The organism is Mycetocola sp. Y444, from assembly GCF_059445295.1.
Window position 1 is genome coordinate 114,140 of sequence record NZ_JCAIUB010000002.1, and the last position, 55,591, is coordinate 169,730.

Here is a 55,591-nt window from a genome sequence, read left to right on the forward strand (position 1 = left end):
GACGAGTCGTATGAGAAACCGAGCTCACGGAGAACACCGAGCGTGTCGGGTGAGAAGTCCCAGGACGGAGTGCGGATCCCCGTCGGGCGCACGCCGGCCTGTGCGGTGAGTACCTCGAGCGCCCTCGTCAGCAGATCGAGTTCGTCGGCGCGGGCGAGAAGCGAGTTACGTTCGTGGATCCAGCCATGCACGCCGACCTCGTGGCCGCGAGCGATATAGCGCGGCACCTCGTCCGGGCGCAGGAGGGCGCACACCGCAGGTACGAAGAACGTTGCGGGGACGGCGTGACGTTCAAGCAGTTCGAGAATGCGGGGCACACCCACGCGGGCACCGAATTCTCCCTGTGACAGGGCTGCCGGTGAGAGGTTCCCGTCTCGCAGGCTCGGCGTTTCGTGATCGGAATCGAAGGAGATCGCGACCACCGACTTCGCGCCATTTGGCCACTCTTGAGCCAGACTCGTGCCGGCACGGACGGCAGTGACAGCCGAGCGCCATCGTGCGTCTTCCCACTGCCAGGGGTGCTGTTCGCTCATCGCTTGGCTCGTCGCGAGAACTGGCCCAGAACTGCGGCGAGTGCAGAACGGATGCCTGTCGGCACGACCGCGTCAGCGTCAGGACCAAAGAGGGCTGAGTGGTTTCCCGGAACGGCATCGCCGCTGTCGAAACGACCGGGAGCATACGCGCCGAACCACCAGAACACCGTGGGGACTCCGATGCTGTCGCCGAGCCAGCCAAAGTCTTCGCTTCCCATCGACTGGGTCCGAAAACCATCGACGTTCTCGGGGCCGAGAGCGGCGGCGAGGTCGGCGACGACCTCTGGCGTTGCCGTTGGATCGTTGTAGTTGCGCGGAAAGCGGTACAACTCGGTGATGGTCGGTTCGTCAGCGCCCGCCGCCGCGGACTCGGCGAGCACAATGCGGCGCACGGATGCGAGCACCTGAGCGCGGATCGTTTCATCGGTTGACCGTATGTTGAGGGTGAACACCGCCTTCGACGGGATGATGTTCTCTTTCAGCCCGGCGTGGAAGGTGCCGACGGTGACGACAGCTGCCGATTGGGGATTGAGTTCGCGCGAGACGACCGTCTGCAGCCGAGTGATTGTGTACGCTGCGACCACGATGGGATCGATGGCGTCTTCGGGACGGGATCCGTGGGCTCCGACGCCGTTGATGGTGACCTCCCATGAATCCGCGAGAGACATCACGTTTCCGGAGCGCAGGGTCGCGGTCCCCGCTGTGGCCGGTGAGAGATGCTGCCCGAGGACGATCTCGGGACGTGGCGCCCTGTCCCACAGGCCGTCTGCGATCATTGCCGCTGAACCCGCTCCGGTCTCTTCGCCCGGTTGGAAAATCAGAACGAGGGTGCCCGACCACAGGTCGGTGTTTTCGGCGAGGAGTTCGCCGGCCGCGATCGCCGACGTGATGTGGGCGTCGTGCCCGCAGGCGTGCATGGTCGGAACGGAGGTGCCATCGGCGAGAACGCCGTGGTCGACACTCGCGTAGTCGAGGCCCGTCAATTCCTCCAGGGGCAGGCCGTCAATGTCGGCCCGGAAGGCAATGGTCGGCCCGTCGCCGTTGCGGATAATGGCGACGACCCCGGTTCCGCCGCAACGAAAGGTCTCCGCGCCCATCGCGCGGGCCCTCTCCTCGATCAGATCGGCGGTTGCATGCTCCTGCATGGACAACTCCGGGTGTGCGTGCAGATGTTTGTAGAGATCGATATAGCTCGCGAGTCGAGCGCCGTCTGGTTCGATGGTGGGGATGTTGGTCACGGGTCAGATCTCACTTTCAAAGGCGGCGGGCACACGTGTAGGATCGCGGCACCCGCTCTGTATCTGACCTGAGAGATTCACGGAAAGGTCGTTCCCGCTTGCACCGTCGGTGTGGACCCATGGGGTTCCACTTTCCAGAGTTCCCGAATTCTGCCTGTCCTTTAGCCTGAGAGCTCTTGGGCGTTTTCCCCTTCGGCGCCGGTTCCAGTCCGGTCTCTCCAGGCGGTATTCATTGGGAGATGTGAAGTTATGAATTTAGTCAATCAGCATAGTGTTTCAGTCCAGTGACGGGTGCGATGCCGTCGGATGTCGGTTATCGGCTCCCGCCGGTTACGACGAGCCTCTCGCCCCGCAGCTCACCGCGCCGCTCCTCGGTGATGAACGCCGAGTTGATCGCATTCGTGGCCAGCGTGTCGAGGTCAGCGGCCGACAAACCGAGCGCCGCTTCGACCTCGCGATAGTTGTCATCGATGTAACCGCCGAAGTACGCGGGATCGTCGGAGTGAATCGAGACGTTGAGCCCGGCATCCAGCATCCGCTTCAACGGGTGCCCGGCGAGATCCGCCACCGCACGCAACCGCACATTCGAGAACGGGCAGATGGTGAGGGGCGTCTGCTCGCTCCGCAGGCGCTCGACCAGCACCGGGTCGTCCAGCGAACGGATGCCGTGATCGATGCGTTCAGCCCCCAACACGTCGAGTGCCTCAAGAACGTACTCCGCCGGGCCCTCTTCGCCAGCGTGCGCAACGGTGCGGAGTCCCAGTTCGCGGGCTCGCTCGAACACGTCGGCGAACAGGTGCGGCGGGTAGCCGACCTCGGCCGAATCGAGTCCGACGCCGAGCAGGTCGCCTGCCCGGTGTGCGGTTGACTCGAGGGTTGCCGCGGCCTCGGTGACCGGGCGGTCACGAAGGAAGCACAGGATGAGTCCGGCTGTCACCCCGAGATCGTGGTGCGCGGCCGCGATGCCGTCGAGCAGCCCATCGATGACGTCGTCGATGGGCACGCCCCTGAGGGTGTGCGTCTGCGGGTCGAAGAAGATCTCGGCGTGAGCGACACCGGCCACAGCTGCCCGCCGGAGGTACGCGAGCATCAGGTCGCGGAAGTCCTCGGGGGTGCGGAGAACCGCACAGCACTCGTAGTACAGGTCAAGGAACGAGGGGAGGTCATCGAACTGCATCAGCTCGCGCAGCGCGGCGACGCTGGCGTAGGGGAGCCGGATGTTGTTTCGGGCCGCGAGGTCGAACACCATTTCTGGTTCGAGGGTGCCTTCGATATGGACGTGCAGTTCGACGAGCGGTTTCATGCCTTGCCTTATTCGGTGGAGCTCTGCCTCAGGGCGGCGAGCCGGGTGGCGACATCGGCGAACGGAAGCCCGTTCACCCGGTCGAGTGTGGTGACGAGGTCCGCGTCGATCGACGCAAACCCCCCAACCGCTCCCGCCATGCCGACGGCCATGGCCCCGATCGTGTCGGTATCGCCACCGAGGTTGGCAGCGAGGAGCGCGCAGCGGTGCGGATCAGCCTGTGCCCTGACAGCGAGGGCAATCGCGGCCGGTACGGACTCCGTGGTTTCCGTACCACTGCCGACAATATTGTAGATGTTCTCGAGAAACGCATCGTCGTCGATGCCCATGCCCGCGAGCGTGATTCCCCATTCGGCGCGTGCGGTCAGTGACGCTCCAGCAACGTCTTCGCCCCGCTGCATCCCTCGATATCCCGCATCGAGAGCTGCTTTCGCCGCGGTCTCGACGGTTGCGGCGACGGCCGAATCTGCCGTGAGCGCCGATGTAATCGCACTGTCGATATAGCCGGCCACCATCGCGGCCCCGGCGATGGCGATGTTGGTCCCGTGGGCAATGCGGCACGACGCCTCGACCTGGTCGACGAGGGCATCCAGGTCTCCACCCCGCATGCCGACGATGCCGATGGGCGCAATCCGCATGGCGGCGCCGTTTGTCGTTCCTGCCACCCCGGTGGCCGTGGCATCCGCACCGTTGCGGAGGGCCGTAATCACCCGGGCGCTTGTCGGTCCGAGGAAGTGCCCTTCTGACGCGCCGACCCGGTCCGCCCAGGCGACGAGGTCCCTGGCGAGCGTGACCACGTCGACGGTTCCGCCGGTCGAGAGCATCGACTCAGCGAGCATCAGCATCTGTTGCGTGTCATCCGTCACCTGTCCCGCCACGAAACCATCCACGACGAAGTGGCCGTCCGGCCCGTCGAGAAACCTGTCGATGCGTCCGAAGTGGTCCTGGATGTGCTTCCGGGACCACAGTTCTCCCGGCATCCCCATCGCATCGCCGAGCGCTACCCCGTAGACGGTCCCGAGCGCGCGGTCGAGCAGGATGGGGTCGAGGGTCGACGGTGTCGACGTCTGGGAGGTCATCTGGAGGGCTCCGGTCTGGGGCAGTTGACGGTGGCGATGCGCGTGATCGGAAGGTCGGGGCGGATGCTTCTCAGCACGGTTTCGGCAGCGGATGTCGCCGAAACGAGCACGCAGGTGGACGGCCCCGCTGTCGCGTGCACGTCGAGGTCGTGAGCGACAGGCTCGGCGGCGAGCCCGGAGGGGCTGAGGAGGTCGGCCAGTTCGGCCAGGATTCCCCGAGACCCGACGGGCAGGCACTCGTGCACTCCCGCTGTCGCGGCGATGCGGAGGGTTTCCGCGAGTGACGGCATCCGTGGGTCGCCGACGACCAGCCGGTGTTCCGGAGCGCTCAGTGGCACACCGACGCAGAGGATGCTGTCGCCGGGCTCGGTGCTGCCGACCGTGAGCGCCGACGCGGTGCCGATGGCGGTGACACCGAAGCCCGTGGCTGTGACCGCCACGTTATCCTCGGTGGACCCCGTGACGCCGGTGTCGGGGTCTAGCCCCAGTTCGCCGGCCAGTGCGCGGAACTCCGCGATCATCTCCAGGCCACCCGCCCCGAGCGAGAGGGAGAGCGTATTGACGATCAGCGATGGTTTCGCGCCGGCGCAGATCAGTTCCAGAAGCGGCACCCGGGCGCCGAAGTGGGCGACTGTCCTGTTCTCGGTGAGAAAAGTGTCTCCGGGCAGTTCACCGATCCCTCCGACCGAATCGCAGGCCACGACGATCGTCGTGTCTCCGGGGCCGGGCAGAAGGGTCAGGTCGCGGAGCCTTCGGGGTACGGATGCCGTCACGCGCTTTCCTGCGTGAACGCCGTGGTAACCCTGCCGGGATCAGCGAGTAACTGGTCTGCCGCGTGGAGAGTCGTGACGTAGTAGAACCGGTCCCCGCGAAGCAGGGTCTCGGCGTATTCGACCGGCTTTCCGCCGGAGTCGAACGTCGTGCGATTGATCAGGAAGACGGCCGTTCCGGATGCACACTCGAGCTGTTCTGCCTCGAATTGATCGAGTGAGGTCGCCCTGAGCGTCTCGGTGGCGTGATCGAGGGTGATTCCCTGCTCGTCGACAAGCAGCCGGAACAGGGACTTATCGGTCATGTCGGTGCCGAGCAGGCTGGCACCGATTGCCGCCGGCATCCATGACACCTCGTAGGTGCTGGCGACGTCGCCGATGTAACGGACGCGCACGAGCCTGATCGTCGACAGGGCATCGTCGGGCACCCCCAATTCGCGTCTGGCGCTCGCGCTGGGGGCGTGGTAGCCCAGCTCAACGACACGGGTTCGGATGGTGTCGACTCCGCCGCCGACTTCATCACTCAGGCCGGAGAGAAGCCGAAGGCTGCCCTGGACCTGGTTCCGTTGGACAAAGGTCCCTGCACCACGGCGACGAGCCACAACGCCGTGGCGTTCGAGGCCTTCGTATGCCTTGCGTACCGTGACGCGGGAGACCCCGAGGGCATCCGCGAGTGAGCGCTCAACCGGCAGCTGGGTGCCATGCGGAAGCTCATCGTTTTGGATAAAGCTCTCGATCGCATCCCGGACCTGTAAGTAGAGTGGCGCGGATCCGCCGAGGTGGCTCCGAACATACCCAACCATGGCCTCGGACATCGATGACTCCCTCCGGTGCAACCACAAGCGTTGTATTGCTCATTGACAAGCCGATTCGCGAAGAACCATGATACCAATATTGCCAATTGGATCTATATCGTACCAACCTGCCTTCGGATTGGATATACCTGTGACTTCCCGCTCCTCCCGTGCGATAGCGACGGCGACCCTGGTTTTTCTCGCCCTCCCGGCCCTCGTCGCGTGTGGCCAGGCGCCCGATAGCGCCGCTCCGGAGGGCGCAGGGGAGTCGGGAGACTTCCTCGCCTGTGCTGTGTCTGGTGCCGGCGGCTGGAACGACAACTCGTTCAATGAGCAGGTTCGCGACGGGCTGGACCGGGCCGAAGCAGAGCTGGGGGTCGCGACCATTGCTTTCGAGGCCGACACCTCGGACGATTTCGCGCCGGGCCTCGACAGCCTCATCGAGCAGGACTGCAACCTGATCTTCAGCGTCGGTTTCGACGCCAACGCGGGAGCAAACGCCGCTGCTGCGGCGAACCCCGACATTAACTTTGTGTCTGTCGATGGTTTCCAGACCGAAGAATCGATTACAAACTTCAAGCCGGTGACGTACCTGATGGACGAGTCGAGCTACCTCGCCGGTTACCTCGCAGCCGCCCAATCGAAGACCCACACGATCGGCACGTTCGGTGCCGTCCAAAACGAATCCGTCACGTCGTTCATGGACGGCTACTACTACGGGGCACAGGCATGGGCGGAGGAGAACCAGACCCCGACGAAGGTCGCCGGGTGGGACGCCGAAGAGCAGGTCGGTACCTTCGTCGGTGACTTCGTGAACCAGGTGCAGGCGAAGTCGATCTCTCAGGTGCAGATCGATCAGGGTGCAGATGTACTGTTCCCTGTCGCAGGCCCGCTCTTCGTGGCTGCGGCTGAGGCGATCCGTGACAACGGAAACAGCGCAATGCTGATCGGTGTCGATTCCGATATCTCCGTCACCGCACCCGACTTTGCTGACATTGCGCTGACGAGCGTTGAGAAACGGATGACGAACGCGGTCGTCTCGATCATCGATGAGGCGAGCACCGGCGAATTCGACCCGACGCCGTATGTGGGAGACCTCGACAACGAGGCGACGGGCCTCGCCGGATTCGGCGAATTCGAGGCAGAGATTCCGGACGAGCTCGAGGCGCGGCTGGACGAGCTCCGCATATCCATCATCAACGGGAACGTAAAGACCCGGGGCTGAGCACTGGCCGCGGTTGCGGCTGGCTCAGTCGCGCGTCTATTGCGGCCCCAACTCGATGTCATTCGGTGTGCCGGTTGCACGGCGGATGGGGAAGTCTGCAGACTTACCGCATGGCGTTGTGCGGATCACCGCGTCGGCGGGTTCTTCGAGGGATGTGGGCGGCATGAACGACGACGACGAGGTGGACCTGCTCGTTGACGCCTGGGCTACGCGCATCCCGGAGATCGACTTCACTCCGCTTGATGTGATGTCGCGCCTTCGTCGCGTCGCGCTCCGCCTGAACGAACTGAGGGCAGAGGCGTTCCGCCGAGCGGATCTGAGCAGCTGGGAATTCGACGTCCTGGCCGCGCTTCGGCGCGTCGACCCTCCCCACGAAATGAGTCCGATGGCGCTCTCGCGAGCAACCATGATCGGGACTCCCGCGATGACCAACCGCCTGGAAAACCTCCACGAGCGCGGTTTGATCGTGCGTAAGCCGAACCCCAATGACGGCAGAAGCAACCTGGCGCGTTTGACGGCCGAGGGCACGGCGCGCGTCGATGCGGCGATGATCGCTCTCGTTCGGCTCGAGGCGGACGAGCTCGAGGTGCTGACCAGCCAGCAGCGCGCCCAGTTCGCAGCCTTGCTCAGGCAGTTGGGGGCTTCGAGCAGCTGATCGTGCCGCTGCGGATCGGTGGCGTGCATCGCTGGCCGCGGCATCCGTTCTGGAACCCCGAGACCCCTCCCGCGTAGGCTTGTCCTGACTCCGCGGTGCGCGCACCGATTGCCGGCCTCGAACGAAAGCAGAACCGTGCAGGTATCACCCCTGATCTGGACTCTCACTATCGTCTTCATCCTGGCGCTGCTGGCGTTCGACTTTTTCTTCCACGTGCGCAAGGCCCACGTTCCGACGCTCAAGGAAGCGGCGATCTGGTCGTCGATCTACATCGGCATCGCGTTGGTTTTCGGCCTCGGAGTTCTCATTTTCGGAGGCACCGGCCCCGGCTCGGAGTACTTCGCCGGCTACATCACCGAGAAGGCGCTGTCTGTCGACAACCTCTTCGTCTTCCTGATCATCATGTCGAGCTTCCGGGTTCCCCGTGAAGACCAGCAAAAGGTGCTGCTGTTCGGCATAGTGTTCTCGCTCATCGCGCGCACCGCGTTCATCTTCCTCGGCGCAGCGCTCATCAACTCGTTCGCCTGGGTTTTCTACTTCTTCGGGCTCATCCTCCTGCTCACGGCGGGCAACATGCTCAAGCCGAAGAAAGACGAAAAGGACGAGGCAGACAACCTCATCATCCGGTTGGCGAAGAAAGTGCTCCCGACATCCGAGCACTACGACGGAGACAAGCTCTTCACTGTCGAGAACGGGAGGCGCGTTCTCACTCCGATGCTCCTCGTCATGGTGGCCATCGGTGGAACCGACATTCTCTTCGCGCTCGACTCGATCCCGGCAATCTTCGGACTCACGCAGGACGTCTTCATCGTGTTCACCGCGACGGCGTTCTCGCTGCTCGGGCTTCGCCAGCTCTTCTTCCTCATTGACGGGCTCCTCGACCGCCTCGTTTACCTGTCATACGGCCTCGCCGCGATTCTCGGATTCATCGGCGTCAAGCTGATCCTGCACGCGCTGCACGAGAACAACGTGCCGTTCATCAACAATGGTGAGCACGTTCCCGTTGTCGAGATCAGCACCGGCGTCTCTCTGACCTTCATACTTGGGGTACTCGTCGTCACTGTCGTGGCGTCAATGGTGAGTCCGAAGGGCAAAGCGCATGCCGCGATCTCCGGAGCGCGCCGCCACGCAACCTCATACGTTGACCTCGAATACACGGCTGACCAGAGCGAGCGCAATCGCATCTTCGCCCAGCTCGTGGTCGAGGAGGAGGCCATCCGATCCCTGCAGCCCAAGTACCGTCAGTGGGTTCGCGACGAGGCGGAACTCATGGCGCTTCTCAAGCGGGCGCACGACGAGCACGACCAGTCGCTGGCGAAGTGACGCTCAGCCCGAAAGGGGCCGACGCTCTCCAGGAGAGCGTCGACCCCCTTCGGGCCCCGTCGGTTAGAGAACCGCGGGTACGAGCACCCGGTCAATGCCGTGCAGAACACCATTGCTCGCGCGGATGTTGAGCTGCTTCAGAATGAGGCGCGGGTCGCGAAGACTCGTGTTCTCGTCGCGGAGCGTGGTCAGCCGTGGTTTGATCACCCCTCCATTCGCCATGGTGATGGACTTGGAGAGGAGAACCTCGATCGCTCCGAGTGAGCGGTCGGGCACCACGTGGTACAGCAGGACGTTGCTGATCTGTTCCGTGGTGAGTGCTGTCGTGATCGTCGTCAGCGCTGCAGCCTCACTCGCGGGCGCCGCACCGGTCAGATCTGTCACGAGCCGGGTAAACGCGCGGTCGTTCGGTGCAAAGACCGTGAACCGACGCGAGGTGTCTGCGAGCACCGGTGCCAGCCCGGTGGCTCCCAACGCCTGGATCAGCAGATCGTAGTCGTACGGGTTGTTGTCGGGGGTTCCACCACCGGATGCCGCGACAGCGACGTCGACGATGGAGCCGGTGGGGGGTGTGGAGCCGTGCGCACTCGCTGGCGCGATCGGTCCGACGAGGATCAGGGCCGCTGCTGCGGCGACGATCGCGGAGACTGTGTTCTTCTTTTTCATGTTCGGCACTCCTTTGTCATGGCATCTTTATGCCCCGAATGGGTGCCTCCCGCGAAGGAGCATACGACAGTCGCAGAGCCAGCGCCATAGCCAAAAAAACTTCCACACTTTTTCAGCGTGGGTGCATCCAAACCGTGCGCTGAGGCGGAAGTACCTGTGAGAGCGCGGGTGTGTCCGCCTGATCCTGGCCGGGTGCCTCTGTCTTGGGTTCCGGCGGCGCATCCCGCTTTCTCATATCCCGGCGTCCGCCGGGATTCAGCACGGCACGACGGCGGGACGCGATGTCAGCGGATCACACTCCAGCCCGGCTCGACGACGGGCGGGGCTGGTCTCGGGGAGGTGAATGGTCGAGACTATCGGTGGCGGCGCGCTCAACTGAGCACCGACCGACTCCAACGTCTCAACCGCGACTCCGGACCGAGAGGTCACACACCGACGTGACGGACCACCCTGATGCCGATATCGCCGCGCGATTCAGTGCGGGTGACGAGCGAGCGCTCGCCGACGCATACGCCCGATTCTCACGCGTCGTGTATTCCCTGGCCCGACGGGTCCTCGGCGTCGATGCCGACGCTGAGGATGTGACACAACAGGTATTCATCGCAGCGTGGCGCGGTCGCGAAACCTTCGATGAGACCAGGGGGTCGCTCGGCGCCTGGCTCGTCGGAATCACCCGCAGGCGCATCGCCGATGCGCTCGAAGCACGCTCACGCCTTCGAAGAATCGAAGAGAGCTGGGCGGATGCCGCGGGCACAAGCGCACAACCCGAAATCGTGGATGTCGCCGACCGGCTGATGATTGCCGACGAGCTGGAACGCCTCGACCCGGTTCCCCGGCGCGTCATGGCGCTCGCGTTTTACGGCGACCTGACACACTCGGAGATCGCAGAGACCACAGGAATCCCCCTGGGCACCGTGAAGAGTCACATCCGGCGAAGTCTCGGCAAGTTGCGAACGCGATTGGAGGTGGCTGATGACGCACCTCGATGATGACGAGCTGATTCTCTACTCCCTCGGAGAAGTCACACCGGATGCCGCACAGCGAGAGCACCTCGATGCCTGTTCCGTGTGTGGCGCGGAGCTGAGCGCTTTGCAGCGTCTCGTGAGCGCGGGACGCTCCAGCGACGCCACCGATCTCGTTGAACCACCCGCTTCTGTGTGGCAGCGGATCCACGCAGAACTCGACCTGTCGCCGGAACTCGAACCGGTTCCGCGTGACGTCGCTACGCAGCCCGTGGTTAGCAGCGTCGAACCTACCCGAGAGACGGCCTCCCGGGGCGCGTCGCCCGACCGGCCCCGGCGCGAACGCCGCAGGGGGATGCCCCGCCCGGTGGCAGCCCTGCTCGTTGCGGCGGCGCTCGTGGTCGGACTGATCGCGGGGATTGCAGGCACAGTGCTGTTCTCCCGGCCCGATGATCCGCGACTCCTGGCCCAGGCTGAGCTTGAACCGTTCCCCGATTGGGACGTTTCAGGATCGGCACGCGTCGAGGAGACCGGTTCAGGCACGCGCCGCATCGTCGTGGACGTCGCGGCACCCGGGGAGGGGCTGACGGAGGTGTGGCTCATCGATCCCGAAACGTCCGGGCTGGTCAGTCTCGGACTGCTCGGTGGCGAGTCGGGCACATTCCTGATTCCCGAGGGTGTGGATCTGTCCCGCTACACAGTGGTCGATGTGTCGCGGGAGCCCGACGACGGGAATCCGGCCCACTCGGGTGACTCGATAGTGCGCGGCGAGCTCCGCGGCTCCTGAACTCTTATTTGCCCGGCTTTCCTCCTACCGAAAGGCGGGGAACAGGCGGAGAATGGCGGCATGGCCGAGGACGCGGCTGGTCCGCACTTCGAGCAGCCCGCCCCGCCGAGCGTGCGCGCCCAGTTGCTCGCAACCGAGCACTGGGGATTGCTTGCTGCGCGCGGCACGGCACAGAGCGAAGTTCTCTCCCGGATCGGAATCCTCCTGACGCTCGTTTCCGCCGGGCTGGTCAGCCTCGCGCTCGTCGGCCAGGCCACCGGCTTCTCGGAGGCTTTCATCGCTTTCGCCATTGGCGTGCTGGCCTTCATCGTTCTGGTTGGCCTTCTCACGCAGGTGCGGGTGATCAACATCGGCATGGAGGATCTCATGTACGTCGTCGCCATGAACCGGCTGCGAGGTGCGTATGTGGAACTCGACGGAGATATCGGCAGGGTGCTCCTGTCGTCCCCGTACGATGACTTCGCCGGAGTCCAGCAGACCTATTACTTCTTCACGCCGAAGCGGAACCTGAGCCAGTTCCTCGGCAGCACCATGTTCTTCATCATCCTCATCAATACGGCATTGCTCGGCCTCCTCACCGCCGCGATCGCCATGGTGTTCACGTCCTCGACACCGATGGCTGTCGTGATCGGACTCGGCGTCGCTGTCGTATTCCTGGTCCTGTGCTTCTGGCTGGGGAACCGGCACTTCCGACGCACACTTGCCGAGTACCGGCCGGAGTTTCCGTCACCGTCCCCGCCGCCGGGATCATCGGTGGCATAAGCTCGCCCCATCCACTCGCCAGCGGAAGGTGCAGAACATGCCACGGATCGTCGTCATCGGTGCAACCGGCCACGTCGGAAGCGCTCTCGTTCCCCGGTTGGTTGCGGCCGGCCACGATGTCATCGCGGTGAGCCGCGGCATCCGCTCACCGTATCGAGAGGATGCCGCGTGGCGACAGGTGCGGCGGGTCGAACTCGATCGCGAAGCCGGTGATACCGACGGCACGTTCGCGGGCGCGATCGCCGACCTCGACGCCGACATCGTCGTCGACATGATGTGTTTCACCGAGAGTTCTGCCGCGCAACTCGTCGAGGCTCTCCGTGGGCGGGTCGAGATTCTCCTCAGCGCGGGAACGATCTGGGTGCACGGGCCGGCGGTCTCCGTGCCGACCCGCGAGTCGGACGACAGGAACCCCATCGGCGACTATGGAATCAACAAGGCGGCGATCGAGGCCCTCCTTGCGGCTGAAACCCGAAACGGCGGCCTGCGGACCGCGGTTCTGCACCCCGGGCACATTTCAGGGCCAGGCTGGCCGATGGTCAACGCGCAGGGAAACTTCCACACCGGCGTGTGGGAGACCCTCGCCGCCGGCGAGACGCTGGTCCTCCCGAATCTCGGGCTCGAAACCGTGCACCACGTTCACGCGGATGACGTCGCGCAGGCGTTCCACAAGGCGATCGAGCACCCCGGCGCTGTGGCGGGGAAGAGCTACCATGTGGTGTCGGAACGGGCCATGACTCTCCGCGGAATCGCAGAGACCGCCGCGCGCTGGTTCGGCCGCGAGCCGCGACTCCGGTTCGCCCCGCTCGAGGAGTTCCTCGCCACGCTGACACCGGAACACGCGGACGCGTCACGCGAGCACATCTCGCGCAGCCCGTCCATGAGCATCGCGGCGGCAGCGACTGACTTCGGCTATGCGCCGCGCTTCACCTCGGCGGCAACGATCGCGGACGGCGTGCGGTGGCTCGTGGCCGACGGGCAGGTCGACACGGGCGGCCGGCCCTTGAGGGAGTGATCCCGGCGCCGCGTCTGGCCTGGAGTGCCCGTGCTGGGAGCGCCCCGTGCTCAGCCCACAACTTCGCCGGTCGCGTCATCCGCTGAGGCGTCGAAGAGGTCGTGGCCGCCGATGGGATCCCCGTCCCACTCCACAACGTTCCAGCCGTCGACCGGGCTGCCGGTCACGATGATGACGCCCGTGTTCGACAGCGGATGCTCGGCGGCGTAGTCCCCGTCGATGTTCGCGGCGCGAGCGGCGACCCAGGTGCGGATGGCCGCGCCATGGCTGACCACGGCCGCCGTCGACGTACCTCCCTGCGCTACCCGCTCGACGGCGCCGTCAAATCTCTCGAAGAATTCGTGGCCGTCGTATCCGCCCGGCATCCAGCGGGAGAGGTCGCCGGCCGCCCAGGCGAAGACGGTTTCCAGGTACGTCAGATGTGACTTGTGATCACTGTGTCCCTCGAGTGATCCCGCGTGAATTTCGTGGATGCCATCGATGATGCGGGTGTCGAGGCCGCGATCAACGGCGAGGGGTTCTGCGGTGAGCTGGGTCCTGATGAGTGTGGATGCGAACAGTTCTTCGATGTTCTCGGCGCGGAGTGCCCGGGGAATGGCGCGCGCCTGACGAGTGCCGAGCGCCGTCAGCCCCGGCCCGGGATAGGCGGTGTCGAGCAGGCCACGCACGTTGGATGGGGTCTGACCGTGCCGAATGAAGAGAATCCGCACTGTGTGGCCTTTCGCAGAGAGTGAAGCTGGAACACCGCGGAGCTGTACCGGGTGGGGGATGGGTTTCCAGTCTCGGTTGACCGTGCCCTTGAGGCAAGTGCGTCGGGTGCGAGCGAGTCGGTGGACTTTTTACATAGAGCGCTTGGCGTGTCGCAACAAAGCTGTCTATGCTCCTTAACATTCGAACATAGATACGCATCAGGGAGTCACAATGAACGGCGTGAGGGATCGAACCGCGACGGTGTGGACCGACGGTGATCGGCCGTTGCGAATGTTCTGGCAAGACAAACGGTGGCGGGTCTCCGACACCCCGACAGGGATCTACGGCGAACCCGATTTCGCTCACCCGCTGCTCACGCACTCGCCCGTCGTGCGCATCGGGTGGCGATTCCAGGTCACCGACGACGAGGGAGAGTCCGTGGTCGTGGATGCCATCCAGGACGACGGTCAGTGGGTCATCGCGAAAACATACCGGTAGACGGGAGAGAATGGTCGTGTGACACATTCGCTCCCGGCACCGCGGTACGGCCAACCCGCCACGATGCCGCGATGAGCGACGGAGCGGTGGCTGATCGCGTGACGCAACTTCGCGACAGCGCGAGCGAGCGCATCAAGGACGCCGCGGAGCGCGCGAACGGCGATCCCAAGGTGCGGATCGCCGCTCGTGCAGGACTCGTCGCCAACGGGATCATTCACATTCTCATCGGCTGTATCGCCATCGGCATCGCCTGGGGCGCCTCTGGCCAGGCCGACCAGTCGGGGGCTCTCACCGCCGTGGGTTCCACCCCGGTCGGCAGCGTCCTGCTCTGGGCGGCTTCAGCATCGTTCCTCGGCCTCGCCGTCCTGCAGGGCAGCGAGGCGGCGCGGGTCTATTCGATTCACCGGGGGCTCGTTCTTCTTCGCCGGTGGACCAACGTTGCCAAGGGTCTCGGCTACACGGGTATCGCCATGGTGACGTCGCTCTATGCCCTCGGCGGCCGGCACAAGGGCTCCGAGGTTTCGCAAACGCTCAGTGCTGACCTGCTCAACACCCCCGGTGGGGTCTTCGCGCTCGTCGCTGTCGGTGTGCTCGTCGGCACCGTTGGCGGGACCCTGATCTTCCGCGGGCTTTCGCGCAATTTCCGCGAGGAACTCGAGCCGCTCTCCGGCGCCCGCTCCCACGTCGTCGTCACGCTGGGGCTCATCGGGCACACGGCAAAGGGTGTCGCACTCGTGATCTCCGGCGTGCTGTTCCTCTGGGCCGCGGCATTTGCCGATCCGGATGCCGCGCGCGGCGTCGATGGCGCGCTGCGGGTTGTCGCGTTTCTCCCCCTTGGCGGAGCTCTGCTCGTCGTGGTGGCGAGCGGCTTTGTCGCGTACGGGTTCTACCTCTTCGCTCGCGCGCGTTTTCTCCGGAAGGGCCCGCTCGTGGTCGTCACCCGGAAGGACCGCAGGCGACTGCAGCGCGGCGAGGCGCTCGACATCTGAAATACTCATGCGCGGTAGCGGTGCGGTGCCCACGCATGCAAATGGCCCGGTCCCACCTGAGGTGAAACCGGGCCACGACTGGCCTACTTGTTGAAGGCATCCTTCACGTGTTCGCCAGCCTGCTTGAGGTTTGCCTTGCTCTGGTCTTTTTGGCCATCAGCCTGAAGTTTTTCGTTGTCGGTAGCTCCGCCAAGGCCTTCCTTGGCCTTGCCCATCGCTTCTTCAGCGCTGTTGCCGATCTTGTCTCCGAGTCCCATAGGCTTCTCGCTTTCTGTCGTTGCGAACCACAGTGTGGTCGGACAGTTTCACACTAAGCGCTGCCCGGGCCGGTCTCAAGGCCTTGACAACGGATGCCGCTTCACTGAGCGCGATCAGGCGCCGTCGGCGTCCGAAGCGGCGTCGGCGTCGCTGTCAGGGGCAGAGTCCTTGTTCACGTCCGGCCGGTTCAGGGGAGGAATGTGGTCCTCGCCCTCAGCGCTTTCCGGTACGGAACCTTGCGACGTTCCGCCGCCTGTCGCGGTGCTGCCGGGTCCGAGGAGGGCTGCGTCCGGGGCATCCGGGTTATCGTCGCCGATATTCGACATGGTTTCTCCTCAGCTCGTGGGCCAGTTGCTGGCCCGGTGACGGTGAACGGCCAGTCTGCACGGCGTCGCACGCGGGGTCAAACCGCGGACAGGGTGGCACCGTGAAAGTAACCGGGCGGAAGCGGACCGCGTTGTTGCTCTCGCCGGGGCGGAACTGGCCCTGTGGTGCACGGCGTTGTCGGGCTACATTGTCTGCATGCCAGAGCGCGACCTGCCGACCAGACTCGATGAGAGCCTGCCGGACGTGGACTGGGACCGCGTCGTCCCCGGCGCTCGCCGCTGGACGTTCAGCGCACCGAGCGGTCCGCTCGCCGCTCTGGAGTCCGGGATCCCGTCAACAGAACGAGCGGTCCTCGTCCCGGGGGTGACCGGTTCGAAAGAGGATTTCCGGTTCGTGATGCCGCAGCTCGTCTCGGCCGGGTATTTCGTGCAGAGCTTCGACATGGCGGGGCAATACGAATCGTGGCAAGCGGGACCGGAGAACCTCCGCCCCCCTCGCCCCGAATACGACTATGACCTGTTCGTGGACGACCTGATTGCTTTTCTCGAGGCGGGCAGCACGCCCGTACATCTCCTCGGATATTCGTTTGCCGGCGTCGTCGCGCAGCTCGTCGCCGCGCGCCGGCCTGACCTCATTTCGAGTCTCACCCTGCTCAGCACGCCCCCCGTTCCCGGCAGGGCCTACCGCTCGATCAAACGAATCGGCTGGCTCGATCGCTTTGTCGACGCGCGGGGGAGCGCGCTGTTGATGAAGCTCGGGATCGTGTGGAATGTGCAGCGGGTTCCTCCGGGCCGGTTACGGTTCGTGCGAGCGCGTTTTGCGCTCACCCGCAAGGAGGCACATCGGCAGGTCATGGGCCTGCTGTCGAGGACACCCGACCTGGCCGACGCCCTCGCCGCTCAACCGTTTCCCAAACTCGTCGCCGTGGGGATGCATGATCTCTGGCCGCTCGGGCTTTATCGCCGGTTCGCGCAGAGGCTCGGCGCAACGATCGCGGTCTACCGCACGGGTCACAGCCCCTGCGAGACCGCGCCGCATCAACTCAGCCGCGACCTGCTTGAGCTTTTCTCCAGGGCGCGAGCGGAGCGCCGATGAGCCCGGCCGCGCGCCGCTGTGCGCGCCGGCGCCAGAATGGCTGCTCTCGTTCGTTGACGAACACCGTGGCGAACCCCCACCGCACCCGCCGGAGAAAGCCAGCAACGGTGCCGAATGGGCGCGCGGAGATCGACATACCCAGACGACTGTCGAAAATCACGCGCATGTCCGGCTTGATCCGGTAGCTGAGATCGAGGTCGTCGTGGATGTCGTTGCGTGACAGGTGGAGGCCGTCTCGCATCCGCTGCCACGCATCGGCCCTGAGCGCGAAGTTGGATCCGAAGAGGGGAGGGTGGCCGAGCAGGTACGCGATGAGCGTGAAGTACGCACCCAGGAAGCAATACCGCCCGAACCAGCGCGAGAATGCGGTGCCGCCGTAGAACGAGGCGGTTCCCGTGATGGCGGATGCTTCGGGCAGCGACCGGAAGTCCGCCTCGATTCGCTCCAGCCAGTGTGGTGGCGGAACCGAGTCGGCGTCGAGTCTCGCGAGGATGTCTCCGGTTGCCGCATCGAAACCTGCGGTGGTCGCCCACAGGATGCCGCGGTGCGGCTCTGGCACGATGCGCGCGCCCGCGTGGCGTGCCACGTCGGTCGAGGCATCCGTCGATGCATTGTCGACCACGATCACTTCGTCGGCTGGCCGGGTTTGTGCCGCGATGGCCGACAGGCACGTACGGAGCAACTCTGCGTCGTTATAGACGGGGATGATGACGGAGATCGAAGGCACCCCCCAACACTAGGGAGACTGCGGGATGAACACAGGGGCTTGCGCCGCGGGTCCGCGGATGCCGGTCGGATCGCAACCCCTACCTCGAAGTGTTCGAGTGCCGATATCGTGAGTGCATGGTTGACGAAAACGATGTGCGAATGACGCTGCCCACTGACCGCAAAGACCGCGGTCCGGAGATGGGTGAGGCGGTGCAGATCCTCAATCTCGAGGAGATTCGCGAGGACCTCGCGTCCACCATTTCGGCCATTCGCGAGAAGGTGTCGACGGGCATGCTCATCGCTGTCGCCGTCACACTTGCTGGCATCGTTGTCGCCGCCACTCTGGCCATTGTGAGGGGTGATCATGGCGACGACCGCTGACGACCGGTCGCAGGCCGCGCGCGACGACGACGACACGGTCCTCGCCGCTGCGCCGTCCGATAAGGAACTCGCCGAGGACTCCGACGCAGATCGGGATGCCCCTCGCCGAGCCAGGCTCACCCCGAAGGGACTGCTCGCCGTCTATTCGCGTGCCTTCCGTGAGTTCACCAAGGACCAGGTCGGTGACATTGCGGCCTCGCTCACCTACTTCGCAATTCTCGCGCTGTTCCCCGCGATCCTCGCAATCGTCTCGCTGTTGTCGCTCATCAACCAGGGCACCAACGTGACCGACGGTCTGCTCAGAATCTTCAGTGAGATTGCTCCGCGCGACACCGTCGAGACCCTGGAGGGCCCCATCGAGGACCTGACCAGGACGCCGGCGGCCGGCCTCGGTTTCGTCGTCGGTCTTGTCGGTGCCATCTGGTCGGCATCCGGCTATGTCCGGGCGTTCTCGCGCGGGATGAACCGGATCTACGGCGTGCAGGAAGGCCGGCCGTTCCTCAAATTCCAGCCGGTCATCCTCCTGATCACCATCATCTCGCTCATTACCCTCACCCTCATGGCGCTCATGATCGTCCTGAGCGGTGACATTGCTGAGGCTGTCGGAAGCGTGATCGGCCTGGGCGACACGGCGCTTCTGGTCTGGAATATTGCCAAGTGGCCGGTGATCGCGTTCCTCGCCGTGATGATCCTCGCGATGCTCTACTACGCGACGCCCAACGTGAAGCAGCACAGGTTCCGGTGGCTGACCGTTGGTGCACTGACCGCACTTGTGGTGTGGGCTCTCGCCACCCTCGGATTCTTCTTCTACGTCGCCAACTTCGGCAGTTACGACAAGACATACGGCACCCTCGGTGGCGTGATCGTCTTCCTGCTCTGGCTCTACCTCAGCAACATGGCACTCATGTACGGCGCCGAGGTCGACGCGGAGGTTGAGCGGGTTCGTGAGCTGCAGGCCGGCATCAAGGCGGAGTACGCCATCCAGCTGCCGCTGCGCAGCACGGCGCTCATCGACGCTGCGATCGAGGCCGAGGCGAAGGCCGTGCTCGCGTCCAAGAAGCTGCGGCAGGACTGGCACGCCGAACACGCGCAGGGCTCCGAAGGCGCGTAGTCGCCGCTCGTCGCCGACAGTGCGCGCCGAGAACATCAGTTGCGGTCGAGAGCATCAGTTGCGCGGGGTGTTCTCGACCGGCAGTGATGCTCTCGCGGCGAGGCGCATCACACGAGCGTGAGCCGCGCCTCGCGCGTGAGCAGCGACCGCTTCACATCGACGCCCCAGGCGAATCCGCCCATGGTGCCGTCTGTACGCAACACCCGGTGGCACGGCACGAACAGCGCCGGCGTGTTGGTCGCGCAGACGCTCGCCGCGGCGCGCACCGCCGCCGGGTTGCCGATCAGTTCGGCGAGTTGACGGTAGGTGAGCGGACGCCCCGGCGCGATTGAGCGGAGCGCGGTCCAGCCCCGAAGCCGGAATTCTCCACCGCTCTGCTCGACGGCAACGTTCTCGATGGCGGCGAGGTCGCCGTCGTAGTAGGCGGTGACGGCATCCGCTGCGGATACTGGACCGGCGGTCACCCTTGCCGGGCGAAGCGCCGCGGCGATGCGCGCGGTGAGGCCGTCGACGTCGGTGGTCCAGCCGGAGGCGAGCACTGTTCCGTCGTCGCGGGCGATGATCGTGAATGGGCCGTCCAGTGTGTTCATCGTCTGGCTGAGCGCGGTGGTCGCGGTCGACGACGGAACCAGAGCGGTGTGTGGCGGGCGGAGGGTCGTGCCGGTCATGCGATCTCCTCGAGGGTCCTGGCTGCCGGTGGCACGGGAGGCGTTTTCGAGCGGCGGGATACCGGCGGTGCCGTGGCGGCGCTCCGCCAGAGGTGCATGCAGAGGTAGGAGCGCCACGGCGCGAAGCGTTCGACGTCGCGAGTGAGCGCACGCGGCTCGGCGGGAAGGCCGAGAGCGCGTGCCCCGGTGCGCACGGCGACATCGCCGGGCAGGAAAACGTCGGGATTGCCGAGCACACGCATGCTGAGGTAACCCGCCGTCCAGTCACCGATGCCGCGGAACGCGGTGAGCGCCCGATGCTGCTCGACGGCGTCGTCGCCAAAACCGATCGAGAACTCGCCGGTCGCGAGAGCCTCGGCCACGGTCAGCAGTGTGTCGATCTTGGAGCGCGGGCCGACCATGGCATCGCGGCCGTGCTCGACGATCTGCGCTGCGGTCGGGAACAGGTGGGTGAGGCCCTCCGGCCCCTCGGGGCCGTCGACCGGGGTGCCCGCTGCCGCGGTCAGCCGGTTGAGCTGGGTCCGGGCTGCGGCAACCGAGATCTGCTGGCCGATGATGGCGCGGAACAGCATCTCTTCCGGGTCCAGGGCACCGGGCAGGCGGATGCCGGGGGTTGCGAGAACGCTCGCCGCGAGGCTCGGGTCGGCCCCGAGCGCCCGGTCGATGGCGATCGGATCCGCGTCGAGGTCGAACAGGCGTCGCACCCGCGATACGAGCACGGGCAGGTCGCCGAGCGAACTCAGCGTCGCCCGCAACCGCAGCGCGTCGCCGTCGAGGCGCACCTCGAAGCTGCCGGGGCCGCCGGGGAGGGAGATGGTGCGCCGGTACCCGCTCGCTGTAGCGACCTCGACGCCAGCGACCGCGCGCGGCACGAACCAGCCGAACAGCCCGGCGGCGTCGAACGGCGGACGGAACGGAAGGGCGAGATCCAGGGTGCCTGGCACCGGGCGGTTCGATTGCCTCTGCCGACTGCGGATCTCACCGGGAGCGAGCTGGAACACCTCGCTGATCGTGTCGTTGAACTGCCGGATGCTCGAGAACCCCGCGGCGAACGCAACGTCGGACGCGGGCAGGTCGGTCGAGGTCAGCAGGGTGCGTGCGGTCTGCGCGCGCAGGGCGCGCGACAGCGCGAGCGGCCCGGCGCCGAGCTCTTCGGTGAGGATCCTCGTGAGGTGTCGACTGGAGTAGCCGAGCCGGCCGGCCAGCCCGGGGACACCTTCACGCTCGATGACACCGTCGCCGATGAGCCGCATGGCCCGCGCGGCGAGGTCGTTGCGGAGGTTCCACGCTGGTGTGCCCGGCACGGCTTCGGGGAGGCAGCGCTTGCACGCGCGGTAGCCGGCCTCGTGCGCGGCGGCACTGGTCGGGAAGAAGGTCACGTTCTCGGACTTCGGTGTGCGGGCGGGGCAGGATGGACGGCAATAGATGCCGGTCGTGCGCACCGCCGTGATGAACTGCCCGTCGAATCGGGAGTCCTTCGCCTGGATGGCGGAGTAGCGCTCGGTGAAGTCCATACTTCGAGCATTTCACAGCGGATGCCGATCGGCTAGCGGAAATCGGACATGGCCGTGGACGCTGTCCAGGCCAGCGGGACGCGTGGGCCGGTGTCGGCCGGTGTGGGCGAACTAGTGCCCGCTCTCGCCACGCAGCTTGGTCGTGAGTTGCTTGAGTTGCCGCAACTCGTCGTCCGAGAGGGCGCTCATGAGCTCGGTGATGGTGGCCATGTGGTGGCGTGCGGCGTCCCGGTACCTGTCGAAGCCATCATCCGTCATCGCCACGATCGTGCCACGTTTGTCAGTGGGGTCGGGATGCTTCGATACGAGTCCGCGCGCGGCAAGCCGGTCGATGAGGCGGCTCACGCTGGGCTGGCTCAGCAGAACGAGCCGATTGATGTCGCGCAGCCGTGCCCTGCGGTCGGGCTGGAGCGACAGGTTGAAGAGAACGTCGTACTCGTTGAACGACATGCCGCGCAGGGGAAATTCGGCGCCGAGTACGCGCAACACGCCGACCTGCGCCCGAAACAACGATTCCCACGTGGATACGGCGAGTTCGCGGTCTGTCATTGAGCCTCCTTGCGGATCAAGCCTAGGGGGTGTCGTCTCGCTCGTTCCGGTTCTTCGGCGTTGTCCCGGTGATGGCGCGGTAAATCAGTACGAGCCCCGTGAAGTTGACGGCGATGCCGATGAGGGCGACGAGGATGCCGGGAATCAGTGCGACCGGATTCGACTCAACGAGCTGCACAAGCACGAAGACGACGGCGCTCGCCACCAGCAGCAGTCCGCCGCCGAAACAGACGAGACCGGTGAGCATGCGCCGACGTGCCCGGTCTGGTTGTGAGCTGCTGCGGGTATCCGGCGGGGTGTTCGACATGGGTTCAGGGTATCGATCCGAAGCTGGTGTCGAGCCGTATGCGAACGGATGCCGCGGCATCCGTTCGCATCTGCACGTTACTCGGGGCTCACATCGGTGAGCGCTTTCACCCGGCTGAGCGGGGAGAGAGCGACCCACAGGATGGTGGACAGGCACAGGATGCCGCCGACAAGCATGCCGAGGCGCGTGCCGAGCCAGTCGCCGGCAAAACCACCAGCGAGAGCCCCGAGTGGAATGGTTCCGTAGGTCACCGTGCGCATCGTGGCGTTCACGCGGCCGAGAAGCTCGTCGGGGGTTCGCAACTGGCGGATGGTGATGAGGAGCACGTTGGAGATCGTCGTTCCAGCCCCGTTGAGTGCGAGTGCAGCGCCGAGGAACGCGATGATGCCGAAGGTGCCCCACGAGGCATCCGCCAGCGGCAGGACGGCGAGCATCAGGCACTCCACAGTGACGCACAGCATCATGATCCGGCCAACGGTGAGCCGCGCGGTGAGTCGTGGGGTCAACGCTGCCCCGGCAAGCGCGCCGGCGGCACCGATGGAGAAGACCAGTCCGAGCTGGGCCGGTTCCAGACCGAGCTCCCGCACGGCGTGGACGACGAGCAGGATGGTCACCCACTGCGCAAACGGGTTGTAGATCGCGGAGAAGCCGACATTGGACTTCAGGTATGGATCGTGTGCCACCAGCGATACGCCCGCGCGGAGCTCGGCGAGAAAGTTGCGGCTGGCGTGTGTGGCCGGTTTCGACTCGGGGGTGCGGATCGCCGCGAGTGCCCCCGCCGACGTGAGGTAGGCAAACGCGTTCACCAGGAGCGTCGCTGGGGCTCCGAGCAGCTGCACGATGAGGCCACCGAGTCCCGGGCCGCCGACGTCGGCGGCGGCGACGGTCGCCTGGATGCGCGAGTTCGCCTGTTCCAGGTGCTTCCGGGGCACGAGTGAGGGGATGACGGACTGGTAGCCCACCTCGTGCACCACGGCGAAGATGCCCAGTACGGCAGCGGCGACGACCAGACCGGGCACGCTGAGGGCACCGAGGGTCACAGCAGCGACGAGCGCGACGATGAGTATCGCGCGCGCTGCGTCCGACAGGATGAGCAACCGCCGGCGCCGGTGGCGATCGATGAGGACGCCGAGGGGGAGCGCAAGCAGAAGGAAGGGCACCCACTGTGCGGCGTTGATGACGCCGAGGTCGGTCGCCGACGCGTTCAGGGCGTACAGCGCGAGCAGGGGAAGCGTGAATTCGCGCAGCTGGTCGCCGGTGAACGAGGCGCCCTGCGCCGTCCAGAACCACCGAAAGTCCCGAACTTGCCGCCGCTCCTGCACGGGGTCCGGCGTAATGAGTGATGGCTGATTCATGCATTAGAGTATGGCCGATTTCTAATGGGCAATACAAGCGAAATCTATTAGAATTGCGCCATGGCATCCACCGAGCGCCGCACAACGTTCTCCACCATCGCGGGGCATCCCGCGCTTGATCTCGTCAATACGGTCGACTGGCGGCTGAGCCGGGAGCGGTTCAGCGAGGAGCTGGTGGGCTACGGCGACGTCCTTAACTGGGCTCGCCAGTTCGAGCTCATCGATGCCGGCGAGACCCGTGAACTCGAGCTGCTCGCGAGCGAGCATCCCCGCGAGGCGGAAGCCGAAACACTCCGTGTCCGAGAATTGAGGGAAGCGATCTACCTCGCCGGTTTCGCTGACGCTGACGGCGAAACCGTTGCCGCCCACTACCGCGACGCAATTCAGGATGGCCGTCTCGATTCCGCTGGTGGGAAGCGGGTGTGGAGATTCCCCGTCGACCTGTCGCTGCCGCGGCGTCAGATCGCGATTCAGGCTCTTGACCTCTTCACGCGGGTGGATGCCACAACGTTCGGCCAGTGCCACGACGCCGAGTGTGGCTGGGTCTTCCTCGACACCTCACCGCGGCACAACCGGCGCTGGTGCGTGTCCGCCGACTGCGGTAATCGCAACCGGGTGCGGGAGTTCTACGAGAGAAACCGCAAGACGGATGAGGCCGGCCCCGCCGCATAGAATCGGCCGCATCAAATCGGCCGCGTGAATATGCCGCAAAACCGGGCGTTAACGGATTGAAGGCCGGTCGTAGAGGCTTACGACCGGCCTTCCCCTTGCACCAAGAGTGTCCTGCAATCACATTCCGCTTCAGCTGCCACAGCAAACAACTTCCGCTCTTCGAATATATAACGGAAAGGTAACGGCGTCTAGTTACCGAAACGTTATTTTTCTGAAATTACGCCGCGCGTCTCCGACGCAGTACAACCATCGTGGCCCCGGCTGCAACGAGAAGAGACGCGACCGCGGCCAGGAGTGCGGCGTTGGCACCTGTTGCCGCCACGGTCTCGCGGGTCTGGGTGTCAGATCCCGCACTGTTCTCGCGGGATTCCTCACGGGGCCCATCACTGTCGCTCGGGGGCGTGGCCGTGGTGGCGTCATCCCCGGCGGGAGGGGTAACGGCGGGCGCTGCGGTGGCCGGGGGTGCACTCACCGGTGGGGTGACGACCGGAGGGGTAGCCCCCGATGGCGTTTCGGGGGGAAGGGTGGCCGCTGGCGGCTCTGCGTCAGGTGTCGTTCCCTCTGGCGGCGCAGTTACGGGCGGTTCGTCAGCCGGCGGAGCCGAAACGGGTGGGGCACCCTGAGGGCCGCAGTCCCGTGGCGCGGTGATCGTGCTCGCGTCGAGCGTAACTGCTCCGTTCCTCGCGAGCAGTCGACCGGCGACATCCGCCCCGGTGTTCGCCGTAATCGATGTCAGGGCCATCACAGTGCCGGCGACGTGTGAGTACGAGCCGAGAGTTGCCGATGAGGTGGACTGCCAGAAAACGTTGCAGTCGGTCAGCTCGCCGCTGAGGACGACGTTGCTGTTCGACGCGAAATTGATGGTGCTCGCGGATTGGAAGATGAAGACCGAACTGGCGTCGCCGACGAGAGTCAGCGTGCCGGTGAGGCTGAGGGCTCCTCCGGCATACACTCCGGCGGTGAGGCTGCGTCCACCGAGTTCCGTGACGCCGGACTCGGAGGCCGGGCGCCCGGCCGCGTCGAGGTACGCCGTCGTCAGGTCGTTCTGCGCTGTGCGTGCAACGGTGTCGCTCGAGTGGATCGTCCCGTCCACTCGTCCCGGCGGGAACCCCGTGACCGCGGCGGAGGGGCTCACGCCGAGGTCACCGGAGATCACCGACGGGCCCGTGTTGGTGACCGCGGAACCGGCGAGAACAGCGAAGTCTCCCGCCGTGGCGAGCGCAACCGGTGCTTCGGCTGCGGTGGCGCTGAGCGGTGTGGCAGCCGACAGGAGCAGTGCGAGGGCGGCGGCGGACACGGCGCGGGCACCGAACTTCCGTGCGGCGATGGGCGAGGGGAGAAAGTGGTGCATGGTGCGGGCCTAACGGGAAGTTGGAGGTGTGAGCGGCGAGCCGCCGTTGGCACGGCGATCTGTATCGTTCGCTAATGCCTCATCTTTGCGGCGGATCGCCCGCGGTGTTCTCCCAGCCCTGCTCCACAGTCTGGTTCGCGGCGAATGTGACGGACTCGTTCGACGTTGACCTCACCCACGCAGTCCGAGCGGATGAGCGACGTTAGCATCCTCGCGCGCACCGGTAAGACGGTGGCGAGGATGTCGAGCCCCTCCTGAACCTTACAGTGAGCGGCGGTGGGGCGGCGGCGCTCGGACGGGGAGCGTGGGCGATTATTGTAGGTGCGGATGCCGCGGCGCGCGACCCACGGTCATTTTCAACCACACCCGCATAGTGTGGAGACGGTGTCGACTCTCACGCAGGACCCCGCCCCGATCATTCCCGACGCCACGGACGCGTCAGACGGCTTCGTGCGCGTGCGCGGTGCTCGGGAGAACAACCTCACCGATGTGGACGTGGATGTGCCCCGCGGCTGCATCGTCGCGTTCACCGGGGTGTCCGGCTCGGGCAAGTCATCGCTGGCGTTCGGCACGATCTTCGCGGAGGCGCAGCGCCGATTCCTTGAGTCCGTCGCGCCGTACGCCCGGCGACTGATCGCCCAGGGCCACAACCCGCACGTCGACTCGATCACGGGGCTGCCTCCCGCCGTCGCGCTGCAGCAGCGCCGAGGAGCGCCGAGCACGCGGTCGACGGTCGGCACGCTCACGACCCTGTCCAACTCCATGCGCATGCTCTTCTCGCGTGCAGGCACCTACCCGGCGGGGGCGCCGAGGCTCGAGTCCGACTCGTTCTCACCCAACACAGCGACCGGCGCGTGCCCGCGCTGTCACGGTCTCGGCATCGCCCACACGGTGACCGAAGCGTCGGCGGTCCACGATCCGTCGCTCAGCATCCGCGACGGTGCCGTCACCGCGTGGCCCGGCGCCTGGCAGGGCAAGAACCTGCGCGACGTCGTCGCCGGGCTCGGTTACGACATCGACATTCCCTGGCGCGAGCTTCCACAGGCCGATCGCGACTGGATCCTGTTCACCGAGGAGCAGCCCGTCGTTGAAGTGACCCCCCAGCGCGACCGCGTCGCGAAGCCGTACAAGGGCCGGTTCTGGAGTGCCAAGAGCCACATCATGCACGCGCTCGCCGATTCCAAGAGTGAGATGTCTCGCGCGCGGGCCGCTCGGTTCGTCGAGTCAGGCCCCTGCGACCTGTGCGGTGGCAGCGGGCTCACCCGTGCGGCACTCGATGTGACCTTCGCCGGTCACACCGTTGCCGACCTCAATGCCGTTCCGCTCTCCGAGCTCGCGGAGATCCTCCGCCCGACCACCCTCATCCGCTCGGCGACCGCAGCGGTGTCATCCGCATCGTCCGGTGAATCGACCGAGGTTGCCGTCACGATCGCCACCGACCTCGTCGGCAGGATCGACGTGCTCATCGGCCTCGGGCTCGGCTACCTGAGTCTCGGTCGCAAAACGCCGACGCTGTCGCCGGGGGAGATGCAGCGCCTGCGCATCGCCACCCAGCTGCGCTCGGGTCTCTTCGGCGTGATCTACGTGCTCGACGAACCGTCGGCAGGGTTGCACCCCGCCGACGCCGAGCCGCTCATGGTCGTGCTCGAACAGCTCAAGGCATCGGGCAACTCGGTCTTCGTCGTCGAGCACAACATGGATATCGTGCGTCGGGCCGACTGGCTCGTCGATGTCGGCCCCGGCGCAGGCAGCAACGGCGGTGCCGTGCTTTACAGCGGTGCCGTCGACGGCCTCGCCGACGTGAAGACGTCGGTAACGAGGCGCTTCCTGCACCCGGCAGGCGCGGACCGCGACGCCCCCCGCGAGCAGCGCAAACCGTCGGCATGGCTCGGGCTTCGCGGCGTCTCGCGGCACAACCTCGTCGACCTCGACGTCGACGTTCCGCTCGGCGTGCTCACCGTCGTTACGGGTGTCTCCGGTTCGGGCAAGTCAACGCTCGTCAGCGGTGTGCTCGGCGACGCCGTGCGCGAGGGACTTCGCGCCGGTCGCCACCACGCCGATCCTGTCGTGACCGAGTCCGCCCCCGACGACGAGTCCGCTGCCGTGGCCACGACCATCGACGGCGTCTCTGGCCTCGACGCCGTCGACCGGATCGTGCGGGTCGACCAGCGTCCCATCGGCCGCACACCCCGGTCGAACCTCGCCACCTACACCGGCCTGTTCGACGCCGTCCGGTCGGCGTTTGCTGCAACAACGGATGCCGCCGCGCGCGGATACGACGCCGGTCGCTTCTCCTTCAACGTGGCCGGTGGCCGCTGCGAGACCTGCCTCGGTGAGGGTTTCGTCGCCGTCGAGCTGCTCTTCCTGCCCGGCAGCTATGGTGCGTGCCCCGACTGCGGCGGCAAACGGTACAACGAAGAGACGCTGGAGATCGACTACCGCGGCAAGAACATCGCCGACGTGCTCGCCATGACCGTCGACGAAGCCGCCGGTTTCCTCACCGACGTGGCCGCGGCATCCCGCAGCCTCGAAACGCTCCGCGATGTCGGGCTCGGCTACCTGCGCCTCGGCCAGCCGGCGACCGAGCTGTCCGGTGGAGAGGCCCAGCGCATCAAACTCGCCACCGAACTGCAGCGAGCACGTCGTGGGCACACGCTCTACCTGCTCGATGAGCCGACCACCGGGCTGCACCCCGCCGATGTCGAACTGCTCATGACGCAGCTGAACAAGCTCGTCGACACCGGCAACACCGTCGTGCTCGTCGAGCACGACATGGGTGTCGCCGCCGGTGCGGACTGGGTCATCGACATGGGTCCGTCCGGAGGAACAGCGGGCGGGCGCGTGCTCGTCGCAGGAACCCCGGCCACGGTGGCTGCTCACGATGGCAGCCGCACGGCGCCCTACCTGGCCGAGCGGTTGGCAGGAGCCTGATCGCGCCGGCCGAGCGGGGTGCCCGGGCGTGACCGCGGCGGCCCAGCCACGGCGGCCCAGCCGCGCGGTCGGTTCTAGATGAAGTCGGGCGAGTGCGCTGCCGCGTGACGGATGGAGACATCCGCGTGGCGGTCGAAGCGGTAACCGACACCGCGCACTGTGCGCACGATGTCTTCGTAACGCCCGAGCTTGGCGCGGAGGCGACGAACGTGGACGTCGATGGTGCGCTCGTTCGGCGCATCGTCGTCGCCGGCCTTCCATAGCGAAGAGATGAGCTCGGCGCGGTCGATCGTGCGGCCCTCGCGGAGCACGAGGTACTGCAGCAGCTCGAACTCCTTGTAGGTCAGGCCGACCGAGTCGTTGTCGAGGATGAGGCGCTTGCGCGAGATGTCGATGACGACACCGGCGTGGGCGCGGTCGAGCTCTTCGTCAGTGTCGGCTTCACGGTGTCTGGCGAGAGCCGACGGGTCCTGGAGCGCGAGCCGAACGACGTCGACGTCGCGTCCCCCTGCGCCCTGCGGCGCGAGCGCGACGGCCGCGTAGGTCTCCGACTCGGGTGCCAGGTCGGCGGCGAGTGCCTTGAGTGCGTGAACGATGGCACCGAGGCTGGTGCCTGCCGCTGCCGCTTTGGCATCGTCGATGCCGACGTAGAGGACGAAGCCGCGGGCCTCGGTTCCCTCCGGAACGGCGCGAAGGTTACGGCCCTGTGGGGCGGATGCTGCCGGCGCGGTCGGCCGGACGTTGGTCGGAGCGAGTGTGGTTGCGTGTGCGAGAGACATGGGAGAAATCCTTGGATGATGTGCCTGTGTCGAATCCGGGTACACCGGATGACGTTTCGACGGTGAGTCGGTGTAGCGGCCGGTGTTACGGCCTGCGCGAATGCGGGGTGTGGCATCCGTTCGCTCGAGCGGGACCTCGATGGGTCACCGGGAGCGGGGCGAGGGTTTCGCGGTCAGCGACACATTCGACAACACATGACTGCGCTGCCGGCCATCATCAAGCCGGCAGTTCCGTGAGGCTCGGACGAGCTCAGGAGTTGGGCGTTATCAGTCATGGGCATGAGTAAACCCCACTGTGTCAGCACGTGTCAAATCTTTGCATTGGATGACGAAATATCGTCGAAAAGTGCAGATCGTGTGAATCAGTGGGGTTTGGCTCGAAGGATATTCGGGACTATTTCCTGTGCGACGAGACCCGTCGCAGGAAGTTCTACGTGGAATTCGACCTAAACGAGGCCGTAGAGGCGGTCGCCTGCGTCGCCGAGGCCCGGCACGATGTAGCCGTTCTCGTCGAGGCGTTCGTCGAGGGCGCCGAGCACGATGGTGACATCGCGACCCTCCGTCGCCTTTTCGAGGGCGGCGATTCCCTCGGGTGCCGCGAGCAGGCAGATGGCCGTGACGTCGATGGCACCGCGGTCGAAGAGGAACTCGATGGCGGCACCGAGTGAACCACCCGTTGCGAGCATGGGGTCGAGCACGAAGCACTGGCGATCGGAGAGGTCTTCGGGGAGGCGCTCGGCGTACGTTGTCGGCTCGAGAGTCTCTTCGTTGCGCAGCATGCCGAGGAAGCCAACCTCTGCCGTTGGCAGCAGCTTGACCATGCCCTCGAGCATGCCGAGGCCGGCGCGCAGGATGGGCACGACGAGCGGTCGGGGGGTGCTGATCGCGATACCCGTCGTCGTGGTGACCGGAGTCTCGATTTCGACCGCTTCCGTCCGTACGTTGCGGGTCGCTTCGTAGGCCAGGAGGGTGACGAGTTCCTCGGTCAGCGCGCGGAAGACCGGCGCCGGTGTCGATTTGTCACGCAAAACGGTGAGTTTGTGGGTGATGAGGGGGTGGTCCGCTACGTGCACTCGCATAGGCTCTAATCTACCTGTTCACCCGCTCTCCGCCGCACAGTTGCTGAGAACCGCGCCGACCCCGAGGATGCCGTGTCACTTCCTGAGCTGCCGGAGCACGTCGACTGGATGGCATCCGCCATCGCCGAGGCCCGGCTCGCGCTGGAGACCGACGATGTGCCGGTCGGTGCGATCGTCGTGAACGGCGATGGCGTGGTGATCGGTGTCGGACGCAACGCTCGCGAAGCCCGGCAGGACCCCACGGCTCACGCCGAAGTCGAGGCGATTCGGCAGGCCGCTGAGGCATCCGGCGACTGGCACCTCACCGACACCACACTCATCGTGACCCTCGAACCGTGCGTCATGTGCGCCGGTGCGATTCTGGCTGCGCGCATTCCGCGTGTGGTGTTCGGCGCCTGGGACGATAAGGCCGGTGCCGCAGGGAGTGTGTACGACGTGCTCAGGGACCGGCGGCTCAACCACCGGGTCGAGGTGTTTGCCGGCGTCGAAGCGGATGCCTGTGGCCGCCTGCTCACTGATTTCTTCCGCGGCGCCGGACCTAACGCGCGATGACCGTCGGCGCTGCGAGCCGGGCGAGCACGCCGTGGCTCACCGAGCCGAGCAGGAACCGGGCGACCGCACCGCGACCGTGACTGCCGACGACAACGAGTGACGCGCTGGCCGCCTCCGCGTTGATCACCGTCGCCGGGTCGCCCTGGCTGACGACCCGTCGCACATCGAGGGCCGGATGACCATCGCTGACCCACTCGATCGCCCGGGAGATGGCGTCGTGCCCGGTCTCCGTGAGGTCCTCGACATAGTCGACGGGGAACGCGAGGTCGTAGCCGTAGACGACGGGATTCGGCCAGGCGTAGACCGCGACCAGGGGCTGATCCAGTCGTTCCGCTTCGTCCGCGGCGAAGGCGAAGGCGTTGCGCGAGTTGTCGGAGCCGTCGACCCCGACGATCACACCGTTCCGGCCGCGGGGATCGACCTCTGGAATGACCGCCACCGGTGTCGTGCTCGCTGCGGCGATGCGGAAACCCCGGGTTCCGTGCCGCGCCGGACCGTTCGCGCCAGGGTCGCTGCCGACGACGACCATGTCGACGTCGGCCGATCGTCGGGCGAGTTCGGTGATCGGGTCGCCCTCGGTGACGTCGGTCTGGATATCGACGCCGGGTGACACCGATCGGGCGAGTTCGGTGCTCTTCGTCAGCACCCGTTCGACCGCGGATTCTGTGGCGTCGAGGAGGTCGCGGCTGCCTGCCCTGCGGATGCCTTCATCGACGATGTGGACGAGGGAGAGGCCGAGCCCGCGGGATCCCGCTCGCTCGGCTGCCCACAGCACGGCGGCCCTGCTCGCGATGGGATCCTTGACGCCGACCAGAATTCGATTGTTCATGGCTGCCCCCTTTGGGACCACACGGTAGCGCAGGCCCGTCACGCACGCCAGAGTATGGGCGACGCTGCGCGGGCGGTTGGCGGCCGGCCGTGTGGGTGCCGGGCGAGCGGTGCGCTGCAGTTTCGGGAGGAAGAACGGGTGGTGCATCGCAGATAGTGGTTCGGGCGTGCGGTTTCTCCTCCCGGAGCGACGGTGCTCGCCGCGGAGTCGCGTCCGAGGTGACGGGGCCGTCCACCACGTGACGCCCGCCGCTCGCCGGCCTAGTGCGCCGGCTCCACATGCGCCGTCGAGATGAAGCGGTAGAGCGGATGCGACGGTGCGACGTCGAGCAGCGACTGAACCCCGTCGATAGGCAGGCCGAGCGGCGGGGCAAGCACCGCCCCCGGTGCCCGGTGGGCGAGGGCCGCAGCCAGGCGTTCCGGCATGAGCGCTGCTCGAGTGGCGAGTGCGCCGACGACACCGACTCGGGCAGGTTCGCCCTGCTCCCAGCCGACGCGGGCGAGCGCGCTGGCCGCCGAGTGTGCGAGTTCTGCCGCTGCCGCCGTGACGATCCCATCGGCGATCTCGTCCCCGGCCTGGGCGGCATCCACCACGTCGCGACAGAAGGAGGCGATGACGGAGACGCGCTTGGGGTCTGCCTGAAGGGTCATGTAGAGCTCATCGAGCGGCCCGAAACGCGCCTCGGCGATCTCCCGGAGGGGCGTCGGGGCCGACCTCCCGTCGAAAGCGCGAAGCGCTGCGTCAAGTCCGGCGCGGCCGATCCAGTAGCCACTGCCGGCGTCGCCGAGGAGGAATCCCCAGCCATCGACCTTGGCGACGCTCGATTCGGACAGTGCGAGGACGACAACCCCGGTTCCGACGGCGAGCATGACCCCGGGTTCCATGCCGTTTGCGGCGAGGTAGCCGGTGATCGAGTCGTGGGCGAGCGCGACGCGCCGCACTCCGATCGCGGCTGTCCGGGCGAGCAGCCCGTCCGGGTCAGCGCTCGCCGGTGTCAGGCCAGAGGTGCCGACGGCGAGTTCATCGATCCTGGTCCCGGTTTCCTTCGCGAGGCCGACGGCGATGTCGGCGAGCTGGTCGATTACCGGCCGGTCAGTGAGTACTCCCGGGCGGTCGACCTCGGCAATGACGCCTGTTGGGCCGGTAAGCCTCGTCCGGATGCCGGACTGGCCGCCATCGAGTGAGAGGCGGGTGAGCTGTGAGGTGGTCATTGGAGCCTTCGGGTTGGAGAGGCGGTTCAGAAGAGTGCTGACCGAATGTTCCTGATCAGGCGAACGCGACGGAGCGGAGTGATCGAGGGGAGAGCCGATCCTGCAGAACGAGAGTCGCCGCACCGAGCGCGGCGGCATCGTTGCCGTTGACGGACATGCGCACCTCCACCGGGTGGATGTCGCGCACCATGGCTCGCTCGGCGAGCGCGCGGGAGATTGTGCGCACGTAGATCGACCCGGCGGTGGAGAACGCGTTTCCGGCGAGGACGATGAGCGGAAGATCGAAGAGGTTGACCATGGAGACCAGGGCGCTCGCGAGGTAGTCCGCCGATTCCTCGATCAGGGCCACCGCTTTGGGCTGGCCCTTCATCGCGGCGGTGCCGAGGCTGGCGAAGTCGACCGAGGTTTTTCCGGTCAGGGGGATGTCCAGCTCGCCGCGGGCGACGGCATCCGCTGCCTTGTCCATAATGGCGGCAGGGCCCGCATAGAGCTCGAGGCAGCCGAGGTTTCCGCACGCGCATTTCGGGCCGCGAGCGTTGACGGTGAGGTGGCCGATCTCGCCGACGTTGCCCGAGAGCCCGTGGTAGATCGTCCCGTCGATCACGATGCCGGAGCCGATGCCCGAGCCCATGTAGACGGATGCGTAGCTGCCGTAGTCGACGGTTGCGCCGAGCCAGTACTCGCCGATTGCTGCGGCGGTTGCGTCGTTGTCGAACTCACACTGCAGCCCGGTCGTCGTTGCCAGTGCTGTCCTGATCGGGAAGTCAGTCCAGCCCATGAGGGACGGGACGCCGCGGACCGTCCCCTCGATGCGGTCAACGGGACCAGGAATGGCGAGCCCCATGCCAACGATCGATGCCCTGTCGAGGTCGAGGCCCACAATGAGCGACTCGATGTCGTCGGCCATGCGACCCACAACGGTGATCGGAGAGGCGTCGCCGGGGCCGTCCACCCGTTTGCGTCCGACCACGGTACCGGCGAGGTCGGCGGCGATGTAGGTGATGTAGTCCTGGCCGATGTGGACGCCGATCCCGAGGCGCGAGGCCGGGTTTATCTCGAGCTGCATGCGCGGCTTGCCGCCGGTTGATTCGCCCCTGCCGGTTTCGCTGATCACTCCGTCGGCGAGCAACTCTCGGACGACCGTCGAAATGGTGGCCTGGGTGAGGCCGGTGAGTTCGGCGAGCTCTACGCGACTGATCGGTCCGGAGGAGCGGATCAGGTCAAGGGTCCTGCCCTTGGAGTTCGCGCGACGGCGCGTTTTCTCGGTCATGCATTAACGATAACTTACTTTGCTTTATAAAGTGCGTGAAGTAAGTGGGTGCTCACGGAGTTGCGGTTTCCACACTCTACTCGCGGCGCGATCACTCTGCCACCGCTGCGGATCCATGCGCGCGCTGCAGAAGTATCTGCAGCGCGCGCATGGATGTGTAGCGCCCGGCGGTTACAGCGTGGCCGCGTGCGGGTCCCAGTTGTCCGGCAGCGGAGGCACGGTCGGCGCCGCACTCTCCACCGTGACGAACTCGCCGCTCGAAATCGAGTCGCTGATCGACACCATCGTGTCGACGACGTGGAACGCGAGCTCGCCAGACGCCCGGTGCGGGCGGTCCTCGCGGATCGCGCGGGCCAGGTCGAGGACGCCCGTGCCGCGGGTCGAGCTCGCGACGGTCTTCTCGAGCACCTCCGAGGTTTCCGAGCCACGGCGGTGAATCACGAGGTCACCGTCGAAGTAGTTCGGGTCAGGCAGCACGAGGGTGCCCTCGGTGCCCGCGATCTCCACGAAGCCGTGCCGGCCGACCGCCGAGTCGAAGCTCCACATGCTCTGCGACGAGCCGCCATCGGCAAACTGCAGCAGTGCGCTGACGTGCGACGGCACGGTGACGTCGAACTCTTCGCCGGCCTTGGGGCCCGAGCCGATGACGCGCTTCGGGTGAGCCGTGGAGCCGGTTGCCGCGACTCGCGATATCGACCCGAATGCCTGCACCAGAGCCGTGAGGTAGTACGGTCCGATGTCGAACAGCGGGCCGGCACCCTCCTGGAAGAGGAAGGCGGGGTTCGGATGCCATGACTCCGGTCCCGGGGACTGCATCAGCGTCAGCGCGGTGAGCGGTGTGCCGATGTCACCACGACGGATGGCGCGGAATGCCGCCTGCAAACCGGCACCGAGGAAGGTGTCGGGCGCGCAGCCGACGCGCACGCCGGCATCCGCTGCCGCTCGCAACAGTTCGAGGCCGCTCGCGCGATCGAGCGAGAACGGTTTTTCGCCGATGACGTGTTTGCCCGCAGCGACGGCCTGGAGGGCGATCGGCACGTGCGCGGTGGGAATCGTGAGGTTGACGACGATCTCGACGTCCGGGTGGCTGAGCACGGCGTCGACCCCGCCGCTGGACTCGATGCCGAACTGTGCCGCTCGCTTCGCGGCAGCATCCTCGAAGAGGTCGCCGACGACGTGCACCTTCACGTCGGGAAACGACGTGAGGTTCTCGAGGTACGTTTCGCTGATGACGCCAGCGCCGATGATGCCGACGCCGACCGGGCCGGTGCCGCTCATGCCGATGCCTTTCCGGTGAGGTAGGTGTAGCTGTCGGCGATGGCCTCGAAGACGTCGCCTGACGTGTCGTCGAGCTCGACGACGCCGATCGCCGAGGCGGGGGCGGCTGCGACGATGCGCTCGATCGGGAGGACGCCCGAGCCGACGGCCACCTGCTTCTTGGTGTCGAGTGTGCCGTCGCCGTCCTTGATGTGGATCGCTACGACGCGCTCGCCGAGGTCTGTCAGCAGCGCAACAGGATCCGCGCCGCCGACCTGGGCCCAGTAGGTATCGATCTCGAGCACGACGGACGGGTCGAGGGCGTCGACGAGAAGATCGAGCGCGTACCGGCCGTCGATGCGGTTCTCGAGCTCGAAGTGGTGGTTGTGGTAGCCGACGGTGATGCCGAACTCGGCTCCGAGTTGAGCGGCGCGGTTGAGCTGCTCGGCGGTCTCGGCGATGTCAGCGGCCGTGGTCCAGCGCGCACGGTCGACGTGCGGGTCGATGACGATGTCGATGCCGAGGCGGTTGGCAGCCTCAAACGCGGGGCGCTGGTCGTCGAGGCGCAGGAGCCCGACGTGGGCGGACGGCGCGGTCAGGCCGTTCGCCGCGAGGGCCTTCTCGAGTGCGTCGACGTCGGCCACGAAGTTGTATGGCTCGACCCGGCGGTAGCCGATGGCGGCGACACGTTCCATCGTGCCGGTGAAGTCCGCCGCGAGGGCGTCCCTCAGTGTGTAGAGCTGCAGTGAGGGGTTGTCGAATATCGGCATGGACTCCATCATCCTTCGTGCGGTCGATCGTGCGGAAAGGGCGAGACGCTCATCGCGCTACTTACTTAACTCGCCTAAGATACTGTCTACCACGCCAGCGCTGTCGAGGAAAGAGATCATGACCACATCCACAACTCCACCGCAGATTCACCTCCGCAATGCCGGGGTAAGCCTGGTTCTCGATACGCCGGAGAACGCCCTCCCTTCCATCCTGCACTGGGGCGCCGACCTTGGCGAGGCCTCGGCCGATGATCTTCGCGATCTCGCGAGTGTCACAGCGCCCATGCTCGAGAACGCCGTCGACGTCCCGGTGCGGGTGAGTGTTGTCCCCGAGCACAGCGCGGGCTGGCTCGGTGCGCCGGGGCTGCAGGGGCACCGCGCCGGTGGTGGCGACTGGTCGCCCCGGTTCGACCGGGTGCGATACGAGATCGACGGCTCCCGGGTGGTGGCTGCGGCGACGGATGCTGTCGCGAACCTTGACCTCCTCCTCGAGATCGAGCTGACGGCATCCGGTGTTCTCCGCTCGCGTGCAACCGTGACGAATCGCGCCGAGAGTACGTACGAGGTCCAGCGGCTCGTTGTCACCCTGCCGGTGCCGCCCGTCGCGACCGAATCGCTCGACCAGGCGGGGCGGTGGGCGAAGGAGCGGGTGCCACAACGCCGGGCGATCACCGTCGGGACGCACCTGCGTGAATCGCGGAGGGGTCGGACGGGGGCGGATGCCGCGACAGTGCTGGTCGCGGGGGAGGCCGGTTTCGGTTTCGGCCCGCGGACCGGCGAGGTGTGGGGGCTGCACGTCGGGTACAGCGGCAACCACGTCTCGTACCTCGAGCGGATGACGAGTGGCAGGACCCTGCTCGGCGGCGGAGAACTGCTGCTGCCAGGAGAGATGGTGCTCGGGCTGGACGAGTCGTATGCGACGCCGTGGGTTTATGGATCGTGGGGATATGGGCTTGATGAGCAAGCGGCTCGATTCCATGAGTGGCTGCGGGCGCGGCCCCAGCACCCGAGGTCGGTGCGGCCCGTAACGCTCAACGTCTGGGAAGCGGTCTACTTCGACCACAGGCTCGAGCCGCTGCTCGAGCTGGCCGAGCACGCGGCCGCGGTCGGAGTCGAGCGGTACGTGCTCGACGACGGCTGGTTCTCCGGCCGCCGGAGCGACAACGCCGGGCTCGGCGACTGGGTCGTCGACCCGGAGGTATGGCCGAACGGCCTCGATCCGCTCGTGAACCGCGTGCGCGAACTCGGCATGCAGTTCGGGCTGTGGTTCGAACCCGAGATGGTGAACCAGGACTCCGACCTCGCTCGCGCGCACCCCGAGTGGATCCTCTCGACCGGCGGGCGGCTGCCGCTCGAGCAGCGCCAGCAGCAGGTGCTCAACCTCGCCATCCCCGAAGCATGCGAGTACATCCTCGGGTCGATCTCGAGCCTCGTTGACCAATACCGGCTCGATTACCTCAAGTGGGACCACAATCGCGACCTCGTGGATGCCGGTTCCACCGCGACGGGGAAGGCGGGGGTGTCAGCCCAGACCCACGCGGTCTATCGCCTGCTTGCTGAACTGAAGTCACGGCATCCGCACCTCGAAATCGAGTCGTGCTCGTCGGGTGGCGCCCGGGTCGACTTTGGCGTGCTCGAGTACACCGACCGGGTCTGGGCGAGTGACTGCATCGACCCGCTCGAGCGGCAGGGCATGCTGCGCTGGACCGGGCAACTCCTTCCGCCCGAGCTCGTCGGCAGCCACATCGGCAGCCCGCGCTCGCACACGACCGGGCGCACGCACGACCTGTCGTTTCGGGCGTCGACGGCGCTGTTCGGGCACTTCGGGGTGGAGTGGAATATCTCGAGCGCGACCGAGAAGGAGCGGACGGAACTCGCCGAGTGGATCGCGCTGCACAAGCGGTTCCGTGCGCTGATCCACTCCGGGCGGACGGTGCGGGTGGATCACCCGGTCACCGAACTCGCTGTGCATGGCATCGTGGCGCAGGATCGGTCGGAAGCGCTGTTCGAGTTCGCGCTGCTCGCGCGCCCGTCGACCTGGCCGCCGGGGCTTGTTCGGATCCCGGGCCTTGAGCCCGACCGGCGCTACCGCGTGAGCGCGGTGGGCCCGCACGGCCGGTTCACGACGACCGCCACGACGCCGAGCTGGTTCGCGGACGGCGGTGTCGTGCTCTCGGGCAGGGCGCTCGCCGCGGTCGGAATCCAGGCGCCGAGGCTGCATCCCGAGCACTCGGCACTCGTGCACATCGAGGCGCTGTAGCCGATTCCTCGGGGCTGCTGGTTCGCCGACAGCGGCGACCGCTGCACATCCATGCCCGCGCTGCAGAAGTATCTGCAGCGCGGGCATGCAAATGCAGCGCTCGGTGGCAGGGGTGCTCCCGCACCCACGCTCAACCCATTTCCACGAGTTACTTGACTTACCTAATAAAGTCGCCTAAGAAAGTACCCGACGGCTTTTTCTCCTCCCAGGCGCAGCACGCTCGCTGGCGAGAACGACCGTGACCCTCGCCACTTTCCGTGGCTTTTCACCGATGAAAGGTCCAAAGATGTCCCTGAAATCACACGGCAGACGGCGGGTGGGCGTGACAGTCACCGCTGTCGCCTCTGCGGCAGCGCTGGCGCTGACCGGCTGTTCATCGAGCGGCGGCGAGAAATCCGACGCCGGCTCAAGCATCACCGTCTTCAACGGTGCCACCGGCACCATCACCGAGAACTTCAACCCGTTCTCCTCCACAGCGCTTCAGCCCACCCTTGGCGTGATCTTCGAGTCGCTCTACTGGTTCAACGCGGCATCCGACCAGGAGCCCGTTCCCATGCTCGCCACCGACTACGAGTGGAACGCCGAGGGCACCGAGCTCACCATCACCACCCGCGACGACGTGAAGTGGAGCGACGGCGAAGACTTCACGGCAGAAGACGTCGCCTTCACCTTCAACCTCGTGAACAAGACCCCGGAACTCAACACCACAGGACTCTCGGCCACTGCGGAAGCGACCGACGAGAACACGGCAGTCCTGACGTTCACCGAACCCTCCTTTATGCAGGAACCGAGTGTGCTCGGTAACCAGGGCATCGTGCCCGAACACGTCTGGAAAGACGTGGAAGACCCGGTGACCGACGTCAACAGCGACCCGGTCGGTACCGGCCCGTACAAGGTCAAGGACTTCAACGCTCAGAGCTACGTGCTCGAGAAGAACACCTCCTACTGGGAGAAGGGCAAGCCTGAGATCGACGAGGTGCGTTTCATTTCCCTCGAAACAGCGGATGCCGCAAGCGCGGCGTTGCTCGCGGGCCAGGTTGACTGGATGAGCTCGTTCCTTCCCGGTCTCGACCAGATTCTCAAGGACCACGAGAACCTCTCCTACGTCAACACCCCGGCCATGACCACGTCGATCTTCACGTGCTCGAACCCCGATCTGGGCTGCACAGGTCCGCAGACGGACCCGGCCGTTCGCCAGGCGATCTACCACGGCATCGACCGCGACCAGCTCAACAAGCTCGCCGGTGGCGGATTCGCCGAGACCGCGTCGCCGACGATCATCCTTCCCGAGCGCGACAAGAAGTGGATCGCGAACCCTGAGCACGTCGAAGCGCCAGCGGGTGCAGACGCTGACACCGCAGCGGGAATTCTCGACGCAGCGGGCTGGACCGTCGGAAGCGACGGCATCCGCGAGAAGGATGGCGAAAAACTGAGCCTCACGATCCAGACCGTCTCGGGCTGGAGCGACTACATCTCGCTCAACGACGCGATGACGCAGCAGCTTGCCGAGGTCGGCATCGAGCTCAAGCCGACGCAGCTGTCGTGGAACGAGTGGAACAGCAACCAGACGCTGGGCCAGTTCCAGCTCTCGCTCGACTCGATCGGCCTGCAGCCGTCGAACAACCCGTACTTCACGTACGACAAGTGGTACAACTCGGCGAACACCACGCCCGTCGGTGAGTCGGCCATCGCCGGCAACGCTGCCCGCTACGACAACGACGTGGTGAACACCGCCATCGCCACGGCGCGTTCCACGAACGATGAGGCGATTCAAGCCGAGCAGTACGCGCTCATCCAGGAGCAGATCGTCACGGATATGCCGTACATCCCGATCTACGTGAACGCCATGCTCACCGAGTTCAACACCGACCGGGCGACCGGCTGGCCGTCGGACGACGACAAGTACGCACTCCCCGTGTCCTGGAAGTCATGGGACAACGGCATCGTGCTGAAGAGCATCTCTCCGGTCAAGTAGTCTCACCGGCCGGCCGGGGCCCGCTCCAACGGGCCCCGGCCGGCCCTCTTCAGCAGAGAGTTGCTCCTCGTGAAATTTCTTCTTTCGAAGATCGGGTTCTACATCGTGGCGCTGTGGGCGGCGCTCACCCTCAACTTCTTCCTTCCCCGATGGATGCCGGGAAACCCGGTAGACATGATGTTGTCGAAGCTCGCCCTGAAGGGCCCCGTCTCGCCCGAGGCGCGGAGCGCGATCGAGCTGCTTCTCGGCACCAACAGCAAAGCGCCGATCTGGGAACAGTACTTCGACTACCTCGGCAAGGTGCTCACCGGAGACTTCGGGGTCTCCGTCGCCTATTTCCCTGCGACCGTCGGCGACGTGATCGGTCGCACCCTGCCGTGGACGATCGGCCTCATCGGCATTGCAACGATCATCTCCTTTGTGCTCGGCATCGTGCTCGGGCAACTCGCGGGCTGGAAGCGCGGCTCCTGGCTCGACAACCTCATCCCTGTGACGACGATGTTCCAGTCGGTGCCGTACTTCTGGCTCGCGCTCATCCTCCTCTTCTTCTTCGGCAGCATGTGGCAGATGTTCCCGCTCAACGGCGGGTACGACGTCTACACGACGGCGCCTGGCCTCGACTGGGACTTCATCGGCAGCGTCCTCTACTACGGCACCCTTCCCGCCCTCACGATCGTGATCTCCTCGGTCGGCGGCTGGATGCTCGGCATGCGCAACATGATGGTGTCGACGCTCAGCGAGGACTACATCCTCACCGCGGAGGCCAAGGGCTTGAAGCCCCGCCGCATCATGACGACGTATGCCGCCCGCAACGCGGTGCTGCCATCCGTCGCCGGTTTCGCCATCTCCCTCGGCTTCGTCGTTGCGGGGTCCATCGTCACCGAGGTCGTGTTCTCCTACCCCGGCATCGGCTCAGCGCTGCTGCAGGCGGTATCGAGCAACGACTACTCGCTGATGCAGGGCATCTTCCTCGTGATCACCCTCTCGGTCCTCGGCGCGAACCTGCTCGTCGACCTGCTCTACACACTCATCGACCCGCGCACCCGCGCACGCGCATAGGAGCGACAGTGACGACAACAACGCAGGACCCGGCACTCGCCGCCGTCAGCGCGCGCGCGGTCACCCGCAAGACCACGCTTCCGCCGATGACACCGAAGCTCGCTGCCGGGCTGATCATCGCCGGCTCCATTATTCTGTTCGGCATCTTCGGCCCGCTCTTCGTCGGCAACCCGTCCACCGTCGACAACGTCGGCCTCCGCGGGCCTGGGGATGGTTTTATCCTCGGAACGACACAGACCGGTCAGGATGTCTTCGCACAGCTCGCGTACGCAACGCGCGGTTCGCTCACCATCGGTTTGATCGTCGGTGTGCTGACACTGTTCCTCTCCGCGTTCTTCGGCATCGTCGGCGCCTACGCCGGCGGATGGCTCGACGAATCGTTCTCGCTGTTCAGCAACGTGATGCTCGTCATCCCTGGCCTGCCGCTCATCATCATCATCTCGAGCTACGTCCCGGACAAGAGCATCCTGCTCGTCGCACTCGTGCTCGCGATCACCGGCTGGGCCGGATCGGCGCGCGTGTTGCGCGGGTTCACCCTGAGCCTGCGCAACCGGGACTACGTCGCTGCGGCACGCGTTTCCGGGGAGAAGCCGTGGCGGGTGCTCGGCGTTGAGATCCTTCCGAACCTCATCCCACTGCTCGCGTCGCAAGCCGTCTTCGCGGTGATCTTCGCCATTCTTGGCGAGGCTGGTTTGTCCTTCCTCGGCCTCGGAGCATCCGGATCGTTCACCTGGGGCACCATGCTCTACTACGCCCAGAACGGGCTCGCCCTGAGGCTCGGTGCGTGGTGGTGGTTTGTACCGCCGGGGCTGCTCATTGCCCTGTTCGGCGCGGCACTCTCCCTCATCAACTTCTCCATCGACGAGATCATCAACCCCAAGCTGCGCAACCAGACCCGCGCGACCCGCAAGAAGTGGAACCTGTCGAAGTCTGAACTCAAGCAGGTTGTGAAGGAGGACGAGCTGTGACCATCAGCGAACAGGCACAGGCCAGGGTCGACCGGGCGACGACAGCGAGGTCGCACCCGGTGCTCACGGTCGACGACTTCAGTGTCGAGTACCGCGGCGAGCGGGTCGTCCAGGCCGTGAAGCACGTCTCACTCGAGCTCGGCCGCGGCGAGATCCTCGGCCTCGCCGGCGAGAGCGGGTGCGGCAAGTCGACACTCGCGTACGGCATCAACCGGTTGCTCAAGCCGCCGGCGATGATCACGTCGGGCGGCGCGCACTTCCACTCCCGCGAGGGCTACTCGATCGACCTCGGCGAACTCCGCGGTGATGACCTCCGCGCGTTCCGCTGGGACAAGATCTCGATGGTGTTCCAGGGCGCGATGAACTCGCTCAACCCTGTCATCACCATCCGGGCGCAGCTCGAGGACATCTTCACCACCCATCGCCCGGAAATGGGAAAGAAGGAGCGGCGGGAGAAGTGCGCCGAACTGCTCGAGCGCGTCGGTGTCGACCGCTCGCGGCTGGTGTCGTACCCGCACGAGCTCTCCGGCGGTATGCGCCAGCGGGTGATGATCGCCATGGCGATGGCCCTCGACCCGCAGATCATGATCATGGACGAGCCGACCACAGCACTCGACGTCGTCGTGCAGCGAGAGATCCTCCGCGAGATCACGAGGCTCCGAGCCGAGCTCGGCTTCGCCGTCATCTTCATCACCCACGACCTGCCGTTGCTGCTTGAGATCAGCGACCGGATCGCCGTGATGAAGGAGGGCGAAATCGTGGAGCTGGGGGATGCCGTCGACCTCTATACCAACCCACAGCATCCGTATACGAAGAAACTTCTGGCGTCATTCCCGAGCCTCACCGGCGCTCGCGGCGGGTTCGTTCGGGGCCACGCGCAGGACCAGGACGGGGGAGTGTCATGAGTGTTCTCGAGGTGAAGAACCTGGTGAAGGAGTACCGGCTGCGTGACGGCTGGAAGGGGCGCACGCTCACCGCGGTCAATGACGTGAACTTCTCGATCGAGTCGGGGCGCACCGTTGCGCTCGTCGGCCAGTCGGGCAGTGGCAAATCGACGCTCGCCAAGCTACTGATGCAACTGGAGAAGCCGACGTCTGGCGTCATCGAGCTCGATGGACAGCCGGTCGTGCGTCGTGGCGCCGGACTGCGCCAGTACCGCAGCGACGTGCAGATGGTGTTCCAGGACCCGTTTGCATCGCTGAATCCGTACCACACCATCGCTCACCACCTGGCTCGCCCGCTGATTATTCACGGCAAGGCGAAGGGGCGCGTCGAAATCGACGCCGCGGTGACCCGGCTGCTCGAACGCGTGCGGCTCGAGCCGGACATGGCGTCGCGCCGACCGCACGAGCTGTCCGGCGGCCAGCGCCAGCGCATCGCCATCGCGCGCGCCCTTGCCCCCGAACCGAAGATCCTCGTCGCCGACGAGCCGGTGTCGATGCTCGACGTCTCCATCCGGCTCGGAGTGCTCAACCTGCTGGCCGACCTGCAGCGGGAAGAGAACCTCGGCGTCTTTTACATCACCCACGATCTGGCCACCGCTCGACACTTCTCCGACGACATCCTCGTGATGTTCCAGGGCGAGATCGTTGAGCGTGGCCCGGCTGACGACGTCATCCTCAACCCCCAGCACGAATACACCAGGCTGCTCGCCGAGGCGGCACCGAACCCAGAGAAAAGACTTTCCGCGTGAGCTTCACCTCCCTCAACTCCACAGACGGTGCAACTTGGACCCTTCTCGCGACGGCCGGTCCCGTCGATGCGAGCATCGCCGACCGCGATGTCCCCGCAACGGTGCCTGGCGAGGTGCAGCTCGACCTGCTCGCCGCCGGGCTTATCGCCGATCCGTTCGACGGCGCCAACGAGAAGGTGCAGGCGTGGATCGGCTACTGCGACTGGCAATACCGCACTACCTTCGACTGGACGCCGAACGACGCCGAGCGCCACGACCTCGTCGCCGACGGCCTCGACACGGCCGCGACGATCACCCTCAACGGCACCGAGGTCGGCCGCACCCAGAATCAGCACCGCGGTTACCGGTTCGACATCGCCGGGCTGCTGGTTGACGGCGAAAACGACCTCGTCGTGGACTTCCGGTCACCGATCGAGTTCGCCCGCGAGCAGGAAGCGCTCCTCGGCGCCCGCCCGACGGTGATGCACCACCCGTTCAACGCGATCCGCAAGGTCGCATCCAACTTCGGCTGGGACTGGGGCATCGACGTGTCGAGCTCAGGCATCCTCAAGTCGATCGGCATCGAATCCTGGTCGGGCGTTCGCATCGCCTCGGTGCGGCCCCTCACCGACGTCAACGGCAGCACAGGCATCCTGAACGCACACGTCGAGCTTGAGTGGGCGACGCCGGCCAGTGCCGATGCGACGCTCTCCGTTTCGGTTCACGGTGCGACCGAAACCGTGACGGTGAAGAACGGTGAAACGGATGCCACGGTGCGCGTCAACGCCGGAACCATCGACCTCTGGTGGCCGCGCGGCTACGGCGACCAGCCGCTCTACGGCGTCACAATCACGGCGGGCGACGCCGAGTGGGCCAGCCGCATCGGGTTCCGCACCGTCACCCTCGACACCGCACCGGACGCGCACGGCTCGCCCTTCTCCCTCTTCGTCAACGGCCAGCTCATCGGCATCCGTGGCGCCAACTGGATCCCCGACGACGCCTTCGTCACCCGCATCACCCGCGAGCGTTATCGCGCGCGCATCACGGATGCTGTCGACGCGAACATGAATCTCCTGCGGGTCTGGGGCGGCGGCATGTACGAATCCAACGACTTCTACGGCGCCTGCGATGAGCTCGGCGTGCTGGTCTGGCAGGACTTCCTCTTCGCCTGCGCCGCGTACGCGGAGGAAGACCCGCTGAGGAGCGAGGTCGAGGCCGAGGCGCGGCAGAACATCACCCGGCTGAGCACACACCCGAGCCTCGCGCTCTGGAATGGCTGCAACGAGAACATCTGGGGCTACCTCGAGTGGGGCTGGCGCAGTCAGCTCGGCGACAAGACCTGGGGCGAGGGATACTACATGGACCTCCTGCCGTCGCTCGTCGCCGAACTGGCTCCCGGCACGCCGTACTCGCCCGGCAGCCCGTTCTCCTTCACGAAGTACGCGCACCCCAACGACCCGCGCAACGGCACGATGCACATCTGGGATGTCTGGAACGACAAGGACTACACCGCGTACGCCGATTACTCACCGCGATTCGCGAGCGAGTTCGGGTTCCAGGGTCCGCCCGCGTGGTCGACGCTCACGGCATCCGTTCATGACGAACCGCTCGAGCCGTACGGCGAGCAAATGCTGGTGCACCAAAAGGCGCACCAGGGCAACCTCAAGCTCGAACGCGGACTCGGGGAGCACCTGCCGAAACCCCGGTCGATCGACGAGTGGCACTGGGCGACCCAGCTCAACCAGGCCCGGGCGCTGCGCTTCGGGATCGAGCACTTCCGTTCGCTGTGGCCGCTCAACACGGGGTCGATCATCTGGCAGCTCAACGACGACTGGCCCGTCATTTCCTGGGCCGCCGTCGATTACGCCGGTCACCGTAAGCCGCTGTGGCACGCGCTCAAGCACGCGTACGCCGACCGCCTGCTGACGATCCAGCCGCGCGACGGAGTACCCGTGCTCGTCGCGCACAACGATTCGGCCGAACCGTGGACCGCAACCGTGAGCGTGTCGCGGCAGGCGTTCGACGGCACCGAGCTGGCCGCCCAGGCCGTCGAGATCGACGTCGAGCCGCGCGGTATTGCCCTGGTTCCGTTCGACGAGGCCGTGCTGGCGGTGACGGATGCCACGGCGGAGTTTGTGACCGCGGGTGCAGACAGCACTGACAGCGCGTTCTGGTACTTCGCCGAGGATCCGCAGCTGGCGCTCGAGCCGGCGGCGACGGCACTCGACGTGACTGTCGAGCCGGTCGATGGGGGCGCAACGGTCACCGTTCGGGCGAACTCGCTCGTCAAGGACATCGTCGTGCAGGCCGACCGCCTGCACCCGCAGGCATCCGTCGATCGGGGACTCGTCACGCTCGCGGCGGGAGACAGCGCGGTATTCACCGTCTCCGGGCTTCCCCAATCGTTCGTGATCGACAGCGCCCCCATTGCCGGTTTCCCGGTGTTATGTTCGGTCAATGACCTTGTCACCGGGTAGGCCGGAGACGATTGACGTTGTCGGCCTCTGCCTCCATCAGCCGAGGCGGCGGGTTTCACTCGAGCCGTTTTGGATGCAGTTCCTGCAGGGTGCAGAGGATGTCCTCGCGGAGAACGGCAAGACCCTCCTGCTCGCGGTAGTGGCCGACCTGGCTGATGAGGTCGCCACCCTGCGGCGCTGGCATGAGACCGGTCAGGTCGTCGGGGTGATCCTGTCTGACCTGGCGTCGGGTGGCGACGAACGCCTCCGGTTGGTGCACGAGATCGATATGCCGGCCGTTGTGCTCGCGCAGCCGTTGCTGGCACCCGGGTTCGCGACGATCTCGACCGACAATGCGCGGTCGATGCGTGAGGTGGTCGAGTTTTTTGCAGCGGCCGGGCACCGCAGGATCGGCAGGGTGACGGGTCCCAAGGAGTTCATGCACACCCTCGTTCGCGACGATGCGTTCTCGGGTGCCGCGGAACGCCTCGGCATTGAGACGTTCTCGGTGACGAGCGACTACACAGCGGATGGCGGCGCCGAAGCGACGGCGGAACTTCTCGAGCGGACCGACCGGCCAACGGCGGTGATCTACGACAACGACCTGATGGCGCTCGCCGGCCTCGAGACGGTCACCTCGTTCGGCCTGTCAGTTCCGGGTGATGTTGCGATCCTGGCCTGGGACGACTCGGTCCACTGCCAGCTCGCCTCCCCACCGGTATCCGCCCTGATGCACGACCTGGTTGCATACGGGGCGGACACCGCACGCGTGCTGCTCGATGTGTTGAACGGCGTGCCGGAGCCCGGTCGGTTCGCGGAGCAACCACACCTCGTCGCCCGCGAGTCGACCCGCGTGGTTCGGGACAGGGAGCCGGAAGGTCACCCGGACATACACTTGCAAGGGTGAGCAGCGAGAACAGCACAGCGACCGAAACCACCCTCCCCACGATTGCCATTCTCGGCAGCGGCTCGATGGGATCGGCCATTTTATCCGGGCTGCTTCAGCCGGGAGTGACCGTGGCCGGCGGCATCCGCGTGACGAATCGAACCAGTGCGAAGGCCCAGGAACTTGCTCGGCTTTCCGGCGTCACGTCGCTCGCTCTCGAGGAGCGGCCCGATGCCAACCGGATCGCCGTCGACGGTGCTGAGGTTGTGCTCGTCGCGGTCAAGCCCGCCATGGTTCCTGACCTGCTGCGCGAGATCAGCGATTCGCTCGCGCCAGGCACGATCGTGATCAGCGTCGCTGCCGGCGTCACGGTTGCGACGTTCGAGTCGCTGCTGCCGGAGACTGTGCCGGTGCTTCGGTCGATGCCGAACACCCCGTCGGTGGTCGGTCGCGGGGTCACCGGGCTGTCGGCCGGTACCCGCTCGAGTGAGAACGATCTCGCCGTCGCCCGGTCGATCTTCGAGACCGTCGGAACCGTGGTCGAGGTGCCCGAGAACCAGCTCGACGCGCTCAGCACGATCTCGGGTTCCGGCCCGGCCTACGTTTTCCTGCTGATCGAGGAGCTCACGAAAACCGCCGTCGCGAAGGGCTTCACTCCGGAGCAGGCCGCTGTGCTCGTAAACGGTACCTTCCGGGGTGCCGCAGAACTGCTCGCGCAGTCGGACAAGACTCCCGAACAGCTGCGCATTCAGGTCACCAGCCCCAAGGGGACGACGGAGCGGGCTGTTGCTGTCCTCCAGAAGGCTGACCTCACGCACCTCTTCGATGAGGCGACGGATGCTGCGCTCGAGCGGGCGAAGGAACTCGCCGCCGGGTCCTGACCGGGTGTGCTCGGAAGCCGGCCACCGGCATCCGCTTGTCGCGACCGCGCCGGTATCCGTTCGCCGCGAGAACATCACTTGCGGTCGAGAACACCCCGCGCAACTGATGCGCTCGGCCGGAACTGATGTTTTCGGCGAAGGCGAGCGGCTGGGCCGGGCTAGCTCCCCAGCGCCGCGAACTTCTCGATGTCTGCTGACGTTCCCGACACGATGATGAGGTCGTGGTCCGAGACGACGGTGTCTGCCGTTGCGTAGGTGAACGGCTTGCCCGGGCTCTTGACGCCGACGACGGTGATGTTGTGGCGCGATCGCACGCCGCTCTCCGTCAGGTTCTTGCCGCGGATCGGCCTCGGCGGGTACATCTTGACGAGGGCGAAGTCGTCGTCGAACTGGATGAAGTCGAGCATGCGCCCGCTGACCAGGTGCGCCACCCGTTCGCCGGCCTCGGCTTCGGGGTAGATGACGTGGTTCGCGCCGACCCTCGCGAGGATTTTGCCGTGCGACTGCGAGACGGCCTTGGCCCAGATCTGCGGGACCTTGAGGTCGACGAGGTTCGCGGTGATGAGCACGCTCGCCTCGATCGACGAGCCGACGGCCACGACGGCGATGGAGAAGTCCTGCGCCCCGATCTGCTTGAGGGCTTCGATGTTTCTCGCGTCGGCCTGAACCGTGTGGGTAATCCGCTCTGACCACTTCTGTACGAGCTCGGCGCCCTCGTCGATGGCGAGCACCTCGCGGTCGAGGCGGTCGAGTTCGCCGGCGCACGCTGCGCCGAAGCGGCCGAGACCGATGATGAGCACGGGGGCGTCGTGCTTGATACGGTCAACCAACGATTGGCCTCTCTTCTGGACGTCGATACAGCTTGGAACTTGTGGTGGCCGCGACTGCCGCAGCGAGTGTCACTGTACCAACACGGCCAAGGAACATCGTCATAGCGAGCACATACTTGGCGGGGTTGTCGAGCTCGGCGGTGAGTCCTGTGGAGAGCCCGACGGTACCAAAAGCGGAGATTACGTCAAAGAGCACATGGTCGAGTGGTGCCTTCGTCATTTGAAGAAGCACGATCGTGGAGATCGCCACAATCGTCGCGCCCCAGAGCACAACGCTCAGCGCGACCCTCAGAACGTCGGGCGGAACCCGGCGGCCGAACGCCTCCATGTCGGGGCTGCCCTTCGCCTCGGCAGCAGCGGCGAGGAAGATCACGGCGAGGGTGGTCACCTTGATGCCACCGCCTGTCGACGCGGACCCACCGCCGATAAACATGAGCATGTCGGCGACGAGCAGGCTCGACCCGTTCATGTCGCCGATCTCGATCGTCGAGAACCCACCAGACCGCGTCATCATCGAGAAGAACAGGGACTGGAAGACCGTGTCACTGAAATTGAGTGTTCCGAAGGTCCTGGGATTGTCGAATTCGAGCACCGAGATTGCGAGCGCTCCAGCGAACAGCAGGATGACGGTGGTCAGCAGCGTGAGCTTGACGTGGAGCGACCAGTACCGCACGTGCCAGAGGTGGCGTTTGAGTGCGTAAATCACCGGAAAGCCGAGCGCTCCGAGGAAGACACCGAGCATCAGGATGGAGAGGAACCAGTAGTCGTTCGCGAACTGGCCGATGCCCCCGGCGTTGGGAGTGAACCCGGTGTTGGTGAAGGCCATGGCCGAGTAATAGAGGCTGTTCCAGATGGCATCCCAGGTGGGGATGCCGTCGATCACCATGCGGGGAAACAGCAGGACAGCGATGATCCCCTCGATCACGACGAGGCTGAGTGCAACGGTGACGAGCAGGTTGCCGATTTCGCCGAGCCGTACGGCCTGTCCCTCGGCGACGGGGCCGCGGTGGCCCCGCATAGGGTTCGAGTCGCTCGCCGCCATGAGCTTCGCGCGAAGCCCGAGCCGGCGCGAGATGACGAGACCGAGAATGGACGCCAGGGTCAGGACGCCGACAGCGCCGATCTGCACGCCGATGTAGACGAGGGTATGACCGGCCAGCGACCAGTGGGTTGCCATGTCGACGGTGGCCAGGCCGGTGACGCAAATGACGGAGACGGCCGTGAAGAATGCGTCGGCGAGCGGAGTCATCCTGCCGTCAGCGGAGGCGATCGGAAGCGAAAAAAGGAGGGTGAAAAGGAGGATCAGCGCTGTGAAGATCAGGATGGCAAATCGCGACGGAGAGCGCCCGGTAAAGTCCTCCACCTCTTCGCGGATACGCGCGAAGCCCGTCGCAACGAGAATGTGCGGACGCGCCTCGGTGGTGCTGCCGGCCACGGTTCCCCCGATCTTGGGCTTGGTTCGGACCGTTGTCATGGTACTCCGTGCTGAGAGTCACTAACCTTGGGCCATGGCTGACATATTTGACGTTATTGCGGATGCCACCCGGCGTGACATCCTGCAGATCCTCCTTGACCGGTATGAGTCCGACTCGACGGTCTCTCACGGGGGGACGAGCGTATCCGAAATTGTGACCGCTCTCGGCCTCAGCCAGCCGACGGTCTCCAAGCACCTCAAGGTGCTTCGCGAAGCAGGTCTCGTCGCCGTGCGTGAGGAAGGCCAGCACCGTTACTACCGGTTGGAGAGCGCCCCGCTCGAGACCGTCGAAGACTGGTTGATCCCCTTCCTCAGCGTCGACTTCGACGTCGCCGGTGCGATCGAGGTTGCCCTGACAGATCAGGCAAAGCAAATGGCGGATGCCATCGGGCACGCGGTCGCCGACACTACTCATCGCGTAACGAGTGCCGTTCAGGCAGTGAGCAAGAAACTGGGAAAGTAGGGACCCTCGACACCACTGATGGGTGGCGCTACAGTCAGAGAAGATCAGCCTGTTCCGCTTCGACGACACCCATCAGACCGAGAATCCCGCACCAGGAGACACCATGGCAAGTGGTTTGGAAGACGTACGTTTTCTTACGGTTGCCGAGGTCGCCGACATGATGCGGGTGTCTCGGATGACCGTGTATCGCATGGTTCACGCCGGAGAACTCCCGGCCATCCGGTTCGGCCGGTCGTTCCGTGTGCCCGAGTCAGCGGTCGAGCAGGTTGTCGGCTCGCACGTCGCATCCCAGGTCGCGGATAGCGCCTGAGTCAGCGTGGGATCTTGAGCCTTCGGGATCGGGTAGACTGTCCCGAGGGCATTTTTTCTGCCGGCCGTGGCATCCGCGGCCATAGCCGATCTTTGTGAGGTAAGTAGTGGGTTCTGTAATCAAGAAGCGCCGCAAGCGTATGGCAAAGAAGAAGCACCGCAAGCTGCTTCGCAAGACTCGTCACCAGCGTCGCAACAAGAAGTAGCGAAACGCACCAGTTAAGCGCCGGGCCTTCGGGACTGGCGCTTTTTGGCGCGCCCGGGGCCCGGCGCTTTCTTACGCCGCCATCGTTTTCTCGTAACGGCGGCGAAGGGCTGCCCGCTCCACGAACGTCCAGGTCGTCGTGACAGCGAGGTAGAGCGTTGCGGCAAGCGGAACGATCGCCGCAAAGATCACCGTGATGAATGGCATCCAGCTCAGAATCCCCGGGAGGTTCTGCATGCCGGGCGGAAGCTCGTCGCTGACCGGAGGGGCATTGCGCAGGGCCGCGCGGCGACTCAGCCAGGCGACGACCGCAATGATGGCGAGGAGTGCGACATAGACGAGCACTCCCGGCCACGCGGTGCCGCCGCCGAGGAAGCCGATCAGCGAGCTGCCGAGTTGGACACCGAAGACGTCCTCGGTGAGCAAATCATTCGAGTGTCCGTTGATGCTCTGCAGAATAAACAGGCCGTAGACGGTTGAAATGACGGGTGCCTGCAGAAGTGTGGGAAAGCATCCGGCCAGAGGTGACGCCTTTTCGGCCTGGTACAGCTCCATGGTCTTTTGTTGCAGAAGTTCGGGTTTCTTCTTGTAACGCTGCTGCAGTTCTTTGAGCTTCGGGGCGAGGCGTCGGCGGGTGAACTCGGCGCGCACCTGGGAGCGGCCGACCGGGATCAGAAGCGTGCGCACGAGCAGAGTGATGGCCACGATCGCTGCAGCGGTGCTCAGCTCTCCGGCGATCGGTGCGAGCAGGGTGGCGAGAGCGGTGACGAGTGAATAGGCAAAGTCGAGCACGATCGCGATGGGCGCGAACGAATAGATGTCCACAGGGGGAGTCCTTACGGTCAGAGGAAGAGGTGACGACTGAAGGTCGCGGGTTCTCTTCGTTACCGAAGGGCTACGCGACCGTCTCTGACAGTCCTGGGGCTCGCGGCTGGGGGCGTCCTGCCGTGTTGGGGTGGCTCGGCGCCGGAATGCGGGTGAGTGACTCGCGGTGCTCGCGCGCGCGGGACCCGACCATGAGTCGCAGCGCGATGATGATGACGGCGAGATAGCGGGCACCGAGAAGAGCGGATGCCGCGAGGACCGCGACACCGGCAACGAGCACGGCGGATGGTTCTGCGGCCTGCGCTACAGCGAGCACGAGGAACGACATGGTGAGCACCATGATCAGTTGCTCGTAGCGGGATCTCATCGGTTCCTCGGGTCGCGGTTGGATTCGAGGGTATCGGATGCCGCGGCCCGCGTCAGCCTGGCGGGGCTGTCGGCCGGGCACGTCCAGGAGGCGTCGCCCGAGCTCCGGGAGGAGAAACCGGGCCCCCAGCCCTCTACTGCGCTTCGCCCCCACGATTCTCCTCCCGAAGCACCGGGGAAGCAGCGGCGGAGGCAGCGGAGGTAGCGGAGGTGCCAGTCGAGCGGAGGGCGCTACGCGAGCCCCGGAGGGGTCACCCGAGCTCCGGGAGGAGAAACCGGCCACCCAGCCCCGTATTGTGCTTCGCCCCCACGATTCACCTCCCGGAACGCGGCCAAGATTCTCTTCCCGAAACCGCCACTACCCCTGATCCCCGAGTGCCGAGAACGGTGCCGGATGCGACGACCAGTGCACTGGGTTCGTTCAAAATCGATGTCAGTGGTTGGGTGTGTACTGAACTCATGAACATCCCGGTCAGCAGCCCGATCCGCACCCGTTCCGGTGCGGCGGACTCCGGTCTGACCGGGCGTCATGCCCTCGCCTCGACTGGTGGGGGTGTGCGGGTGTCATGAGTCTCGCGGTGAGCGACTTTCCGCCGGCATCGGTGCCGGAGGGGGAGAGTGCGCTCACCGGGTTGCTCACTCACCTCGGGCAGGTGGTTGACGTTCTTGACCTGGATCACCTCGACCGGTTGACCGGGGAACAACTGTTGACGCAGCTGGGGCAGGTCGCCGGGGTGGTGCGAGCCGGTGAAGCGGTCCTCGCGGCGTTGAGTGCCGAGGTCGCGGACCGGTCCGACCCCGCGCGCGGGAGTGAAGGTTTGGCGGTGAAGCACAACTACCAGCGTCCGTCACATCTGATCGAGGTGATCACCGGGGTGTCGTCCGCTGCCGCGTCCCGGTTGATCCGGGTGGGCCAACGCACCTGCCGGAGGCTCACCGACGCCGGGTCCCCGTTACCGCCGTTGTTCCCGGTAGTCGGCGAGGCGTTCCGTCAGGGTTTGATCGGGGTGGAAACCGTCGAAGCGATCACCCGGGAACTCTCGCTCGCCGCACCCCGTGCCGAGGTCGAACACCTCGCGATTGCCGAGCGCACCCTGGTCAGTGAGGCGGTCGGTGCCGGCTGGCGCGACGGGTTACCGATGTCGGCCGACCTTGTGGGGATTCAGGCTCGGCAGTGGCGTGACCGGTTGGATGAAGACGGGATCGAACCCCGCACCGACAAGGCATTCCAGAAACGTGACTTCTGGATCGCCCGTGCCGCGAAGGACGGGTTGGTGAAGTTCGGTGGCCAGGTCACCGTTGATGTCGGAGCGAAACTCCACGCGCTGTTCGATGCGGTGTTGAGTCCAAAGACCGCGGACCGATACGACCCAACCGCCACTGACGCCGCCGCGGGCTCTGGTGATGGAACCGGCGGCGGAGCTGGTGGCACCGGATCCGCCGACACAGGTGCCTTCGCATCCGGCGACACGGGTGCCTTCGGATTCGGCGTGCCTCGAACCGTGACCGGCGCCAACCCAGCCACCGGTGACGCGGTACAAGGCACCAACGTCAGTCCCGGTGCGGAGTTCAGCGAACCGGTCCGGGCCCGCCGGACCGCGGGGCAGCAACGCGCTGACGTGTTCGCCGCGATGATCGACGCCCTCGCCCGCTCCACCGACGCACCATCGGTCACCGGCGCAGCACCCACCGTGGTCGTCACGGTCAATGCGGACGTCATCGACTCCAAGACCGGTACCGGCCAGATCGTGGGAGTGAACAGCCCGGTGGCGGCATCGACGATCAGCCAGGTTCTCTGCGATGCGAGCATCATCCCGGTGTTCATCGACCCCGACGGCACCGTTGTTGCCCTCGGTAATGATCAGCGCGGGTTCAACCGAACCCAACGAATGGGAATGATCGCCCGCGACGGACCCACCTGCGCGATGCCGGACTGTCAGATCCCGGCCACCGGCTGCGAAGCCCACCACATCATCCCGCACTCCGAAGGTGGGCCCACCCATCTCGACAACGGTGCACTGTTCTGCTGGTTCCACCACCGGATGGTCGACACCGGAGTCTTCACCGTCACGATGGTGAACGGCAAACCCAAGGTCACCATCGCCGAATGGATCCGCCGCAAACCATACTTCCGGTAACGGGCGCTGACCGGCGCTGACCGGCGCTGACCGGCGCTGACCCGCGTGACCGGTCCGGAGGGCGCTGACGGCGCTGACCCGCGTGACCGGTGCTGAGGGCGCTGACGGCGCTGACCCGCGTGACCGGTGCTGAGGGCGCTGACGGCGTTGACCCGCGTGACCGGTGCTGAGGGCGCTGACGGCGTTGACCCGCGTGACCGGTGCGGAGGGCGCTGACCGTCGTCGGCGCATGCTGACCAGCCCGGCTCCGCCATCCGCGTGGGCATCCCACTATCCGCTTGGGCATCTCACCATCCGCGTGGGCATCTCACCATCCGCGTGGGCATCCCATCGTCCGCGTGGGTATCCCACCATCGCCGTACGCGTACTCTTGATCTCATGAGTGAATCGCGCAACACCCCAGGCCAGAAGAACGACACCGGCTGGGATGTGGGCGTACGAAAGACCGTGGACACCACACCTCAGAGCCTCTGGGACTACCTCCTCGGTGAGGGGCTTCCGCTCTGGCTCGGCGAGATTGACTCCCTTCCGACCAAGAAGGGCGTCCGTTACCAGACCACC

57 protein-coding genes and 1 riboswitch (2 of these 58 cut by a window edge) are annotated in these 55,591 nt (G+C 65.8%); of the genes, 29 read left to right on the forward strand and 28 right to left on the reverse strand.

Annotation, left to right across the window (positions count from 1 at the left end; all coding sequences use genetic code 11):
- The 6 genes from AC1C2M_RS07315 to AC1C2M_RS07340 all read right to left on the reverse strand — a co-directional run.
- Window positions 1–533, reverse strand: partial view of a polysaccharide deacetylase family protein gene (locus AC1C2M_RS07315; RefSeq protein ID WP_495435788.1) — the 5' portion only. 364 nt of this gene lie to the left of the window's left edge; only the first 533 of its 897 coding nucleotides appear in the window; the start codon lies at window positions 531–533; its stop codon lies off the left edge, out of view.
- Complete coding sequence (locus tag AC1C2M_RS07320) at window positions 530–1,771, reverse strand: amidohydrolase (protein ID WP_495435789.1); 1,242 nt, start codon at window positions 1,769–1,771, stop codon at window positions 530–532. The genes AC1C2M_RS07315 and AC1C2M_RS07320 overlap by 4 nt, the downstream gene beginning before the upstream one ends.
- Before the next feature lie 144 nt (window positions 1,772–1,915).
- A riboswitch (glycine riboswitch) is annotated at window positions 1,916–2,003 on the reverse strand.
- Window positions 2,004–2,084: 81 nt separating this feature from the next.
- A complete protein-coding gene (locus AC1C2M_RS07325; RefSeq protein WP_495435790.1) occupies window positions 2,085–3,074 on the reverse strand; it encodes an adenosine deaminase in 990 nt (329 codons plus the stop codon).
- 8 nt (window positions 3,075–3,082) lie between these two features.
- Window positions 3,083–4,153, reverse strand: coding sequence for an ADP-ribosylglycohydrolase family protein (locus AC1C2M_RS07330; RefSeq protein ID WP_495435791.1), 1,071 nt, complete (start codon window positions 4,151–4,153; stop codon window positions 3,083–3,085).
- The gene (locus AC1C2M_RS07335; protein WP_495435792.1) at window positions 4,150–4,926 is read right to left on the reverse strand and encodes a hypothetical protein; all 777 of its coding nucleotides are present in this window, start codon (window positions 4,924–4,926) and stop codon (window positions 4,150–4,152) included. Before AC1C2M_RS07335 ends, AC1C2M_RS07330 begins: the two co-directional genes overlap by 4 nt.
- A complete protein-coding gene (locus AC1C2M_RS07340; protein WP_495435793.1) occupies window positions 4,923–5,738 on the reverse strand; it encodes a GntR family transcriptional regulator in 816 nt (271 codons plus the stop codon). Before AC1C2M_RS07340 ends, AC1C2M_RS07335 begins: the two co-directional genes overlap by 4 nt.
- A gap of 130 nt (window positions 5,739–5,868) precedes the next feature.
- On the opposite strand from AC1C2M_RS07340, the gene AC1C2M_RS07345 reads away from it, so the two are divergent.
- From AC1C2M_RS07345 to AC1C2M_RS07355, 3 genes are all read left to right on the forward strand, one after another.
- Window positions 5,869–6,942 (forward strand): BMP family lipoprotein, encoded by a 1,074-nt coding sequence (locus AC1C2M_RS07345; RefSeq protein ID WP_495435794.1) that lies wholly within the window; start codon window positions 5,869–5,871, stop codon window positions 6,940–6,942.
- Window positions 6,943–7,105: 163 nt separating this feature from the next.
- On the forward strand, window positions 7,106–7,597 hold the full coding sequence (locus AC1C2M_RS07350) for a MarR family winged helix-turn-helix transcriptional regulator (protein ID WP_483405083.1): 492 nt from the start codon (window positions 7,106–7,108) through the stop codon (window positions 7,595–7,597).
- Between the two features lie 135 nt (window positions 7,598–7,732).
- Window positions 7,733–8,920 (forward strand): TerC family protein, encoded by a 1,188-nt coding sequence (locus AC1C2M_RS07355; RefSeq protein WP_495435795.1) that lies wholly within the window; start codon window positions 7,733–7,735, stop codon window positions 8,918–8,920.
- 63 nt (window positions 8,921–8,983) lie between these two features.
- Here AC1C2M_RS07355 and AC1C2M_RS07360 read toward each other — a convergent pair whose 3' ends face one another.
- The gene (locus tag AC1C2M_RS07360) at window positions 8,984–9,586 is read right to left on the reverse strand and encodes a fasciclin domain-containing protein (RefSeq protein WP_483405085.1); all 603 of its coding nucleotides are present in this window, start codon (window positions 9,584–9,586) and stop codon (window positions 8,984–8,986) included.
- Between the two features lie 437 nt (window positions 9,587–10,023).
- Between AC1C2M_RS07360 and AC1C2M_RS07365 the strand changes: the two genes are divergently transcribed.
- The 4 genes from AC1C2M_RS07365 to AC1C2M_RS07380 are packed head-to-tail and all read left to right on the forward strand — an operon-like array spanning window position 10,024 to window position 13,112.
- On the forward strand, window positions 10,024–10,575 hold the full coding sequence (locus tag AC1C2M_RS07365; protein WP_495435796.1) for an RNA polymerase sigma factor: 552 nt from the start codon (window positions 10,024–10,026) through the stop codon (window positions 10,573–10,575).
- Window positions 10,559–11,335: an anti-sigma factor gene (locus AC1C2M_RS07370; RefSeq protein WP_495435797.1), complete on the forward strand. Its 777-nt coding sequence runs from the start codon at window positions 10,559–10,561 to the stop codon at window positions 11,333–11,335. Before AC1C2M_RS07365 ends, AC1C2M_RS07370 begins: the two co-directional genes overlap by 17 nt.
- A gap of 60 nt (window positions 11,336–11,395) precedes the next feature.
- Entirely contained in the window at window positions 11,396–12,097 is a 702-nt protein-coding gene (locus AC1C2M_RS07375) for a hypothetical protein (protein ID WP_495435798.1), read from the forward strand.
- A gap of 37 nt (window positions 12,098–12,134) precedes the next feature.
- Window positions 12,135–13,112: an NAD-dependent epimerase/dehydratase family protein gene (locus tag AC1C2M_RS07380; protein ID WP_495435799.1), complete on the forward strand. Its 978-nt coding sequence runs from the start codon at window positions 12,135–12,137 to the stop codon at window positions 13,110–13,112.
- Window positions 13,113–13,162: 50 nt separating this feature from the next.
- On the opposite strand, the gene AC1C2M_RS07385 is transcribed toward AC1C2M_RS07380, so the two are convergent.
- Window positions 13,163–13,822, reverse strand: a complete 660-nt coding sequence (locus AC1C2M_RS07385) for a histidine phosphatase family protein (RefSeq protein WP_495435800.1) — start codon at window positions 13,820–13,822, stop codon at window positions 13,163–13,165.
- A 220-nt stretch (window positions 13,823–14,042) separates the two neighbouring features.
- Between AC1C2M_RS07385 and AC1C2M_RS07390 the strand changes: the two genes are divergently transcribed.
- Window positions 14,043–14,300 carry a hypothetical protein gene (locus tag AC1C2M_RS07390; RefSeq protein ID WP_495432443.1) on the forward strand — a complete coding sequence of 86 codons (258 nt, stop codon included), beginning with the start codon at window positions 14,043–14,045 and terminating at the stop codon, window positions 14,298–14,300.
- 71 nt (window positions 14,301–14,371) lie between these two features.
- The gene (locus AC1C2M_RS07395) at window positions 14,372–15,289 is read left to right on the forward strand and encodes a DUF1206 domain-containing protein (RefSeq protein ID WP_495435801.1); all 918 of its coding nucleotides are present in this window, start codon (window positions 14,372–14,374) and stop codon (window positions 15,287–15,289) included.
- 83 nt (window positions 15,290–15,372) lie between these two features.
- Here AC1C2M_RS07395 and AC1C2M_RS07400 read toward each other — a convergent pair whose 3' ends face one another.
- Both AC1C2M_RS07400 and AC1C2M_RS07405 read right to left on the reverse strand, forming a co-directional pair.
- The gene (locus AC1C2M_RS07400; RefSeq protein WP_483405093.1) at window positions 15,373–15,546 is read right to left on the reverse strand and encodes a CsbD family protein; all 174 of its coding nucleotides are present in this window, start codon (window positions 15,544–15,546) and stop codon (window positions 15,373–15,375) included.
- Between the two features lie 114 nt (window positions 15,547–15,660).
- On the reverse strand, window positions 15,661–15,873 hold the full coding sequence (locus AC1C2M_RS07405; protein WP_495432445.1) for a hypothetical protein: 213 nt from the start codon (window positions 15,871–15,873) through the stop codon (window positions 15,661–15,663).
- A 196-nt stretch (window positions 15,874–16,069) separates the two neighbouring features.
- On the opposite strand from AC1C2M_RS07405, the gene AC1C2M_RS07410 reads away from it, so the two are divergent.
- Window positions 16,070–16,969, forward strand: a complete 900-nt coding sequence (locus tag AC1C2M_RS07410) for an alpha/beta fold hydrolase (protein WP_495432446.1) — start codon at window positions 16,070–16,072, stop codon at window positions 16,967–16,969.
- Here AC1C2M_RS07410 and AC1C2M_RS07415 read toward each other — a convergent pair.
- Entirely contained in the window at window positions 16,917–17,696 is a 780-nt protein-coding gene (locus AC1C2M_RS07415) for a glycosyltransferase family 2 protein (protein WP_495435802.1), read from the reverse strand. The two genes, AC1C2M_RS07410 and AC1C2M_RS07415, sit on opposite strands and share 53 nt — an antisense overlap.
- A 116-nt stretch (window positions 17,697–17,812) precedes the next feature.
- Between AC1C2M_RS07415 and AC1C2M_RS07420 the strand changes: the two genes are divergently transcribed.
- The gene (locus AC1C2M_RS07420; RefSeq protein WP_483405097.1) at window positions 17,813–18,058 is read left to right on the forward strand and encodes a hypothetical protein; all 246 of its coding nucleotides are present in this window, start codon (window positions 17,813–17,815) and stop codon (window positions 18,056–18,058) included.
- On the forward strand, window positions 18,042–19,169 hold the full coding sequence (locus AC1C2M_RS07425; protein WP_495435803.1) for a YihY/virulence factor BrkB family protein: 1,128 nt from the start codon (window positions 18,042–18,044) through the stop codon (window positions 19,167–19,169). Before AC1C2M_RS07420 ends, AC1C2M_RS07425 begins: the two co-directional genes overlap by 17 nt.
- A gap of 107 nt (window positions 19,170–19,276) precedes the next feature.
- On the opposite strand, the gene AC1C2M_RS07430 is transcribed toward AC1C2M_RS07425, so the two are convergent.
- From AC1C2M_RS07430 to AC1C2M_RS07450, 5 genes are all read right to left on the reverse strand, one after another.
- Window positions 19,277–19,837, reverse strand: coding sequence for a methylated-DNA--[protein]-cysteine S-methyltransferase (locus AC1C2M_RS07430; RefSeq protein ID WP_495435804.1), 561 nt, complete (start codon window positions 19,835–19,837; stop codon window positions 19,277–19,279).
- A complete protein-coding gene (locus AC1C2M_RS07435) occupies window positions 19,834–21,351 on the reverse strand; it encodes an AlkA N-terminal domain-containing protein (RefSeq protein WP_495435805.1) in 1,518 nt (505 codons plus the stop codon). Before AC1C2M_RS07435 ends, AC1C2M_RS07430 begins: the two co-directional genes overlap by 4 nt.
- A gap of 111 nt (window positions 21,352–21,462) precedes the next feature.
- Window positions 21,463–21,900, reverse strand: a complete 438-nt coding sequence (locus tag AC1C2M_RS07440; protein ID WP_495435806.1) for a MarR family winged helix-turn-helix transcriptional regulator — start codon at window positions 21,898–21,900, stop codon at window positions 21,463–21,465.
- A gap of 22 nt (window positions 21,901–21,922) precedes the next feature.
- Complete coding sequence (locus AC1C2M_RS07445; RefSeq protein WP_483405102.1) at window positions 21,923–22,207, reverse strand: hypothetical protein; 285 nt, start codon at window positions 22,205–22,207, stop codon at window positions 21,923–21,925.
- A 77-nt stretch (window positions 22,208–22,284) separates the two neighbouring features.
- On the reverse strand, window positions 22,285–23,562 hold the full coding sequence (locus tag AC1C2M_RS07450; RefSeq protein ID WP_495435807.1) for an MFS transporter: 1,278 nt from the start codon (window positions 23,560–23,562) through the stop codon (window positions 22,285–22,287).
- A 60-nt stretch (window positions 23,563–23,622) separates the two neighbouring features.
- On the opposite strand from AC1C2M_RS07450, the gene AC1C2M_RS07455 reads away from it, so the two are divergent.
- A complete protein-coding gene (locus tag AC1C2M_RS07455; protein WP_495435808.1) occupies window positions 23,623–24,234 on the forward strand; it encodes a CGNR zinc finger domain-containing protein in 612 nt (203 codons plus the stop codon).
- A 217-nt stretch (window positions 24,235–24,451) separates the two neighbouring features.
- Here the strand turns inward: AC1C2M_RS07455 and AC1C2M_RS07460 are convergent, their stop codons facing one another.
- Entirely contained in the window at window positions 24,452–25,585 is a 1,134-nt protein-coding gene (locus AC1C2M_RS07460) for an ice-binding family protein (RefSeq protein ID WP_495435809.1), read from the reverse strand.
- 384 nt (window positions 25,586–25,969) lie between these two features.
- On the opposite strand from AC1C2M_RS07460, the gene AC1C2M_RS07465 reads away from it, so the two are divergent.
- The gene (locus AC1C2M_RS07465) at window positions 25,970–28,516 is read left to right on the forward strand and encodes an excinuclease ABC subunit UvrA (RefSeq protein ID WP_495435810.1); all 2,547 of its coding nucleotides are present in this window, start codon (window positions 25,970–25,972) and stop codon (window positions 28,514–28,516) included.
- A 74-nt stretch (window positions 28,517–28,590) separates the two neighbouring features.
- On the opposite strand, the gene AC1C2M_RS07470 is transcribed toward AC1C2M_RS07465, so the two are convergent.
- Complete coding sequence (locus AC1C2M_RS07470) at window positions 28,591–29,295, reverse strand: winged helix-turn-helix domain-containing protein (protein WP_483405107.1); 705 nt, start codon at window positions 29,293–29,295, stop codon at window positions 28,591–28,593.
- 446 nt (window positions 29,296–29,741) lie between these two features.
- Window positions 29,742–30,374 (reverse strand): uracil phosphoribosyltransferase, encoded by a 633-nt coding sequence (gene upp / locus AC1C2M_RS07475; protein WP_495432458.1) that lies wholly within the window; start codon window positions 30,372–30,374, stop codon window positions 29,742–29,744.
- Window positions 30,375–30,482: 108 nt separating this feature from the next.
- Here upp and tadA point away from each other — a divergent pair, with 108 nt between their 5' ends.
- Window positions 30,483–30,926, forward strand: a complete 444-nt coding sequence (tadA, locus tag AC1C2M_RS07480) for a tRNA adenosine(34) deaminase TadA (protein WP_495436482.1) — start codon at window positions 30,483–30,485, stop codon at window positions 30,924–30,926.
- Here tadA and AC1C2M_RS07485 read toward each other — a convergent pair.
- The 5 genes from AC1C2M_RS07485 to AC1C2M_RS07505 all read right to left on the reverse strand — a co-directional run bounded on the left by AC1C2M_RS07485 (window position 30,913) and on the right by AC1C2M_RS07505 (window position 36,263).
- On the reverse strand, window positions 30,913–31,755 hold the full coding sequence (locus tag AC1C2M_RS07485) for a universal stress protein (RefSeq protein WP_495435811.1): 843 nt from the start codon (window positions 31,753–31,755) through the stop codon (window positions 30,913–30,915). The genes tadA and AC1C2M_RS07485 overlap by 14 nt on opposite strands.
- A 260-nt stretch (window positions 31,756–32,015) precedes the next feature.
- The gene (locus AC1C2M_RS07490; protein ID WP_495435812.1) at window positions 32,016–32,966 is read right to left on the reverse strand and encodes an N-acetylglucosamine kinase; all 951 of its coding nucleotides are present in this window, start codon (window positions 32,964–32,966) and stop codon (window positions 32,016–32,018) included.
- Window positions 32,967–33,021: 55 nt separating this feature from the next.
- Window positions 33,022–34,236 (reverse strand): ROK family transcriptional regulator, encoded by a 1,215-nt coding sequence (locus AC1C2M_RS07495; RefSeq protein ID WP_495435813.1) that lies wholly within the window; start codon window positions 34,234–34,236, stop codon window positions 33,022–33,024.
- A gap of 171 nt (window positions 34,237–34,407) precedes the next feature.
- Window positions 34,408–35,514 (reverse strand): Gfo/Idh/MocA family protein, encoded by a 1,107-nt coding sequence (locus AC1C2M_RS07500; protein WP_495435814.1) that lies wholly within the window; start codon window positions 35,512–35,514, stop codon window positions 34,408–34,410.
- Window positions 35,511–36,263 carry a sugar phosphate isomerase/epimerase family protein gene (locus tag AC1C2M_RS07505; protein WP_495435815.1) on the reverse strand — a complete coding sequence of 251 codons (753 nt, stop codon included), beginning with the start codon at window positions 36,261–36,263 and terminating at the stop codon, window positions 35,511–35,513. Before AC1C2M_RS07505 ends, AC1C2M_RS07500 begins: the two co-directional genes overlap by 4 nt.
- A 118-nt stretch (window positions 36,264–36,381) precedes the next feature.
- On the opposite strand from AC1C2M_RS07505, the gene AC1C2M_RS07510 reads away from it, so the two are divergent.
- From AC1C2M_RS07510 to proC, 9 genes are all read left to right on the forward strand, one after another.
- On the forward strand, window positions 36,382–38,523 hold the full coding sequence (locus AC1C2M_RS07510; protein ID WP_495435816.1) for an alpha-galactosidase: 2,142 nt from the start codon (window positions 36,382–36,384) through the stop codon (window positions 38,521–38,523).
- A 286-nt stretch (window positions 38,524–38,809) separates the two neighbouring features.
- Entirely contained in the window at window positions 38,810–40,498 is a 1,689-nt protein-coding gene (locus AC1C2M_RS07515) for an ABC transporter substrate-binding protein (RefSeq protein WP_495435817.1), read from the forward strand.
- Window positions 40,499–40,567: 69 nt separating this feature from the next.
- Window positions 40,568–41,557, forward strand: coding sequence for an ABC transporter permease (locus AC1C2M_RS07520; protein ID WP_483405116.1), 990 nt, complete (start codon window positions 40,568–40,570; stop codon window positions 41,555–41,557).
- 8 nt (window positions 41,558–41,565) lie between these two features.
- A complete protein-coding gene (locus tag AC1C2M_RS07525; protein WP_483405117.1) occupies window positions 41,566–42,525 on the forward strand; it encodes an ABC transporter permease in 960 nt (319 codons plus the stop codon).
- 2 nt (window positions 42,526–42,527) lie between these two features.
- Window positions 42,528–43,430, forward strand: a complete 903-nt coding sequence (locus tag AC1C2M_RS07530; RefSeq protein WP_495436484.1) for an ABC transporter ATP-binding protein — start codon at window positions 42,528–42,530, stop codon at window positions 43,428–43,430.
- Window positions 43,427–44,218 carry an ABC transporter ATP-binding protein gene (locus tag AC1C2M_RS07535; RefSeq protein WP_495435818.1) on the forward strand — a complete coding sequence of 264 codons (792 nt, stop codon included), beginning with the start codon at window positions 43,427–43,429 and terminating at the stop codon, window positions 44,216–44,218. The genes AC1C2M_RS07530 and AC1C2M_RS07535 overlap by 4 nt, the downstream gene beginning before the upstream one ends.
- Window positions 44,215–46,674 (forward strand): glycoside hydrolase family 2 protein, encoded by a 2,460-nt coding sequence (locus tag AC1C2M_RS07540; protein WP_495435819.1) that lies wholly within the window; start codon window positions 44,215–44,217, stop codon window positions 46,672–46,674. Before AC1C2M_RS07535 ends, AC1C2M_RS07540 begins: the two co-directional genes overlap by 4 nt.
- On the forward strand, window positions 46,655–47,560 hold the full coding sequence (locus AC1C2M_RS07545; protein WP_495435820.1) for a LacI family DNA-binding transcriptional regulator: 906 nt from the start codon (window positions 46,655–46,657) through the stop codon (window positions 47,558–47,560). Before AC1C2M_RS07540 ends, AC1C2M_RS07545 begins: the two co-directional genes overlap by 20 nt.
- On the forward strand, window positions 47,557–48,420 hold the full coding sequence (gene proC / locus AC1C2M_RS07550; RefSeq protein ID WP_495435821.1) for a pyrroline-5-carboxylate reductase: 864 nt from the start codon (window positions 47,557–47,559) through the stop codon (window positions 48,418–48,420). Before AC1C2M_RS07545 ends, proC begins: the two co-directional genes overlap by 4 nt.
- A gap of 158 nt (window positions 48,421–48,578) precedes the next feature.
- Here the strand turns inward: proC and AC1C2M_RS07555 are convergent, their stop codons facing one another.
- Window positions 48,579–49,250 carry a potassium channel family protein gene (locus AC1C2M_RS07555; protein ID WP_108390042.1) on the reverse strand — a complete coding sequence of 224 codons (672 nt, stop codon included), beginning with the start codon at window positions 49,248–49,250 and terminating at the stop codon, window positions 48,579–48,581.
- On the reverse strand, window positions 49,243–50,724 hold the full coding sequence (locus AC1C2M_RS07560; protein WP_495435822.1) for a TrkH family potassium uptake protein: 1,482 nt from the start codon (window positions 50,722–50,724) through the stop codon (window positions 49,243–49,245). The genes AC1C2M_RS07555 and AC1C2M_RS07560 overlap by 8 nt, the downstream gene beginning before the upstream one ends.
- Before the next feature lie 34 nt (window positions 50,725–50,758).
- Between AC1C2M_RS07560 and AC1C2M_RS07565 the strand changes: the two genes are divergently transcribed.
- From AC1C2M_RS07565 to AC1C2M_RS07575, 3 genes are all read left to right on the forward strand, one after another.
- Window positions 50,759–51,187 (forward strand): ArsR/SmtB family transcription factor, encoded by a 429-nt coding sequence (locus tag AC1C2M_RS07565; RefSeq protein ID WP_483405123.1) that lies wholly within the window; start codon window positions 50,759–50,761, stop codon window positions 51,185–51,187.
- A 103-nt stretch (window positions 51,188–51,290) separates the two neighbouring features.
- Window positions 51,291–51,497 (forward strand): helix-turn-helix domain-containing protein, encoded by a 207-nt coding sequence (locus AC1C2M_RS07570; RefSeq protein WP_108390044.1) that lies wholly within the window; start codon window positions 51,291–51,293, stop codon window positions 51,495–51,497.
- A 106-nt stretch (window positions 51,498–51,603) separates the two neighbouring features.
- Window positions 51,604–51,702, forward strand: coding sequence for a 30S ribosomal protein bS22 (locus AC1C2M_RS07575; RefSeq protein ID WP_003792170.1), 99 nt, complete (start codon window positions 51,604–51,606; stop codon window positions 51,700–51,702).
- A 71-nt stretch (window positions 51,703–51,773) separates the two neighbouring features.
- Here AC1C2M_RS07575 and AC1C2M_RS07580 read toward each other — a convergent pair whose 3' ends face one another.
- Window positions 51,774–52,526 carry a YidC/Oxa1 family membrane protein insertase gene (locus AC1C2M_RS07580; protein ID WP_495435823.1) on the reverse strand — a complete coding sequence of 251 codons (753 nt, stop codon included), beginning with the start codon at window positions 52,524–52,526 and terminating at the stop codon, window positions 51,774–51,776.
- Window positions 52,527–52,596: 70 nt separating this feature from the next.
- The gene (locus AC1C2M_RS07585) at window positions 52,597–52,893 is read right to left on the reverse strand and encodes a DUF6412 domain-containing protein (RefSeq protein ID WP_495435824.1); all 297 of its coding nucleotides are present in this window, start codon (window positions 52,891–52,893) and stop codon (window positions 52,597–52,599) included.
- Between the two features lie 577 nt (window positions 52,894–53,470).
- On the opposite strand from AC1C2M_RS07585, the gene AC1C2M_RS07590 reads away from it, so the two are divergent.
- On the forward strand, window positions 53,471–55,030 hold the full coding sequence (locus AC1C2M_RS07590; RefSeq protein WP_495435825.1) for an HNH endonuclease signature motif containing protein: 1,560 nt from the start codon (window positions 53,471–53,473) through the stop codon (window positions 55,028–55,030).
- Window positions 55,031–55,408: 378 nt separating this feature from the next.
- Window positions 55,409–55,591 carry the 5' portion of an SRPBCC domain-containing protein gene (locus AC1C2M_RS07595; protein ID WP_495432475.1) on the forward strand. It continues 231 nt past the right edge of the window, so the window shows 183 of its 414 coding nt (coding positions 1–183); it begins with the start codon at window positions 55,409–55,411; its stop codon lies off the right edge, out of view.

Bases quoted from the DNA above. Each gene is read 5' to 3' on its own strand.
- AC1C2M_RS07460 (WP_495435809.1), bottom strand. From the start codon at position 25,585: ATGCACCACTTTCTCCCCTCGCCCATCGCCGCACGGAAGTTCGGTGCC.
- AC1C2M_RS07485 (WP_495435811.1), bottom strand. From the start codon at position 31,755: ATGAACAATCGAATTCTGGTCGGCGTCAAGGATCCCATCGCGAGCAGG.
- AC1C2M_RS07515 (WP_495435817.1), top strand. From the start codon at position 38,810: ATGTCCCTGAAATCACACGGCAGACGGCGGGTGGGCGTGACAGTCACC.
- AC1C2M_RS07420 (WP_483405097.1), top strand. From the start codon at position 17,813: ATGGTTGACGAAAACGATGTGCGAATGACGCTGCCCACTGACCGCAAA.
- AC1C2M_RS07325 (WP_495435790.1), bottom strand. From the start codon at position 3,074: ATGAAACCGCTCGTCGAACTGCACGTCCATATCGAAGGCACCCTCGAA.
- AC1C2M_RS07430 (WP_495435804.1), bottom strand. From the start codon at position 19,837: ATGACCGGCACGACCCTCCGCCCGCCACACACCGCTCTGGTTCCGTCG.
- AC1C2M_RS07395 (WP_495435801.1), top strand. From the start codon at position 14,372: ATGAGCGACGGAGCGGTGGCTGATCGCGTGACGCAACTTCGCGACAGC.
- AC1C2M_RS07495 (WP_495435813.1), bottom strand. From the start codon at position 34,236: ATGACCGAGAAAACGCGCCGTCGCGCGAACTCCAAGGGCAGGACCCTT.
- AC1C2M_RS07500 (WP_495435814.1), bottom strand. From the start codon at position 35,514: ATGAGCGGCACCGGCCCGGTCGGCGTCGGCATCATCGGCGCTGGCGTC.
- AC1C2M_RS07585 (WP_495435824.1), bottom strand. From the start codon at position 52,893: ATGAGATCCCGCTACGAGCAACTGATCATGGTGCTCACCATGTCGTTC.
- AC1C2M_RS07350 (WP_483405083.1), top strand. From the start codon at position 7,106: ATGAACGACGACGACGAGGTGGACCTGCTCGTTGACGCCTGGGCTACG.
- AC1C2M_RS07570 (WP_108390044.1), top strand. From the start codon at position 51,291: ATGGCAAGTGGTTTGGAAGACGTACGTTTTCTTACGGTTGCCGAGGTC.
- AC1C2M_RS07450 (WP_495435807.1), bottom strand. From the start codon at position 23,562: ATGAATCAGCCATCACTCATTACGCCGGACCCCGTGCAGGAGCGGCGG.
- AC1C2M_RS07470 (WP_483405107.1), bottom strand. From the start codon at position 29,295: ATGTCTCTCGCACACGCAACCACACTCGCTCCGACCAACGTCCGGCCG.
- upp (WP_495432458.1), bottom strand. From the start codon at position 30,374: ATGCGAGTGCACGTAGCGGACCACCCCCTCATCACCCACAAACTCACC.
- AC1C2M_RS07370 (WP_495435797.1), top strand. From the start codon at position 10,559: ATGACGCACCTCGATGATGACGAGCTGATTCTCTACTCCCTCGGAGAA.
- tadA (WP_495436482.1), top strand. From the start codon at position 30,483: ATGGCATCCGCCATCGCCGAGGCCCGGCTCGCGCTGGAGACCGACGAT.
- AC1C2M_RS07405 (WP_495432445.1), bottom strand. From the start codon at position 15,873: ATGTCGAATATCGGCGACGATAACCCGGATGCCCCGGACGCAGCCCTC.
- AC1C2M_RS07410 (WP_495432446.1), top strand. From the start codon at position 16,070: ATGCCAGAGCGCGACCTGCCGACCAGACTCGATGAGAGCCTGCCGGAC.
- AC1C2M_RS07565 (WP_483405123.1), top strand. From the start codon at position 50,759: ATGGCTGACATATTTGACGTTATTGCGGATGCCACCCGGCGTGACATC.
- AC1C2M_RS07380 (WP_495435799.1), top strand. From the start codon at position 12,135: ATGCCACGGATCGTCGTCATCGGTGCAACCGGCCACGTCGGAAGCGCT.
- AC1C2M_RS07560 (WP_495435822.1), bottom strand. From the start codon at position 50,724: ATGACAACGGTCCGAACCAAGCCCAAGATCGGGGGAACCGTGGCCGGC.
- AC1C2M_RS07400 (WP_483405093.1), bottom strand. From the start codon at position 15,546: ATGGGACTCGGAGACAAGATCGGCAACAGCGCTGAAGAAGCGATGGGC.
- AC1C2M_RS07340 (WP_495435793.1), bottom strand. From the start codon at position 5,738: ATGTCCGAGGCCATGGTTGGGTATGTTCGGAGCCACCTCGGCGGATCC.
- AC1C2M_RS07440 (WP_495435806.1), bottom strand. From the start codon at position 21,900: ATGACAGACCGCGAACTCGCCGTATCCACGTGGGAATCGTTGTTTCGG.
- AC1C2M_RS07445 (WP_483405102.1), bottom strand. From the start codon at position 22,207: ATGTCGAACACCCCGCCGGATACCCGCAGCAGCTCACAACCAGACCGG.
- AC1C2M_RS07510 (WP_495435816.1), top strand. From the start codon at position 36,382: ATGACCACATCCACAACTCCACCGCAGATTCACCTCCGCAATGCCGGG.
- AC1C2M_RS07375 (WP_495435798.1), top strand. From the start codon at position 11,396: ATGGCCGAGGACGCGGCTGGTCCGCACTTCGAGCAGCCCGCCCCGCCG.
- AC1C2M_RS07545 (WP_495435820.1), top strand. From the start codon at position 46,655: ATGACCTTGTCACCGGGTAGGCCGGAGACGATTGACGTTGTCGGCCTC.
- AC1C2M_RS07435 (WP_495435805.1), bottom strand. From the start codon at position 21,351: ATGGACTTCACCGAGCGCTACTCCGCCATCCAGGCGAAGGACTCCCGA.
- AC1C2M_RS07455 (WP_495435808.1), top strand. From the start codon at position 23,623: ATGGCATCCACCGAGCGCCGCACAACGTTCTCCACCATCGCGGGGCAT.
- AC1C2M_RS07490 (WP_495435812.1), bottom strand. From the start codon at position 32,966: ATGACCACCTCACAGCTCACCCGCCTCTCACTCGATGGCGGCCAGTCC.
- AC1C2M_RS07535 (WP_495435818.1), top strand. From the start codon at position 43,427: ATGAGTGTTCTCGAGGTGAAGAACCTGGTGAAGGAGTACCGGCTGCGT.
- AC1C2M_RS07360 (WP_483405085.1), bottom strand. From the start codon at position 9,586: ATGAAAAAGAAGAACACAGTCTCCGCGATCGTCGCCGCAGCAGCGGCC.
- AC1C2M_RS07425 (WP_495435803.1), top strand. From the start codon at position 18,042: ATGGCGACGACCGCTGACGACCGGTCGCAGGCCGCGCGCGACGACGAC.
- AC1C2M_RS07505 (WP_495435815.1), bottom strand. From the start codon at position 36,263: ATGCCGATATTCGACAACCCCTCACTGCAGCTCTACACACTGAGGGAC.
- AC1C2M_RS07330 (WP_495435791.1), bottom strand. From the start codon at position 4,153: ATGACCTCCCAGACGTCGACACCGTCGACCCTCGACCCCATCCTGCTC.